We start from the raw sequence: 57671 nt of genomic DNA on the forward strand, positions 1-57671 counted from the left end.
CGTATTCCTTTTGTACGGAGAAGCTTTGTGCGATGTCTTTGAGGGACAGGCTCGACGCTGTCCAATACGCCAGACCCAGTGGGTCCGCTGGACGGTTGAAATAAGCGATGTAAAGCTTTTGGATATCACTAGCTGCATTAGCCATTTAGAACTCCTAATTTATGATTTAAAAAGTGCGAAGCTTGCTTTTTAGGCACCTACTCGCGTTACGGCAAGCAGATAGTCGCAGATGCACCATATCAAGGATGTGATGCAAATCACATTCTCAAAAAAAAGCAAGGCAACACAACATTTGGCGCTCATCTTTCCCGGGTTTTCGATTTGTTCTGCAGAAACAGCTTGCAAATGGAAAATCCGGATGTGACTTTGCCAACCTATTATTATAAGGGGAGCTTCCCGGTAAACCCAAATGAATATTACGTTACAGGAAATGCAGAAATCATTTATCCCTTTGCTATGCAGCAGCAATGGCAAATCGCGGGAAAAATCTGCGTCTTTGGCAGACGGGACGATAGCTATAGAGAGCAGCAATGAGAATGTCCGCATCCATACAGGAACACAACGCGCACATTAATAGCGTATTGGATGCTCTTGACATGTAATTTAAGCAGAGTCCAAGTTACGTTTGCTCACAAAATTGTTTGACCGTAATTCGTTCATCAAGGCACCTGAAGCAATCATTGCGAGAAACCAGACTTTTTATTGCCAAAAAGACTGTCTTGCAATAAGCATCGCACATTGACGTAAAAAAACAACGAAATAAGCTATCAATCACAAAGAAAGTCATTGACACAAACAAAAAGGCTCCGCAATCGCGGAGCCTTTTTGCAAATTAGTGCCAAAAACTATTTCTTATTCCAGTAAGTCACACCATAAGCATAACGATTACCAGCATTGTCTAGCCTGGAAGAGAATACATAAGCCGCAGTACCGCCTTTTTCTGCCGTGACCGCACCATTCACCTGCATATTATTAGGGTAAGTATTTTGATCGCCGCCAGCCAAAGCCCCGTTGGCACCAACAACTCCCTGTGCCTGCAAGGCGAAACGCTCACTGCCGGTCAACAAATCAAAGCTGGTGGCAAAACTGGATTTTGCAAAATCCAGTTGCAACTTACCGTTCTCAAGCTTGGCAGCAGCTTCCAGTCCTTTTTGATCGACGACGACAGCCTGGCTATCCATCAAGGAAAATCCCATTGTTCCCGTGGCTGGCACCTGCCATTCAGCTCCTTTGCTGACAGACACCTGATAGCGGTTGTTCAGCCCGACAGTGGTAGCACCACTTTTTTCAAGCTTGATCACATCAAATTGTGCACCTTGCCCCAGCACATCAATCCACCGCCCCCACACTATAGTATTAGTCAGGGCAGCGCTGCTGCCATTACCTGTACCGGTGCCATTACCGTTACCAGTTCCTGTATTGATACCGGAGTTATTTCCTACCGCAACGGTTTGTTTGACTCCACCAACCTTGGTCGGATCAAGGTTAGGATCAACTACTGTAGGCGCAACCGATGCCGAAGAACCGCCAGCGGCTGCCTTGACGCCAGGCTCATCCGGGCGTGGTGGCGCTACTGCATCAGGCGCAAGACCCGCTGCAGCCTGCAATAGCTGCGGCTTATTCTGGCCTTTATTGATTTGAAGCAACAACCCCTGTTGGCGCGCAAACAACTCCGTGGCGGCACTCCCTTCGCAAGGACCACGTCCCTGTGGAGAACAGGCACCATCAAAACCACTGACTACGACGCCCCCCTCAACCACTGCAATACGGGTTGTATCAGCGGTAGTAAAGACGGTGAAGTCAGTACCACGCACGCCGATGGCAGCCACAGGCGTGTTAAACCGGAAATTTTGTCTTGCCAATTTGACTGCGCTGCCAGAAACACTACGCGCCACGCCATTCAGCAATTCCAGTTTGATGCTGGTATTTGCCGGATTTTTTTTATCCACGTGATAAGTCACTATGCGCGCTTCACTATTGGGGCGCACAATCAACAGGCCATCATCAATGGTTTTCATATAGATGTAGCCTTCAGCTCCTGTCTTGATACTGGAACCTTCTTGCACAGCACTGCCGATGACAGCAGTCTTGCCGTCGATTTCAACCTTGCCCCATATGGCAGTCACCTTCGCGGCCTCGCCGGCGAACGCCATTGCAGGAATCGCCAGCAGAAATGCCAGGCTCCATTTTGCCAACAGGCGCAGCGCATTTTCGGTGTTGCTTTTCATATTTAATCCTCACTTGCCCATGTTCTGGCAAAGTTCTTTCTACCGGACACCCATTGTTCCAGTCAATATCAGCACTTATTTTGTTATTATCCACTGATATTCAAATATTATTGTGATGACGGTCACAATTTACGATTTCCAGCTACTATATCATTTTTTGCCTAAGCCATTGAAAATAGAGGGATTATTATAAAAATCCACAACATGACGGGATCAGAAGGCCATGATTGCAGGTGAAAATGAGACACCACCGATTTATGATTGCCTGTTTCATCGCATGTTTTCACGCTGAATTGATGGTATTGCACAAAAATGATGCGTAAAAATTAGCACAATTTAAACATTTCAGATTATCATGCAGCCGAATAAATTTTGATCGGCACAACAATCAAATACCTCTTGCACAGTGAATAATTCAACGGCTCTTCTTACCTGATCATGAGGCATGCACTTAATTTTTTTTTGCGCATCCAGGCAAAAACTTATTTATGGCTGTTGATCGCGGCAATGGCGGTAGGGCTCTGTGCAGTCAATCAATGGCTGCCTGAGACTGATCGCCTGTTTTCTGGTGATGAATGGCTGCGTGATCACTTTGTCCGGTTCAGCGCAAAAGAGTTGCCAGAGGAACGACTGGCCCTGATCGATATTGATGACCACAGTATCGATGTTCTGGGTGCGGCGCCGTGGCCACGTACCCGGATTGCGGATCTGATAGAAAAACTGATCGTAGAGTTTGATGTGCGTGGTGTCGCGCTGGATATTTACTTTGAAGAACAGAAAGATACCGTCGGTGACCAGAGGCTCGCCATGCTGGCCGCCCACGGACCGGTAGTGCTGGCCCAGGCCTTCGATTTTAGCAGGGATAAGTCAACACCTGCGCGCAATGGTCAATTGACAGGTGGCAAACCACTGGCTGCGCCGAAACCCGGCGATCCTCCCAGAATGGCCCGTGCAACAGGTTACATCGCCAATCATGAAGGATTGAACAAGGCACGATTTATCGGCAATATTGGTTTTGTCCCGGACAAGGACGGAACTTTACGACGAATTCCGGTTCAGACTCGTTTCGGTGACAAAGTGTATGACGGTTTGTCGCGGGTCTTGCTCGAATGTTGTTCCAAGATACGGCCGGAGCAGTTATTCCGGGCGAAAAGCCGCTTTTCAGATGTCGACGAAAATGGTTTCTCACGGGTAGAGTACAGCCGCAGCTTGTCGTCATATGATGTGGTACCCGCCTTACATGTTTTGCAGGATGCAGTGCCGCTCGAAACTTTGCGCGGCAAATACATTATTATCGGTTCGTCATCCCTGAGTCTGGCAGATCGCGTACCAACACCGCTGTCTCATTTGACCAGCGGTTTTCTGGTCCATGCGCAGGCGCTGACCACCTTGCTTGATGAACAGGAAGGACGTGTCTATGAGAAGTGGCCAGGTGGCCTGATTGCCCTGCTGTTCAGTGCACTGACTGCCGGCATTGCGGTATTCATGTTTCCGCGCTTTTCGGCATTGTCGAATACCCTGATGCTGGCAGCGGCGTCCGCACTCTGGATGGTGCTGGCCTACAAGGTGGTTGAGCATGACATGTGGTTTTCACCTGTCAGCCCCTTGATGTCAAACTTTTTTTTGTTGGCGGTAGCGGTTCCTTTTGGTTGGCAAACAGCGCAACGCAAATCGCGCCGCTTGCTGGGAACATTGCAGCAATATGTAGCCAAGGCAGTCGTGCAGGAATTATTGCGTAGTGACTTGAAAGACCCCCTGGCGCCGCGTCAGCTTCACGTCACCACGCTCATTGCTGATATGGAAGGCTATACCAGCCAGGTAGAAAATTTGCCGATGGAACAGGCTGCCAGTTTGACGCGGGAATTTCTGGAGTGTCTGACAGCGCCGGTGCTGGCAAAGGGTGGCACCCTGGACAAGTACACTGGCGATGGCCTGGTCGCCTTTTGGGGTGCACCGCTGCCGGTTGAAAATCATGCCGACCTGGCGGTCGATGCAGCGATCGAGATCGTCAGAAACGTCAGGAAATTAAGTACCCAATATGAGCTACAAGGGAGAAAAAAGATTAGAGTACGAATTGGCATAGAAAGCGGCATCGCCATCGCAGGAGATTTTGGAAGTTCATTCCGCAGCATCTATACTGCCGTCGGGGACAGCGTGAATACCGCGTCACGATTGGAAGATGCCGCACGCCATTACCCTTACGACATCATCATCGGCAAGGGCACTGTCGATGGTTCAACCAGGCATCATTTCCAGTCATTGGGAGAACGCCTGTTAAAAGGCAAGGAAAAACCGACTGCCATCTATACGGTAGAGGTTTCTGCATGAGGGGTTTCAAACTGTTGCGCCAGCTACCACTCTGCATCTTGATTGCCCTGCTGACACAGCAAGCAGCGCGTGCCGACGATGGCACAGAAAATGACGCACTCTACATTGACGCCCTGAAAGCCATCAGTGAAAAACGCCATGATGACGCCAAAATCATGCTGGCCAAGCTCATAGAAAAAATGCCACAGCATGGGGGTGCACTGCTTGATCTGGCCATGCTGCAATGTGAACTTGGCAATAAGGAAGAAGCGGACAGGCTGTTCCAGACCATGAAGGCAAGCTTGCCGCTGTCCGGTGAGCAATTGCACAAGCTTGAATTATTACAGCCAAAAAATTGTATTCCACGCAATCCGGACAGAAAATTCGCGGTGACACTGGAAGCCGGCTATGACAGCAATGTGAACCAGGGTGCCAGCAACCCCAACTTCATTCTGGGTAGCGGCGCACAACAATTGGAATTGCAACTCCTGCCAGAATACCAGCCCAAAGCAGACCGCTTCGCCACGGTATCAGCCAATGCCTCGCAAGAGTTCGGTAAAACTGGCACCTTGGCTTACACACAGTTGCGCTTGCGCAATTACGAATCCCTGTCGACATTCAATACTGCCGCCCTTGCGTTTGGCCTGGAACAACCATGGAATTGGCGGGACCATAATTTTCGCGCAACCGGCCTGTTCAGCCTGCTGACCCTGGGAGGTCAGTTGTATCAAAAGCAAGAAATTCTGCAGTTGCGCCTGACACCGCCAGCCCGTCAATCAAGTCCCTGGCATTTCAGCACCATTGCCAGCTATAGCAATGTCCAGTATCCGACCTTGTCCAATTTTGATGCGCATACCTGGGAACTACGTGGCCTGCTCTCTTATGAGAATGAAAAATTCCTGCTGCAAGGTGGGCTGGCCTATATGGCTGACCGTGCTCATGCTGATCGCCAGGGTGGGCATCGTCAGGGCTATTACAGCTTCCTGAATCTCAGAAGACAACTATGGCAGCGCTATGAGCTTGAACTCGGCTGGAACCGGCAGTTATGGCAAAGCCAGACCATCTATTCCCCGAATCTGATCGAGGTCGCACGGAGCCAGGATACACAAATGCTGAAAGCGGCAGTGAGTTGGGTGATGGCCGACCGGCAGACATTGCAACTGGAATTTAGGGCCACAAATAACAAAGAAAATATATCCATCCTTCAATACAATGGCAAAACTCTGCAATTGAGCTGGCAGTGGCAGAATTTTTAGCAAGGATGCAGCATAGATGGAGTTATCAGTTTTTACCAGCCAGGCCGTGTTTTGGCTGTTTGCCCTGTCGGCAATGCTGGTGTGTGTAGGTAGTTTGTTGCCAGCCAAATGGATGCCGCCGATCAAACACGACAAATTTGCCCATTTTGTCGCATTTGGCGGCATGGTCTTGATTGCTCGCATACTCGTGGCAAATTTGCATGAGTTGGCGGCCTGGTCTGTCGGCTTGCTGGTCGCCGGATTTTGCATAGAGTTATTGCAAGGTTTTGTGCCTGGGCGTCAATTTTGCTGGAAAGACCTGCTTGCCAATGCTGCAGGCATCAGTTCAGGACTGCTGGTTTGCCTGCTACTGGACTATATTCTCGCAGCCAATTAAGCCGCATATGCCTGCAACATTGATAGAACAGACATATTAAATAGGCATGAAAGCAGCAGAAACCTGCGAATAAAGACTGTGCATTTATACGGACTTTCGCCAAAATCACAAAAAATCGGTGAAAATAGGCGGAATAAAGACCGGTTGCTTTAAACGGTAAGCTATCCCGGCAGGGAATGGTGATGCCCAGGCAGACTTTGCAGACATGATTTGATATTGTGATAGTCGTCACCATCTAACACTAAAATCATCATGTGATGCGTGGATGACACATAGCTGCATGAAGCGAATGGAAAATCCATCGTCAAATCAGACGGCGTGTCGGCCGCAACAATGGATTAAGCAATGACAGTATCAAATAATGAAGTCGCTGTGATCAATAGCAAGGCCCCGGCTACGGAGCAGGTTAGTGCCTTGCCCGGGCAATTGCAGATCAAGATACCGATACAGACCAAGGTCCAGGTCAAAGTCAATCAAATCACCATCAACCTGCGGAATATTCCCCTGCTGACCGGTCTGAGCGATGAAGACATGGGCAAGGTCAAAGCTGATATGCGCGTCCGCCATTTCAACAAGCGCGACGTGGTACTGCAAAAAGGCGGCATCGGTGACAGCCTGCTGTTTTTGCTGTCCGGGCAATTGCAAGTCGTCGATGTCACGGAAGATGGACGTGCCATCGGTCTGCGTATGCTCAAGGAGGGAGATTTCTTCGGTGAAATTGCCATCATCAACGGCACTCCCAGATCAGCCTCGGTCGTCGCCTTGAGTAATGTGCTGGTCGGTTTTTTACCCAGCGTCACAGCACTGCACCTGTTTTCCCACTCGCCGGCCATGGCCAATATGATGCTGCGACATCTGGCAGAGAAAATCCAGCGCGATTCAGAATTCCGGGCGCTGCTGAGTATCAGCAATACCTCGCGGCGGATTTACGCCTTTATTGCCTTGTTCAAAAATATCATGCCCGGTAATCTCGAAGTCATCGAAAACCTGCCTACCCACCAGGACATCGCGATGATGATCAATACCAGCCGTGAAACCGTCACCCGGGCACTATTGCACCTGGCGCAACAAGGTATCGTCGAAAAAGACCTGCACCGCCTCATCATCCGCAAGCCGGATGAATTGCAGAAACTGGCCCTGGGCGCCGGTCTTTGAAACCATGCACCGCTGCACCATCACACTATCAGTTACGCTAAATCGCCTGGCTGACGATGCTATTTAACTCATTTGGCTTTTTGTTTGTGTTTTTGCCGGTCACGCTGGCAATCTGGCTATTGCTGCAAAAAAAGGCCGGGCTACGCGTCGCCTTGAGCTGGCTGGTTCTCGCCTCCTTGTTTTTTTATGCAGTCTGGGATGTCCGTTATTTAGTGGTACTCCTGACTTCCATCAGCATCAATTTCTGGCTGGGGGGGCGCATTTTACATGTCCGTCAGCAAGGTGCTGATCGCCGCGCCGGGTGGTGGCTAAAAGCTGGCATAGGTTTCAATCTGCTAGTGCTTGGGGGCTTCAAATACACGTATTTTCTTGCGGCAAATCTGTTTGCCCTGTTTCAGGCCGCGCCCCCCTTCGACCCTATCGTTTTACCGCTCGCCATTTCATTCGTGACTTTCCAGAAGATTGCCTATCTGGTCGATTGCCGGCGCGGGCAAGTGCAAAGGCATGATGCACTCGACTATCTGTTCTTTGTTTCTTTCTTCCCGCAATTGATTGCCGGCCCCATCGTTCATCACAAACCGCTGATTGCACAAGCCAACATCGACAGCAACCCTCTGTTTTCACAGAAGGAAGCACTGGTGACCGGCTTTTCTTTTCTGGCGCTGGGCTTGTTCAAAAAGACTATCCTGGCCGATAGCCTGGCGCGCTATGCCAGTCCGGTATTTGAACTGGCCAGACTGACAGTGCCGGGCGGCGAGGCGGCCTGGCAAGCCATGCTGGCTTATACATTGCAATTGTATTTCGACTTTTCAGCTTACTCCGACATGGCCATCGGCCTGGCGTTGATGTTTGGTTTCAAATTACCGGTCAATTTCTTTTCCCCCTATAAAGCGACATCCATCATCGATTTCTGGCGCCGCTGGCATATGACTTTGTCGAGTTTCTTGCGTGACTATCTGTACATTCCGCTGGGCGGGAACCGTCATGGTGAAGTCAAACGTTATCGCAATCTGTGGCTGACGATGCTGCTGGCCGGTATCTGGCATGGTGCAGGCTGGAACTTCATGCTGTGGGGGGCATTGCATGGCAGCATGTTACTTATCAATCATTTCTGGCATCACTTGCTGAAAGGCAGGCCCGCATTGACAAAAGCATGGCAAACCCTGCCCGATGTCATCATGATCGGCCTGACATTTCTACTGGTGGCGTTTGCCTGGATACTCTTCAGGGCCACCGACATGAACAGTGCCTTGCATATGTATGCCGCCCTGTTGCACCCCTTCTCTGGCAGTGCCATGCCTGCCTTGCCCTGGCATGCCCCGGTACAGTTTGTAGAAGGCTTGCTCAGCGCTTCCCCGGATCTGGCGTGGGCATGGATAGGGTTAGGCCTGCTGACCGTCTGGTGCCTGCCTAATTCCGTGCAACTGCTCTCCTATGAAGCCGATGCCAATGTCCGCCTCAAGACCATCGCTTCCAGAATGCAGGTCGCACTGGGCATAGGCTGCGGTACTTGTTTCTGGCTGGCATTGAAATGGATGGCCGTGCGACCCGCCACAGAATTCCTCTACTTCAATTTTTAAGGAAGTCAGGGCATGAAAAAATTCTGGATCAGCGTCGCAAGCATCTTTCTCATAGGGTCGGTTTCATGGATCATAGGTATCAAATACCAATTGGGTTCTGGCACCGCTAGCTCGCGCTGGGTGTTTGATGCCTACCAGCACAAAATACATGCCGCGCAACAAGCCAGCGGGCCGCGGGTATTGATCGTCGCTGGCTCGAACGCCTTGTTTGGCATAGATTCCGGCATGCTGGAGCAAGACTGGCAGCGCCCGGTCATCAATCTTGGCGTCAATGCAGGACTCGGCCTGCCCTATATATTGGACCTGTCCAAACGGGTGGCCCGTCGCGGCGACATTATCCTGATGCCGATGGAATATGCCTTGTATCTGGATGAAGGCAAAGCCAATGCCCAGGTCATTGACTACGTCATGGCACGCGACCTCGATTACTGGCGCAGCCTGGGACGTGGCGGGCAATTGAAATTTGCTACAGGCCTGAGTGCAGAACGCTTGCTGAATGGATTGCGCCATTTACCCGACGCGCCAGTGACCAGTGGCACTTACGGTGCCCACCATCTGGATGCGCGTGGTGATCAAACCCATACCAGCCCCGCTGAACGCACGCCTGGCGACATCGCTGCTGTCAAAGCAGTCAAAGCCTGGAATTATGGCCACAGAGCCAATACCGAAACCGGTGGCTGGAACAGCATCGCAGACTATGCACTATGGGCAAAAAGTCAGCAAATCTGCCTGATAGCCGTACCCACCGTGTTGCTGCACCACGCAAAATATGACACAGACGCAGAAGACCAACTGTTTTACACACAATTGCCAGACCATCTGAAGCAACTTGGGGTGGAGTTTCTGGGCAAGCCGCAAGATTTCATGTATCCGGCAAGCTGGTTTTTCGATACCGACCATCATTTGCAGGATTGGGCCCGAGCCAAGCATACTGCCCGCCTGATACAGCTATTGCATACCAGACCGCAAACAGCCTGCGGTCACTAAGATCGTAAACAGTTTCTAACCGCAGGTCTGCAACTTGGCTCCACCAGACTTACAGCCTGCCGATTTCTATATCCAGAGTATTGGCCACACCGTCGATGATATTCAACAAACGCTGTGACAAGGCTGGCCATTGGCGGGTTGAAGTCCATGCCAGCGCCTGAGCAGCTTTCTCACTCAAGGCTTGCTGGTCATCCAGGATAGCGGCAATGCCACGGGCCAGATCATCTGGTTCAGTGCCTGGCAAGATATGTACCGCCTCTTTCACGTCGTCAAAAATTGACAACGGCGTCACCGCGACTGGGCACCCCGATGCCAGGCCCATGCGCACAGCAGCGCTCGAAGATTCCTGTGTTTGCTGGTAAGGATAAACAATCAGGTCGGCTTGCTGCAGCCAGGATTGACTGACTTCATCTGTCAGGTAGTCGGTCAGGAAAGTAACACGGTCCTGTATGTTCAGTTCATGCGTCAGGCCGTAGCATAGATGATATTCATGTTGCGACAAGCCCGCCGGATACAGTGAAGTCACCAGTAATAAGCGGTAATCCTCATGCTCTTTTGCCAGCATGGCAAATGCCTTGATCAAGGACAATATGCCTTTATGCGGCAACAAGAAGCCATAGGCGGCAATGACGGTTTTGCCGTCCAGGTGTCGTGCATCTATCAGCGATGATGCACGCACCTGGGTAGGCATCAGCCCCTGCGGGAAGAAAACCAGGTTGTCTGTTATCCCAAAATCCTTGAGCCGGTTCAAGTCATCAATGCCATGTACGAACAGGCGCTCTGCCATTTTCAATGCGGGCACGATATTCCGCAAAGAAATCACGTCCTGTCCAAATGGGACATCCGCCGTGGAATGGAAGAAAACATACACCGGAATCTGGTCTGCTTTCAGGCGCTCTATCAGTTTTGCCAATGTAGACAAAGGGAAGAAACCAAAATTGTACTGAACCACGATGGCGTCGAGTTTTTGCTCCTGAATATTCAGGTAAGCATAGTCCAGTGTTTCTTCCATGCTGGCTTCCCAGCAACGGATGACATTAGCTGCATCGCGCGCCGTTCTTTCCGGGATATAGCTACTCAGAAATACCAGCCGGTCTGCCGGTATGCCAGAGGAAAGGAAAGAGGAATAGGATGCAATGCCGCAGCGTGCATTCCAGCTGCTGATCCAGCCTATGCGGGGTTCCTTGCGCAACAGTGGCTGCTGCTCAAGCGCAGCAATCGCCTGCCGCGTGCGGTCGGCGACATTCGCCCAGGCATAATTTTGAGAAATGAAATCATATGCTGCTTCTGTCCTTGCAGTAATCAAGTCGGCAGGACAGGCATGGACTTCTTTCATCAAGGCCGCCAGGTGCACAATATCCGGATCGGCCCAGGACGAATGCGAGGAACTGAAGTGCGATGTCGACTTGGCGAAATGATAGTCACATAACCAGGCCCGGCCATCATTGCAGAAATCCATTTGCCCGCTCCAGGCCGTGGTGATGACAGGCAGTTTCATCAACATGGCTTCTGCCACTGGCAAACCGAAACCCTCACCACGGCTGGGAGCGACGACCGCATCACATGCCTCGTACAGGGCCTTTATTTTTCCTTTGGAATAGTCATCCATAATGATGCACACATGCGGGAAGTGGACATCCGCTTGCTGCATCGTATACAGTTGTTCGGCTACGTCATTGTGCGGATTCGGGAAAGTCTTGATAACCAGGCTGACATCATCCGTATCGCGGAAAATCTGACCATAGGCGGCCAATAAAGCGTCCACCCCTTTGCGCGGGAAAGCGGATGAAATATGCAGGAAACGATAGGTCTTCAAACCCGACAACAGGTCCTGCGCAAGTGGCTCGGCTGCGATATGAAGCAAATGATCAACGCCATTACCCACCGCAGCAATCGGCACCCGTACACCACTGTCACGCAATACTTTGCCGACAAAGCGCGATACCACCGTAATCAGATCCAGCTTGCGATTAAATTCATTCACAAATTCAGCAGGAAAACCGGTTTCTTCCCATCCATAGGAATGCACTACCCGGACTCTGGCCTGCATGTCGTCCAGCGTCGGCGGGTAACAATTACGCAGCACCAGGTCGGGCATGTCCCTTGCATTCCGGCTTAGCTCCTGCATGGCCGCCAGATCCGGATTGGCTACCAGAAAAGCCGCAGATGCAACAATATCGCCATATCCTTCGCGGCTGCGCAAGCCCAGAGGATGCTGTTTTTCCATTTGTGGTGACAATGCCCGGGCCAGTTCCGCATTCACGATCGCCAAGCTGTAGCTGGAATCAAACGGCCCTTCCAGCTGCCACCTGGCAGCAGAAGCAGCGCTTGAACCGGTATCTGGATGGGGAATGGACACGTCCAGCCCTTGCAAGAATGCCTGTAACGCGTGCTTGATCTGCTGCCTGGAAAAACGTTCTACATTTTGCCTTTGGGTGGCAATGATACGCCGGCGCAACGCTGGTTCACTCAACACCATGTGCACATGTGCAGCACAGGTCGCCGGGCTGACGTCGGCGTCCAACAGCATACCTGCGGCCCCCATGGTGGCACTGACACCTTCTGTAGTGCGGGCGATCACAGGCACGTCATGCAACATGGCCTCGATCAAAGGCATACCAAAACCTTCATGCTCGCTCAGACTGACATACACATCGGCACTGCGGTACAGTGCCAGCAAATCAGCCTCATCCACTTTTCCGGTGATCACTACCTGGGTATTCAAACCGAGCTTCTGGATATGTTCACGTACCTGCTGTTCATATGGCATGCTGGTGACGCCACCGGCCAGTATCAGGCGTACCGGCTGGCGCGAAAAATAGCGTAATTCCTGCAACATCTCGACCAGTTGCAATTGATGTTTGTGCTCACAAAACCGTCCGACAAAAAGAATATTGTGGGCATCACGCAAGCTGTTGATCCGTTCAACATGGTAGGTATGTCCCTGCCATCGCGTCACATCCACCAGCAAAGGTATAGTCGCAATATTCGGGTAATTTGCATCACGCAATTCGGCGCAATTGATATCCGAATCACCAATCGCTGCCTGAAAATCCGGCATCCATAATTTCAATTGCTCCCGTCCCAGAATACTCAGTTCAGGCAAGCCGTTTTCTGGCAGGAATTGAGGTGGCGTAATATTGTGATAAACCAGCACCTTGCGGGCTTTGATCTGTTTGAGCCACGCACAGTTTTCATACCCCAGGCTATGATGCACCAGCAATACATCGCTGCTGCCGAGGTTCAGTTCACTGATGTGCCTGACTTCGTCGCGCACTTCATCCTGCACCAGGTCGCAAAAGATAGCCGATTCAAAGCCCATTTCCCGCAACAGACTGCGGGTAAAAAACATGCCATTGCTGACGCCGTCGCCTCTTCCGCAGGAAGGGCTGAATTGATGTATCTGCATCTTATTTGCGACCTATGACTGCATAATCCTGCGCACCGAACAACTCTTTGTTGATCACTGCTTCCACCGCCGTTCCACCGTGCAGCAAGTGGTCGTCGGGGTAGGGATGCAGGCGCAAAATCTCGGCATGCGCAAAACCGCGTTGACGCGCCATGAATTCAGCCACCTGCGGCACAATCGGATGCAAATGCGTAGGATCAAAATAGAAGTTGCAAGCGCCGACTTTCAGATTTTCCGGATTCGGCGTTTCAAAAATAATGACACCGCCAGGACACAAGGCATGACGGGCAGCATCAAACAAGGCAATCAATTGCTCAAATGGCAGATGCTCAATAATCTGAAAGCCGGTCACCGCACCGATACTGCCAGCCTCTTGTTCGCGCAGGTAAGCGATGGCATCGGCATGGCGTACCAGAAAACCCCGGTCCAGACAGGCATTGACCATGGACTGGTTCATGTCCACGCCCATGGCTGGAATGCCTTGCTCATCCAGCAATTCCAACCATTCACCGCGTCCACAACCGACATCAATCACCATTTTGCGCTGGTCTTTGGGTTCAGCGCTGATAGCCGACAAATACGGCAAATAGACCTTCAAGCGGTCCTTGATATCTTCACGGGAACCGCGGAACAAGGCTTCAAATTCCAGATAAAACTGGTCCTGGTCAAAATCGCTGGTGGCAACCGGGCTCTGCATTACTGGCTTGGGCAGTAAGGCCCTGGCCGGAACATCGGTCTGATCAATAATCGTATTGACCATGTTGCCAGCCTGATGTCGTTCATTTTGCAGACTGGTCCGCATCATCAGATTCACCGAACGTAACTGCCGCCCAATTTGCAGGCGATCAAGCTGCATCAGGCGGCTACCTATGTCCAGTGCGTCATATTGATCCATGCGCATGGCAAGCTTGGGCGCTTCGAGTTCGGCAATACGCTGGCTTTGCACATGGAGTTGCTGTTGCAAATCAGCATATTGCTGTTGCAAACCGTCTATCCGGCCATGCAATTGTGTTAACGCCACCTCGGTCTGAAAACGGGTACGCGGAAGACGCAATAAAGCATTACACCAGGCCAGTGCATAACCAAGCCCCGGTATACGACGAATTTTTTGCCTGAGCCCGGGGGCTGGGGGCAGGGAGCCCGGTGCAGGCCCCGCTTGCGGGTTCTGGTTTGCCGCGCCGGAGTCCGGATTCATGCCTTCCCTTGCTTTTGACTGTTTTGCTACCACTTGTTGAGCCACATCTTGCACAGGAGTGCCATGTCTTCTGCGATGCTGTATGACACTGGCCTTTTCAGCCAGCTGCTGTATTTCGGATTCGGATTTGTTCTGTATCGCCATATAATCAGAGTGTTTTATTCATAATTAGCGGCAAATGATCAGTTTTTGAACCGCAAAAAGGGGTAGAAGTATAAATGATGATGTAAACTGCGACGAATTTATCGACGCCAGCTTTATTTCTACGAAATGCCAGCCGCGCTGCAAGAAGTCATGTTCTGCTAGTGCAGCTAAAGTTTAACCACCCGGATGCCGCCAGTTTAGCGTATTCAGCGCTTACCCACATCCGCCGTACCCTGAACGACAGGCGCGGGCGTCGTATTGCAAAAGATTTATATTTTATAATTATCTGCCAAACGGCAAAGAACACAAGAAAGTTAACATGTTATTACAGCCTGTCATTCTCTCCGGGGGTTCCGGAACCCGGTTATGGCCGCTATCTCGTGAAAAGCACCCGAAACAATTGCTCGCCCTGATAGGCGAAGAAACCATGCTGCAAGCAACCGCCACACGTGTGCGCGACTTTGATGGCAGTATTGGCGTTGCCCAAAGAATGATCGTGGTCTGCAATGAAGAATACCGCTTCATCACGGCAGAACAGTTGCGGGTCGCTGGCTTCAGCGATTGCACGCTGCTATTGGAACCAGCCGGCCGCAATACGGCCCCGGCACTGACACTGGCCGCTTTTTCCGCCATCGCCAGCGACAGCGACGCGGTATTGCTGGTCATGCCGGCAGACCACGTGATCAATGACAAACCTGGCTTTCACCAGGCCATACAAAACGGCTTGCAACAGGCGCTGGATGGTGCCATGGTGACGTTCGGGATAGTTCCTGACCGCCCTGAGACTGGTTACGGCTATATCCAGACTGGCGACCTGGTGGCAGGTACCCAAGTCCGCGAATTGCAGGCCTTTGTAGAAAAACCGGTGCTCGAAGTGGCGCAGCAATACCTGCAAGGTGGCCGTCATTTATGGAACAGCGGCATCTTCATGATGCGCGCCAGCACCTGGCTGAAAGCCATACAGCACTTTAACCCGGCCATGCATGCTGCCTGTCAGGCATCCATGCAAAAGGCCAGCCTGGATTGCGATTTTGTCCGTGTCGACAAAGAAGCCTTCCTGTCCTGTCCTGCCGACTCCATCGACTATGCGGTCATGGAAAAACTTGGCAGTGACCATAGCTTGAATATCCCCGGCTATGTCGTGCCATTTGACGCCGGTTGGTCAGATGTAGGCGCATGGGATGCCGTGTGGCAGGTATCTGACAAGGATGATCGCGGCAATACCGTGCATGGGGATGTATTGTTGGAAGATTCGCGCAATTGCCTGGTGATTTCCGACAGTCGCCTGGTGGCTTGCCTCGGTCTGGAAGATGTGATCGTGGTAGAGACACCGGATGCGGTACTGGTCACCAACAAGGCCAATACCCAGAATATCAAGCGGGTCGTGACCAGGCTGAAAGAAGAAAACTACACACAAACAGACAATCACCGTAAAGTCTACCGCCCCTGGGGGCACTATGACTCTGTGGATAGCGGCGAACACTTTCAGGTAAAACGCATCGTGGTCAAACCGGGTGGCCGCCTGTCCATGCAAATGCACAACCACCGCGCCGAACACTGGATCGTGGTCAGTGGTACTGCTCTGGTGACACGCGGTGACGAAGTCATGACCCTGGTGGCCAATCAATCCACGTATATTCCTCTTGGCGTCAAACACCGTCTGGAAAATCCGGGAATCACCGATCTGGAACTGATTGAAGTACAATCTGGCGCCTATCTTGGCGAAGACGACATCGTCCGTTTTGATGATATTTATGGTCGTGTCGCGGGTTAATTCCCGTTAAGGAAAGCAAAGCTTTGAAAGCCGTACTTCTCTCACTGTGGCATTACCGTCACTTTATTCTATCGTCCATCAAGGCTGAATTTTCAGGCCGGTTTGCCCGCAGTAAACTGGGGGCCATATGGATGATACTTAATCCACTGGCGCAGGCCACCATCTTCGCTATCGTGTTATCCGAAGTGCTGGCCACCAAGATGCCAAACATCGATAACAAGTCTGCCTATGCCATTTATCTGATGGCGGGCATGTCTGCCTGGGGCCTGTTTTCGGAAATCATCACGCGCTGTACCACGGTGTTTATCGACTATTCCAATACACTCAAGAAAATCGCGTTCCCGCGACTGTGCCTGCCGATGATCGTCGGCGGTAGTGCCCTGTTGAACCACCTCTTGTTGCTGGCAGCGATTGCCGTGGTGTTCCTGTTCTTCGGCCATATGCCGACCTTGGCCTGGTTGGCCTTGCCCATAGGCATGCTATTGATCGTCATGTTTGCATTTGGTCTGGGAATCTTGCTGGGCCTGCTGAATGTATTCTCGCGCGATGTCGGCCAGGTAATGGGGATCGTCCTGCAATTGTGGTTCTGGTTCACACCGGTGGTGTATTTGAGTGACACCCTGCCCAAACGCTATGCTGTCATGTTGAACCTGAATCCGATTACACCGCTGGTCAAGATTTATCAGAATGCGATGCTGTATGGCACACATCCTGCCCTGGCCGATCTGTTGACACCTTTCTTGTGGTCAGCAGGTTTGTTTCTATTTTCTTTCTGGATTTTCCGGCGTGCCAGCGCAGATCTGGTGGACGCGCTATGAGTCAAATTGTATTGAGTGTCACCGGCGTTGGTAAACGCTATACGAAATTCGGCGGCCTGTTCTCGCGCCTGCTGCAATGGGCTGGCTTGCCGGTCAAACCTGCCTATGAATACTGGGCCAATCGCGATATCAGCTTCAATGTACCTGCGGGACAGGCAGTGGCCATCATCGGTCAGAACGGTGCCGGCAAAAGTACACTGCTGAAGATGATCACCGGAACAGTACGCCCTACTACCGGCAATATTGCTGTCAGTGGACGCATCAGCGCCATGCTGGAACTGGGACTGGGTTTCAACCCGGAATTCTCGGGCCGGCAAAATGCCTATATGGCGGGCGGCTTGACGGGTCTTAGTGGCGAGCAACTGGATCAGTTGATGCCGGGCATAGAAAGCTTCGCCGAAATCGGTGCCTTCTTTGACCAGCCGCTACGCGTGTATTCCAGTGGCATGCAGGCACGCCTGGCTTTTGCCGTGGCAACTGCAGTACGCCCCGATGTCCTGATCGTGGATGAAATCCTTTCAGTAGGTGACAGCTATTTCCAGCACCGCAGTTTTGACCGCATACGCCAGTTCAAGGAACAGGGTACCTCCATCATCCTGGTCACCCATGGCATGAGTGACGTACGCAGTTTATGTGATCACGTGATCCTGATCGACAAAGGCTGCGTCATCAAGCAGGGCGCACCCGATGAAGTCGTGGATTTTTACAATGCCATGATTGCACGTAAGGAAAATGAAAAACTCGAGATTGAACAGCAGCGCAACGAACAAGGCTGGTTGCAAACCCGTTCTGGCACCGGACAGGCTTCCGTCACCAAATTGAGTCTGCGTGCCCAGGACAGCGATCAGGTACTGGCTGCGGCACAGGTAGGCCAAAAAGTGAAGCTGGTGGCAGAAGTCCAGTTACGCGCGGATATCCCGGAACTGGTGCTGGGTCTGATGCTGCGCGACAAACAGGGCAGCGTCATCTGGGGTAGCAACACCTGGCATACCGGTCAGGTACAACATGGCTTGCAGGCTGGGGATACCCTGGAATTCGTCCTGCCATTTGAATGCCCGCTGGGGCCAGGGTCTTATTCTGTCACCACGGCGCTGACCAAGGCGGAAACCCATCTGGATGAAAACTATGAATGGTCCGATAACCTGCTGGTGTTTGATGTCATCAATGTTGAGCATCCGCAGTTCATAGGCAGTAACTGGTTGCGTGGCGAATTCCAGATTAATAAGCAAGAAGCTGCCTGAGATTGACTGCTAAGAACGTGTTTGCGATCTTACTGCGCGGGCGTGATCGGGGCTCATGCGCTGCTCAAAATGCTCATGTACTAAAGTACATTCCGCTTTTTGCGCTGCTCTTCACTCCCGCTGACGCTCGCTCGCTACAGATCGTAAACACGTTCTAACAGCTCGCCGCCAGCCTATTTTTATTGGCGGCGATGCTGGTCAATGACCTGTTGATAAAGGCGAGCATAATTGCTCGCCATTTTGTCGGCAGTAAATAATTCTGTATAGCGTTGCTGCGCGCACTGCCCCATTTGTGCCGCTTCCTGCGGATGCGCCAGCAAATATTCCATCGCCTGACGGAATGCAGCCGGATCACTGGGCGGCACTACCAGCCCGGTCTGGCCTGCCACGTTGATATACGTTGTGCCGGTACCGATCTCGCTGGAAATCATGGGCTTGCCAAACATCGCCCCTTCCAGCAGGGAAATGCCAAATGCTTCTGAACGCAGGTGGGATGGAAAAGCCAGGGCATAGCACAAGGTCAGCAAGGCGACCTTGTCGGGTTCCGGTAAAGCCCCCAGGAAATGCACATTCTTCAGGTTCAGGCTTTCAGCCTGGCGCTTCAGTTCGATTTCTTCTGGACCGTCACCAACGATGACGATGGGAATGCCGGTGTCTGCCGCCGCTTCCAGCAAAATGTGCAAACCCTTGTAGTAGCGCAGCATTCCCACAAACAGGAAAAATTTTTCACCTACTTTTTGACGCCAGTGCGCCAGTAATTCAGGTGAGGGGACGGGATAGATACTCTTGTCCAGCCCATAGGTAATCACTTCGGTTTTATCTTTGTACAACTCCAGCGTCGGGCTGGTGGCTAGATAATTGGGGGAAGTGGCAACGATGCGGTCGACATCGCGCAAGAACTGGTGCTTGAGCGGTGCGTACAGCTTCAGCAGGTATTTTTGACGGACGATATCCGAATGATAGGTAACAACGCTGGGTTTTTTGATGCGCCCCAGAAAATGGGCAATATCCATGAATGGCCAGGGGAAGTGATAGTGCACCACATCGGCCTGCGCCGCCAGCTCGACAAAACGGGACAGGGCAGACCAGGAAAAGCCGGTAGAAGCAATTTCAAAATTCAGGTGTGCTCTATGGACCTTGTGTCCTTCAAATTCGATCAGCGGTCGCCCTGGTTCACGTGTCAGTGTCAGCACTTCGTTTTCCACACCCAGGCGCGTCGTCCCTACCGCCATCTGGCGTATGACTTGCTCCACGCCACCATAGGTGTCGGGGTAGTAGGTGCGGTAGAAGTGCAGAACTTTCACTATGCGCCGTCCTTATCTGGATTGAACCAGGTGATACGCGGCAACCGTATTGCGTACACAGGCTTCCCAGGTCAGCTCTGCAGCACGCTGTAAACCGCGTGCCTTTGCTGTAGCCCGCCAGTCTTCGTCTTCCAGGGCCTGACGCAAACCATTCCGTATGGAATCCACATCCGCCGGATCCACCAGCATGGCAGCACCGCCAGCCACTTCCGGCATGGACGAACAATTGGAAGTCAGTACCGGCACCCCACTGGCCATCGCTTCGGCAATGGGCAAGCCAAACCCTTCATACCACGATGGATAGGTAAACAGACGGCAACCAGCATATAGTATAGGCAGTAATTGCTGATCGACAAAACCCAGGTATTTTAGCCAACCCTCACGCCCGGCCTTTTCTATATCGTCGTGTATGGCCTCGCTTTGCCAGCCCTCGCCACCAACCAGCACCAGTGGCCAGCGTTCACGAAGCGGTTGTGGCAAACCACGATAGGCTGCCAGCAAATGTGTGAGGTTCTTGCGTGGCTCTATGGTAGAGACAAAAAAACTGTAACCATCCGGCTGCAAGCCAAATTCTTTCAATATCGGGGCCGCCTCTGCTGCGGTATAAGGATGAAAAACCTCATCCACTCCCAATGGTACGGCCTGCACCTGTTGTTCTTTCAGGCCAAATTCCTGCAAGACTTCCAGACGGGTTGCCAATGAATCCGTAATCACCAGGCTGGCACGTGTGATAGCTTCCGGTATGGCAGTACGCATGCGTACCACCCTGCCCTTTGGGTGCCATTCCGGATAACGGTACACCGACAAGTCGTGTATGGTCACCAGGCTGGGTAAACGGCTTTCAGGAACAAAGTAATTCGGGCTGTGGAATAAACCATTGGCAACCCGATTCAACTGATGGCCTGCAAGCACTGGCAGGATTTTTCCGTACAAACGGGAAAATGCCTCCACCCGTCCCAATTGCTGACGCAGGCGCTCTTTATATCCGGGTTTGGCGGGCTGGACTGATCTGGCACTGATTGTTGGCGGTTTTTTTTGTGCCTGTTCGATACACGGTAACTCGCGCCAAAAGCCATCCGACAGATACCGTACCGATCCAATACCGGGTTGTGTCGGCAAACGTGTCGCCAGTTCCCACGCATATCGGCCTATGCCCGCCAGCGGCGGCCGTATGGCCTCAATGGAGAGTACGACGTTCACGCTGCATCCTTTGCCTGGAGCATCCAGGCCAGTGTATCGCGCAAGGTGATCTGCGGCAGATCACCTATGCATTCGCGCAAGCGACGACCATCACCCACCAGTTTATGTACTTCATTGGCGCGCACAAATGCGGGATTGACATGCACCTTGATTGCATAACCAGCCAACTCGCCAGCCATCTGCAACACCTCACGCAAACTGTATGCAGTGCCGGAACAGATATTAAAGGTCTGCCCTGTCGGTGCCAGTTCCAGCAAACGTGCATAAGCCAGGGCAACCGTGCGTACATCGGAGAAATCACGGGCGACATCCAGATTGCCCAACTCGATATCTGTCGCCTGGCGTCGATAATGCTGAACGATTTTAGGCAGCAGGAAATTTTCCGTCTGTCCGACACCAGTGTAATTGAAAGGGCGGGTCACAATGATGGGCAATTTATCCATCCACAAACGCGCCACATGTTCCATCGCCAGCTTGCTGACAGCATAATCATTTGCTGGCAGTGCCGGTTCGGTTTCTGCAATCACTTCTGTTCTGGTATTGCCATAGATATTGGCACTGCTGGCCACCAGCACGGCGCGTGGTTTCTTGTCGAGCGCAGCCAGACCTTCCAGCAGGTTGCGCGTTCCGACCACATTGACGCGATAAATTTCTTCTGCATCACCGTGGGCTACAAACGAAATCGCCGCCAGGTGGGCAACCACGTCAGGCTGCACGTCTTCCAGCACTTGACGCAAACCTGGTTTGTCACACAGGTCAACCGAAAAATTGTCCGGCCCCTGTGATTCGGCACCGTGAGTCGTGCCAAATACGCGGTAACCAGCAGCCTGCAATTCTTGCGCCAGATAGCGACCTGTAAAACCTTTAATACCTGTGATCAGGGCGCGTGGCATCGCAGTCATCAGAACGACGCGCCGTTCTGATTACGACGCACATCAGCCTCCACCATCATCTGGCACAATTCTTCCAGCGTCGTTTTTGGTTCCCAACCCAATACCTGTTTGGCCTTGGCCGGATCACCGATCAACAATTCCACTTCGGCAGGGCGATAGAATTTTGGATTGACACGCACCAATACCTTGCCGGTCCTGCTGCAACTGGCAGTTTCATTTTCGCCTTCACCGGACCAGTTGAGCTGGATGTCCGCGGCCTTGAAGGCCATGGTCACAAAATCACGTACGGTTTCGGTGCGATTGGTCGCCAGCACAAAAGTATCTGGCTTATCGGCCTGCAACATGCGCCACATGCCTTCCACATATTCCTTGGCAAAGCCCCAGTCACGCTTGGCATCCATGTTGCCCAATTCCAGCACATCCAGTTTGCCCAGCTTGATCTTGGCAACCGAATCAGTAATTTTACGGGTCACAAATTCACGCCCACGCAATGGTGATTCGTGATTGAACAAAATACCGCTGCAGGCAAAAATGCCATACGATTCGCGATAATTGATCGACATCCAGTGTGCATATAACTTGGCGACACCATACGGGCTGCGCGGATAAAACGGTGTGGATTCGACTTGCGGTACGGCTTGCACCTTGCCAAACATTTCGGAAGTCGATGCCTGATAAAAGCGGATCTCGGTATTCACGATACGGATCGCTTCCAGCAAATTCAGGGCACCAATGCCGGTAATTTCCGTAGTGGTCAGCGGCTGCTCAAAAGACACGCCGACAAAACTTTGTGCCGCCAGGTTATATACTTCAGTCACACCGGTGGTTTGCAGCAGACGTATGCTGGCTGACAGATCCGTCAAATCATATTCGACCAGATGCAGTGCCGGATGTGCGGCAATACCCAGCTCTTCTATGCGCCAAAAATTGACTGAACTGGTACGACGGTAAGTACCATAGACGGTATAACCTTTTTCCAGCAGCAATTGCGCCAGATAGGCTCCATCCTGACCAGTAATACCAGTGATTAACGCTTTTTTACTCATTACAAAAAACCTCTTCGCAATTGCGAACATTCAACATTCTTTTTTTAATCAGATAATGAACCGCTCATTTGAAATCATCTGTGACAGCGGTCACAATTTATCCAAGGTTGCCCAGTATACAATGAGTGTTCGCCGCACTGCGGAAAATTAATGCAAGCGCTTGTAAGTGACGTTAATTATTAACACTTACACAATCAAAATTTCAATTGAAACTGAATTGCAACCGAATTTCGATTGAATCTCAACTGATATCCAGGCAATTCTTTAAACGATTATTCAGACTGCGCCGTAGCGCTTACGGTAATTTTCGACCGAATCTTTGTACATTGACAATTGCTCACTGGCGCTGACTGTAGACAAATAATCAAATAAATCGTTTAGATTGGCAATTGCGGCGACCGGCATGCCATACGCCTGGCTTACTTCCTGTGCCGCAGAATGCGTGGACAGCGCATCATCCTTGCCAGAACGTTCCATACGATCAAGTGCAATCAGCACGGCACATGGGGTGGCACCGGCATGACGGATGATTTCCACGGATTCTCGTACCGAAGTACCGGCAGAAATGACGTCATCAATAATGACGACTTTGCCTTCGAGCTTTGCACCAACGATGTTCCCGCCTTCGCCATGGTCTTTGGCTTCCTTGCGGTTATACGCAAAAGGGACGTTTCTGCCTTTGCGCGCGAGTGCCACTGCAGTCGCGGAGGCCAGGGTGATACCTTTGTAAGCCGGGCCAAACAGCATGTCAAATTCTATACCTGAGTCGAGCAAGGTCTGCGCATAAAAATCAGCAATGCGGCCCAGATTGGCACCGTCGTTAAACAGGCCGGCATTAAAGAAATAAGGCGACTTGCGCCCCGCTTTCGTCACAAATTCGCCAAAGCGTATGACACCGGCCTCTACCGAAAATTGTATGAATTCTTGTCTTAAAGTACTCAAAATAACCTCTGCTTAGCTACGTCACCACGGTCCCTGGCACCAAGGATATCATGTGACTTTGTTGTTTTCATGTTTGTTTCAGGCGGAAATGGCCAGGGAAAACGCGGCCAACATTGTCTTTATAACATCTTCATCAGCGGATATGCCCACATTCCTGACCTGCAAACTGGCCCGTGCCAGGTTCATCTCAAGCATGGGCGTCCTCAGATTCACATATATGTTCTGCAAATCCTCACTCCCATGCAAATCAAGATAAAAGTCCCCAGCTTGAAATTCAACGATATCATCAGGCAGGCTCAATGCAGGCAATTGCAGGAATTTGCATGTCCAGGATCTCGCATACCGGAAATCGTGGTCGTCGTGCACAACGGTTTCTATCCGCAAGTCAGGCCTGCTCAGCATCAATTGTTCCAACAAGGGTTTTAGCACTGGCGGGACCGGCGCCCCTTGCTTGCACCATGGGCTGACATCCACCATGATCAGGCGCTTGCCAGATCGTCTTTGCTGGGTCACTAGACAGCGTGCAAGCTCTGGCAAGTCGTCGGCCAAAGAAGCCGACAAAGGCGTGATGTTGGCAATCGCATCCAGGCTACGGTGCAAGCGGGCAGAGGGTTCGTTTTCGGCAAACCATTCTATGGCGTCAAAGTATTTTTCCGCAATCAGGGCTGGTGCATGCTGTGTCTGTAGCATGGTGCGCGCAGCATGTCCCATCACTTGCCGGCCAGAGGCATCTTGCCGGACTTGCTCGATGGCACGCAAGAGTTCAGCCGGTTCAAAATCATCCGCAATGGATACCACGCAGTCCTGCGGCAATTCTGCCATGGAACCATTACGGTTCACGATGACGGGCAAGCCATATGCCATGCATTCAAGCACGGCTGCCGATGTTTCACCACGCGAATAGGTACGCAATTGAACCGCCACATCAGCCGCTTGCAAATACTGGCTGTAGATGGATGGTTCAATAAATCCGGTAATACTGATGCGACCGACAGCCGCACATTGCTGGATATCTTTTTGCAGTTTTGCACCGTAACTGCCAGTATCATTTTTACCCACGAAAACCAGATGGCAACGCGCATCACCAGCGAATGAAGAAGCCAGCCAGGTCTCCAGCAATACCTGATTCAGTTTGGTGGCACCGAGCATGCCGAAGGAACAGATGACAAAATCATCTTCCTTCAATCCCAATGCTTCACGCGCCGTGCGCTTATCCAGTTGTATGGGTATTTTGCGCAGAAGAGCCACCTGCTTCCAGTGCGCGGTTTGTTGCGCCGTTCCCCAGAAGCGCCCCAATTCCATGGCATGCGCAGAATGCACGATGACGCCTTCCGCCATGTCCAGCAAGCCGCCACTGCACGGAAATTTCCGGATCAAGGCAAGGTCATCCCCGGCATCACGTCGCTCCAGCAATCCGGCATACGCATGTGACTGATACATGTGCGAAGTCCAGATCCCCGGTATCTGCTTGCTCAGTTCCAGATGCGCCAGCGAATCACCCAAAAAGTAATCATGCAATACCATCACCCCAGGATGATCTGAAAACAGGGGGTACATGAAGGCATGCGCTGGCGAATTGCCAAAATGGTAGACGCTACGGTCAAACTCATCGGCATGCCGGGCGAACCAGTTGGTATCACGGATACGGAAATTGGCGTTGAGCCAGGGTGATGCAACTTCATCCTGATCGCAAATCAGGGTGATGTCGTAATAGTCAGCCAGCTCCGGTAATAAGTCGGCACTGTAATTGGCAATTCCTGTAGCCAAAGGCGGTAGCGGTGAAATATAGGCGAGTCTTGGCTTGGCCCGGTGCGAGGTCAGCGTCACTTTTGTGCTGGCGATTTCATTCTGCCTGGCATGACTGTACTGTATCGCTTCAATGGCTTTTTTGGCTGACGCATCCCAGGAAAATTTCTTTGCCTGAATCAAACCACGCTGGCGCAGCTGATCTGCAAATGCCGGATTTTGCAGCACCTCTGCCATCTTGCCGGCAATAGATTTGATATCTCTGGGATTAAATAAAGCCTCGGGACAACCAAGTACTTCAGGCAGGCTACTGGCATTCGAGGCAATCACCGGTGCACCACAAGACATGGCTTCCAAAGCGGGTAAACCAAAACCCTCATGCCATGAGGGAAATACAAATAATGCGCAAGCCTGATAGAGCAGGGGCAAATCCGCATCCGGCACAAAACCCGTCAATACCACGTCATCTTCAGCCAGCCCCAGTTTACGTGCCAATGCTCCCAAACGCTGGCGCACGGTATCCTGCACGCTGCAGACTATCGCCAGTTGGTATTGTTGACGCAGGGCGACAGGCAATTCTGCATAGGCAGCAATCAGGCCTTCAATATTTTTGCGTATGTCTATGCCACCGGTATACATGATAAAACTACGCTGCAGACCGTAACGTTTGCGTAAATCCGCCTTGGCGCTGAGCGCTTCCTGCGTACCCATGCATAACTGAAAATCTTCGGCCACCGCTGATGAGATGCTCACTACACGCTCGGGCGGCAGTTGCAGTAATTCGATCCCTTCCTGCCTCGAAAAATCAGAGATCGCCAGTAACAGATCAGCCCTCTTCAGGCTGGCCAGTTTGCGGTAATACCATGCGCGTTGAGATGGCTGCTGCAAGTATTGCTTCTCATACACCAGCGGTATCAGGTCATACAAAGTGACGGCTGTCGCCAGACGCTCGTCTGTCAAACCGACACTGGAGACAGCATCATCACCCGAGCCTTCAAACAGACTGGTCACATGGACAAAATCAGGTCGTATGCTGGCCAAGGCATGTTCCCTGACCAATTCTGCCGTACGGTTACGCCAATAATTGTCCGGTACCAGTTCGGCAACAGGGGCCGGGGTACGCCAGGTGACTATTCGCTCACTAGGTACAAGTTCAGCAAAAATGTTTCTTAAGGGTTGTATCGTTTCAGGAAACAGGCCACTCAACATCAGCCATATTTCATGTTGCCCGGCGTTGCTGGCCATGGCCTTGGCCAAGGCAAGAGAATAACGGCCTATGCCGCGATCACGACTACCAGTGGATTGACAAGCTTGTAAATCTATCAGAATACGCATAACGAATGGTGCTCACTATTCCATATGTTTGTTGTGTTTTATTCGATTTTGCAGCTCGCACAATACTTTCCTTCCCTCGACCCCGAGTCGCTCCGTGCTGGTATGTTTGACCTGAGCCGGACCAACTACCGCAGGACGAGCCCTGGCTTTCTTGATCAAAATCTTGATATCCAGATACAATTTCTGCCAACCGCCACGCTTGAGCAGTTGAAACACCATTCGCAGCGGAGCAGTGATTTTCCAGGATGAACTGGCATACACCGCCTTGAGCTCTGCACGCAATTGATCTTCATTCATGGTCATAAGCAATCTAAAATCGTACCCAAATAGCTCGCCAGTATAAACCATCAACCCGCGGCTCCACTCAAGTTCACACGTTAGGCTAGCATCTGGTATGCTTTTTCACTTCCCATCTGGAGCCCACACTCATCATGACCAAAATCATCTCCGCCAATCTGAATGGCATACGTTCAGCCGCAAAAAAAGGGTTTTTTGAATGGATGGAAAAAGAAAAGCCGGATGTTGTCTGCGTACAGGAGCTGAAAGCCCAGGAAGCAGACATGACACCGGACTTTTTGAATCCCCATGCTTATCACGGTCATTTCCACTATGCGGAAAAAAAAGGGTATTCGGGCGTGGGTGTCTACAGTAAAAAACAACCAGATACGGTCGCCATCGGTTTTGGCTGCCCGGAATTCGATGCCGAAGGCCGTTATGTGCGTTGCGATTTTGGAAAATTGTCGGTGATTTCCCTATATTGCCCTTCCGGTTCGTCGTCGCCAGAAAGGCAGGAGGCCAAATTCCGCTTCATGGATGCCTTCTTCCCACACCTGCAGGCATTGATAGCCGAAGGCAGAGAAATCATTATCTGTGGTGACTGGAATATCGCTCACAAGGAAATCGACTTAAAGAACTGGAAAAGCAATCAAAAGAATTCCGGCTTCCTGCCAGAAGAGCGCGCCTGGATGACACGCCTGTTTGACGAACAAGGCTGGCTGGATGTGTACCGCCACCTGCACCCCGAAACCACCGGCGACGCCTATACCTGGTGGAGCAATCGTGGACAGGCCTGGGCAAACAACGTCGGTTGGCGTATCGATTACCACGTTGCCACTGGCGGCATAGGGAAAAAAGCACACTCTGCATCCATCTATAAAGAACAGCGTTTTTCCGATCATGCCCCCTTGATCATCCATTACAAATAAGCCGGCACTGAGCACTGTGGCGACTCCAGTCACTCCAGTCACTGCCTGGTAACCGTACCGGGCAGTGATTTATACCATCAAGGCTTGGTGACACTGCCTGCCACGCGCTTGACACGGTCACGCCTGACTTCACCCAACTGGCTGCCTTGCTCACGCACATAAGCTTCAAAAGCTTCCATGTCGCGACCAATAATTTCGCGGTCCTTGCCCTGCTTCAGTAGGGTAAAGCCGTCACCACCATCTGCCAGGAAGCTGTTCACCACCACCAGGTACTGCTGATTCATATCCAGCGGCTTGCCCTTGATCAGCACATTGCTGATACGCTTTTCTGCTGCGGCTTGCGGGTCCCAGCTATAGGTGATGGTATGGGATACAAACAGTTTCTTCGGGTCGTCGATGCTGCGGCCTTCCCACTGCTGCTGTAACAAACCCAGCACCTGGGAACCGCTGAGACGCATGCGTACCAGATTATTACCAAAGGGCTGGGCAGCATACAGGTCACCGTAATTGATGGCGACTGGTCCTTGCGATTTGCCGGATGGCACATCACTGCGTATCCCGCCTGCATTCATGAATGCCATATCGCCCCCGCCCTCGCCCCCACCCATATGCTGCGCATGGTGCAACTGGGCATCGGCGATGATGTTACCCAGACTGCTGTCAAATGCGCCGCCCTCGCTGGCGCGCAACAAAGGTGCATTCAGACTCACGATCGGACGCAGACGCAGGCCGGCAGTCTGGTTCGCCACCAGGTCCACCAGCGCCTGTGCGCCCGGGTCCGGCTTCAGTACCTGCTGATCAATAAGATGATTCACCGCCACTGCCTTGATCACCGTGTTGCTGTTGCGGTCTATCGTCAGCGTCGATTCTGTCAAGAACGAACCATAACTGCGCCCCTGCACCACCAGTCGCCCATCGATCTTGCAGGTATAGCCCTGATGCGAATGGCCTGACACCACCAGGCTAATAGCCTTGTCCAGCTTTTTGCTGATCTCTATGATAGGACCTTGCAAGCCCTCGCAACGATAGGTCGGATCGGTTTCTGCGCCCTTGTAGGTAGCACCTTCATGTATCAATACCACGATCGCGGCGACACCCTGTTTTTGCAGCTCCGGCACGTAGCGGTTAATGGCGGTAGCTTCATCTTCAAAGCGCAGATGCTTGACAGCATCACCCGCCACCAGATTTGGCACGTCGGAAGTCACGGCACCGATGAAACCGACTTTCACTTCACCCACCTGCCGGATCATATAGGGTGTCAGCCACGGCGTACTACTACCCTGCTCGTATACGTTCGCGCCCAGATAGCTAAAACGGGCACCGCTGAATTCCTGATAAGCACAACCGGCAGCCGGGCAGTTGCCATTGATCTTGCGCATCAGGTCGGCAGTACCATTGTCAAACTCATGATTACCCACAGCGGTGGCAGACAGATCCAGCCGGTTCATGGCCTCGATCACTGGTTCATCCTTCATCAGGGCAGAACCCATAGGTGAAGCACCGATCAGGTCACCACCGCCCACCAGTATGCTGTTGGTAACAGCCTTGCGTCGCTCACTGAGCTTGCTGCTGAGGTAGGCATATCCACCGGCCGGAACCGAGATTTTTCCACCCGGATGTGCCGGGTCGATCTTGGTTGCCATATACGGTACGGGTTGGCTGGCTTGCAGATTGCCGTGAAAATCGTTGATGCTGAAAATGGTGATGTCTATAGTAGCGCTCTTGCTGGCCATGTCGGTACTGGCACAGGCTGCCAGCAAACTGCTGGCGAGTAGCACGGAAATATGTTTAAGCTTTTGCATAAAAACGATTCTTGAATTCAAAAGAAAAAACCCGCAACAAGAAAGCTTGTTGCGGGCCCAAAACAATCTAGCTGCCGTGAGATTGCGAGTTCACAGCATTATGCCAACCTATCAGAAATCGGCGGATAGAGTGACAGATGTGAAACGTGGCGAACCCAGATAGTAGAACGCGGTACTAGCGCTAACACCATTAATTGCCTTGGTATTAAGGATAGTGGCGGAACTAGGATTACGATATTGCTCGTTGAATATGTTGCTCACATTAAAACGCACGGTAGGCTTCTTCATCATGCCCCAATTTGGGAATTGATAACCGGCATCAAAATCCACTACGTGGTAGCCAGGGACAAGTTCATCATTCATCAAACTTGCATACTGCGCACTAGTATGTTTGAACTTGAGGCGACTATAGAATGCACCTGTTTCATATTGCGCACTCAAACCATATTTCCAATTTGGTGTCAGAGCAAATTCATTGCCAGATGTTGGCAAGAAAGACGTTTTACTGAAAACAATATTATCTTTGACTTTACTTTGTGTATAGCTGACCGAACCGTAGAATGACAAACCATTAATAGGCTTGTTACCTAATTCAATTTCCATCCCGCGCATGGACACTGCACCTACGTTGGTATAGATACTCTTGTCAGCGATAGGATCGTAAGCATTACCCTGGCGGTTTTTGAAATCAACATTGAAAACGTCAACTTGAGCAGTCAATACATCACTTTGATGACGGTAACCAACGTCCAGGTTCCATGCTGTTTCTTCTTTCAGATTGCCGGTAATCGTGGCTACACCATTCACGAACTGTACATTGTTGCTAGTAGGCGCAAACGCAAAGTTAGGCGGGGCTTTCATGTTTTTAGCCAGACTTGCATACAACTGATTGGTATTGTCGATCTGGTACTTGATACCCAGTTGTGGCAACAAATCGCTGTATGTCTGCTGCACATTGTATGTCGTCGTGTAAGTGGGTAGCGTGCCGCCTTCATTCGCATAGTTGGTGAAGTCACGTTTGACATGGGGCGAACGCACACCAACATTGATGGACATTTTATTGTTCAGCAAACTGATGGTGTCTTGCAGGAAGAACTGCCATGCAGTACTGATGGTTTTCCAGTCACGAGCTTCATATCGTGTGCCATCTGGACGCAAAATGATGCCGTCACGCAGCCAGAAATCCGCAGGATTGCCAGAAGCGTCGACCGGTACGATAGGGCTAGTTTGACGATGTGTCGCCTGTTCAAACCAGAAACCGCCGAGGATAGTGTGGTTGTCCATCGTGTGGCTGATGGATGCAGTGATACCAGGGCGCTGTGTACGTGTGACACTGCTGCCAGCCATGATGATTTTGTCGAGAGTATCGCCATCACCATTCAGATCAACAGTACCTGTCAATTTACCCGCGTTCAGGAAGCCATTTTCGGCAACCACTTTTTGCTGCACACCACCTGTACCGTAGCCATACCAGAAATAAGGCAATACCTTCAGATCAGTATTTTCAGCTATACGGAATTGACCTGTTACTGAGGCGATCACGTTCTGGAATGGATTGGTAGCCAATTTGTAATATTGCGGGCTAGGACCAGTTTCTACCTGGGGTGGTTGTCCGTTTACCGGGGTTAAATGGCCTGGGGTAAAAGTGGAACCGAAATCATAGTTGTAACCAAACTGGTTCAACTGGGCCAAACTTAGGGTGCCGATGTTATTGTTAACTGCACTATTAACCAATATGTTGCCGTTAATGTAATTAAAACGATCGAAATCTATACGACCACCCAGATCAACGTGATTACGTTGAGCCTGGCCTTCACCCTTCCATTTGTCGGAACGGGCATGAGATGCAGAGATGAAGAAGCGGGCTTTGCTTTCGCCAATCAAACCTGTGTCATAACGCAGGAAAGATTTGTACATCTTCAGGCCACCAAATGTCTGCATGACACGGATGCGGCTTTCTTTTTCTGGTTCACATGTAGTAATACCAATATTACCGCCGGTTGCACCTACGTGAGGAGAGTCAACATCAGTAGAGCCTTGGGTAACAAAGTTGGAACAGGTATTTTCCTGATCCACAAATTCTTGCGGGAAAACCGAGAAGCTACCGGAGTCATTGACGGGTACACCGTTAACAGTAAAACCAATCTGGTCACTGTTAAAGCCACGCAATGTCAAACCACCACCAAACAAACCTGTAGCGTCATAGTTGTATGAGTTCACCGCAGGCAACAGATCCAACGCCTGGTATGCGTTGCCGGTTGGACGTTGTTTGATCAACTCCTCACGGGTAACAGTACTACGTGCTTTTGGTGCGTCTTCATCCACCATCAAACCAGTACCAACTTTACGGCCGGTAATGGTAACGCGCTTGGCGTCCGCACTTTCTGTCGATTCAGCAGTTTGTTTGACTTCTACTGTTTGTGCGTAAGCAGAGGACATGCTCAGGCATGCCAGTTGGCATGCGATCGCTACCATCGACAAACGCGATGGAAATATGGACGATTTGTTAGATTGTTTCATTGAAGCTCCCGAATCATTTTACAAATGGAAATTAAAATTAGTGCAAAACCCCGTTCATCATCTCAAGCCATCACAACTGCCTGATGACATCCCCTACACAGCTTGTTTTTTGCCAAATTTCTTGGCTTTTTTTTGTAACTGGTTGTAATTCCACAACACACATCTGCCATTACATGTCACATTAGAAATATCCTACGGCCATATCAGGCCGCGCAAACGATTGCTTTTTTGAGAAAATAAATAATCTCGAACGGCGCAAACGATTGCTATTTCCAAACAAAAAACAGACGGACTTATTACAGTGCGTCTATCCCCTAATGACATCTTTTAAACTTGAGCAAATGCCTGGGCAGATGATCTGTTAATTAGATATTTTGATATGTGAAAATAGTCTATCACATAAAATTTTGAACTAGCAGAGTGTCACATCCAATTATGAAAGGATGATGACAAAGTGGTTTTGGCGGCAATAAACTGTCACAATTGCGCCACAAGTTATCGTTGCAGCAACGTTATTTGCCAGTTTTGTGCTTATTTTGCCGAATATAGAACGGGCGCGATGCCCTTCACATTGGTTTGATACGGTGGCAGCGAACTAATGCTGACGCCTTTGGCATGTGCATACAAAGGCATGACTTCGGGCAAATGGCGCTGGATTTCGGCAATACGGGCGGTACCCGCAGGGTGGGTAGACAGCCACTGCGGCGGCGCACCTTTGCTGACCATGCCCATTTTTTGCCACAAGGCAACGCCAGCACGCGGATCATAGCCGGCACGTGCCGCAATATCTAAGCCGACCACGTCCGCCTCGGTTTCATCCCCACGGGAAAATTTTAGCATGCTGACTTTGGCAACCCCGCTGGCTACCCCACCTGCCAGGTTGGGGTCATAGCCTTTGGCACCTGCCCACATTTCAACGATACGGACACCGACATTGGCGATATTTGCCGTACCGGCTCTTTCGGCACCATGCTCACGCAGTGCATGGGCGATTTCATGCCCCATGACGATGGCGACTTCATCATCGGTGAGTTTCAGGCTATCAAGAATGCCTGTATAAAACGCAATCTTCCCGCCCGGCATGCAATAGGCATTGATTTGCTTGGAACCAATCAGATTGACTTCCCATTTCCATTGTTTGGAACGTTCATTCCACTTCAGCGCGTAAGGAATCAATTTATTGGCAATAGCGCGCAGGCGTATCACCTGGGGATTATCATCCGGTCCAAGCGCGCGCTGCTTTTGCGCCTGTTGCATGGTCTGCGCATACTGGGCAGCCGCCTGATTTTCCAGCGCACCGGTAGGAGCAAACGAGCGCAAGATGGACATGTTGCCCACTTTGACACCATCCTGGCTAGCATTGTTTTGGGCATGGCCAAGGCTGGCAACGCCAAACAAGCTGGAAAATACGAGGGCAAGGCAAGTCAGTTTCATGGCAGCAGACAGTCGTTGAAGGTACACAATCTCATTGCAGGAAATGGTAGCAGTTGCGGTCATTTAAAGGGGGTGATTCTTTGAAAAAGATTCTTTCATCACATCCCCTGATTTTACCAACACCTTTACCGTCACTTCTTGCGCAGGCGGAACACCGCCAGGCTGCCACGCCAGTTGGGCAGCCAGGTCACCAGCTTGCCTTCATGCAGGGCGACGCATTCCAGCACTTCCAGCCCGACTTCATTGGCCAGGTCATAAAAATCATAAATCGTCGCACAGCGTACATTGGGCGTGTCATACCACTGATACGGCAAGGATTTGGATACCGGCATCTTGCCCTGCAACAGCGCGGTACGATGTGGCCAGTAACCAAAATTGGGAAAAGAAACAATCGCTTCGCGCCCCACCCTGGCGATGTCCCTGAGCAGTGGTTCCACATGTTTCATCATCTGTAGCGAAGACAGGCACAGCACGGTATCAAAGGCATCGTCGCCAAACATGTCGAGGCCATTTTCCATGTCCTGCTGGATCACATTGACGCCGCGCCGGGCACAATCAAGCACCTTGTCGTCAGCGATTTCTATGCCATAGCCAGTGCATAGTTTGTCGGATTGCAGATAGTCGAGCATGACACCGTCGCCACAACCGACATCCAGCACTTGTGCCTGTTGCTTGATCCAGTGCGCGATAAAAGCCAGGTCAGGGCGCAGATGGCTTAATTCGGAAAAGTTCATGCTGCCACTCCCTGCAATTCTGCATCAATGCGTTGGTAATAGGCGGCCACCAGATTCAGGTAACGCGGGTCGTCCAGCAAGAAGGCATCATGGCCGTGCGGCGCATCAATTTCTGCATAACTGACGGTTCGTTTGTTACTGACCAGGGCCTTGACGATTTCACGGCTGCGCTCCGGCGAAAAGCGCCAGTCAGTCGTGAAAGAAGCCAGCAGGAACTTGGCCTTGGTCTGCGCCAGCGCCCTGGCCAGATCACCGCCGGTATGACGGGCAGGGTCAAAATAATCGAGTGCCTTGGTAATCAGCAAATAGGTATTTGCATCGAAATAATCCGAGAATTTATCACCCTGATAGCGCAGGTAAGATTCAATTTCAAAGTCCACACCAAAACCAAACTGATAGTCGCCGCCCTTCAGGTCACGGCCAAATTTTTCTGCCATGTCGTCATCAGACAAATAGGTGATATGACCTATCATGCGCGCTACCCGCAAGCCACGGCGCGGCACCACACCATGAGCATAAAAATCACCACCATGAAAATCGGGATCAGTCAAAATCGCCTGTCTTGCCACATCATTGAAAGCAATATTCTGGGCCGACAATTTGGGGGTGGACGCCACCACCACGCAATGACGCAGACGATCGGGATACAAAATACTCCAGGCCAATGCCTGCATGCCACCGAGCGAGCCACCCATGACGGCAGCAAATTGGACAATCCCAAGACGATCGGCCAGCCTGGCTTGCGCATTGACCCAGTCTTCCACCGTCACGACGGGGAAATCCGCACCATACGGTTTGCCGGTCGCAGGATTGGTATGCATGGGGCCGGTAGAACCAAAACAGGAACCCAGGTTATTCACGCCGATGACAAAAAAACGATTGGTATCGACCGGCTTGCCGGGTCCCACCATATTGTCCCACCAGCCTATATTCTTGGGCTGGTCGGCATACACGCCAGCCACATGGTGTGAAGCATTCAGGGCGTGGCAAACCAGGACGGCATTTGACTTGTCGGCATTCAGGCTGCCATAGGTTTCCACCATCAGGGTATAGCCGGCAATCGAAGTGCCGTTTTGCAAAGCCAAAGGCTCATCGAATTGAAACGCTTGTGGCGTCACAATGCCAACCGATCCAGGTGAGGATGACATACACTCTTCCATCGAGAATCAACTCGTTATTACGTTATCAAAAAAACTCAGGAAGGCTAAAAGAAGGGCTGAATGTGGGAAGGGGGAAAGCTGCATTCAAGCTCGCTTTAGCCGTATTTATCATTCGGAAAACTTCCCGAAACGCGCCCGCAAGCTGATTTTCAAATCGGCGCAATACACTAAGGATAACCAAGTCCGGCGCTGCCGTCAAACCTTCAGCGCCGCACTGGCTGCAGTCCACGAATGTCCACTAATGCAAGGTTGGCAAAGTTGGTGTAATGCTGGCCATCACTGCCAGGGTTTCACGAATGCTTGCGGAATCGTAACTGCGCAATATCTTCTTCACGTGCCCCTGCAAGGCATCCAGCCGGGTGTTCAGAATTTCCTGCTTAATTTCCGGCAACAAGGCGGCAGGCATCGATAATTCGCGGAAACCCATGCCCGTCAGCAAACGGGTCAGCCGTATATCACCGGCCATGCCCCCACAGATGGATACCGGGATACCGGCACGTTCGCCGGCTGTGATAATCATCTGCAACAATTGCAGAATGGCCGGGTGCAGATCGTCATACAAATGCGCAACTTCATGATCAGCGCGGTCAATCGCCAGAGTGTATTGAATCAGGTCATTGGTCCCTACCGACAGGAAATCCAGTTTCTTCACAAACATCGGCAGCGACAAGGCGGCCGCCGGGATTTCTATCATGGCACCAACCGCGATTTTGGCATCAAATTCCTTGCCCTCCTTGTGCAGCTCGGCCTTTGCCTGTTCTATCATCGCCAGTGACTGGTCAATTTCAAAACCATGCGCCATCATCGGTATCAGTATCTTCACCGATCCAAATGCAGAAGCGCGCAAAATCGCCCGCAATTGCGTCAGGAATAATTGTGGCTCTGCCAGGCAATAACGTATCGCCCGCAAACCCAGTGCGGGGTTGAGGATATTGTGGTCGGTGGTATCGAGCGGCTTGTCGGCACCAACATCCAGGGTACGGATAGTGACTGGCCGGCCTTTCATGGCGGTGACTGCCGCGCGATACGCCTCGAATTGCTCTTCTTCAGTCGGCAATTTATGTTCCAGTCCACTGCTTTCCATGAACAGGAATTCGGAACGAAACAGGCCAACGCCACTGGCCCCGGCTTCCAGCGCCGCTGCCGCATCCTGCGGCAATTCGATATTTGCCAGCAAGGTAATTTCGACACCATCCTGGGTAATAGCCGGCGTCTTTTTCAGCTTGCCCAGTTTCTTCCTGGCTTTCATCAGCACCGTCTGACGCTCACGGTATTGTTCCAGTACCAGATTACTTGGGGCGACGATGACCACACCGGCATCACTGTCGATAATCAGCCAGTCATCCTGTTCGATCAGGCGTGACGCATTGCCCATACCAACCACTGCCGGTATTCCCAGGCTGCGCGAAACGATGGCCGTGTGCGAGTTATGTCCACCTTCATCCGTAACAAACCCGGTAAACGCCATATCGCGGAATTGCATCATGTCTGCTGGCGATATGTCCCTGGCGACCACGATCATGTTGGCACTGCGTTCATCAATACCGTCAGAACGGATGGCATTGCCAGCCGTGCCGGTCAATACCTTGAGTACCCGCTCTGCCACCTGCTGGATATCGGCCTTGCGTTCACGCAGATAGTCGTCTTCAATTTCATCAAACTGGGCCGACAATTCATCGATCTGGCTTACCAGTGCCCATTCAGCGTTGTAGTGACGGGTACGGATGATATCCAGCGGTGCTTCGGAAATCATGGGATCTGATAGGATCAATACATGAACGTCGATAAAGGCACCGAGTTCGGTGGGCGCATCTGGCGGTAAATCCGACCAGATGGCCTGTAATTCCTTATGGACCTGGACGATGGCTGCCTGCAGTCTGTGCACTTCGGCTTCGACCTGCTCTTGCCCGACCAGATAATGTTGTACATCCAGGGCCGCTGGCCGCAGTAAATGCGCGCGCCCGATAGCAATACCGCGTGAAACGGGGATGCCTTGCAATGTAAATGATGCCATGCCTTGTCCCCCAAAATTGCAATAGTCCAGGGTGCCAGCCATCATGCAACCCTGTTGTTATTTCTTGTGTGCCTCAAAGGATGAGACATCCATTTATAGGTATATTCAAGAAAGAACAACTTAACAGAATATAGCCAAAGCAACAATGCGGAATATGTTGCCATTTGTTTCATTTACAGCAGTTTTTTCTCCGGGTTCAGTCAGGCATATGCACTGCAAGAACTGGCTAGCTGCGTGCCTGTCGTCGACTGATCAAACCTCGGGCTTCCCCCAACCGCGTGGACAAACTTTGTTTCAAATCTGACGAAGCATCCGCTGCAGCAGCGTCTTATTCACCTTCACCAAACTTGTCATTGACCAGGCTGACTATCGCATCGAAACACGCCTGCTCGTCAGCCCCCTCGGTTTCCAGTAATACTTTGCTACCCTTGCCTGCTGCCAGCATCATCACACCCATGATGGATTTGCCATTCACCCGGCGATTATTGCGGGTCAGCCAGACTTCGGCTTTGAACTTGCTTGCAGTTTGTGTGAACTTGGCTGAAGCACGTGCATGCAGGCCCAGTTTGTTCACAATTTCGATTTCCTGTTGAATCATGCTTTATTTTCCTTCAATTAATTCGGTGAAAGGCGAACGCGGTTATCCAGACGGATGGCACCATTCTGACCACCCGCCAGCGCCATTTCCACCACCACATCCAGCACATCACTACGATAAGTAATCGCCCGCAGCAACATGGGCAGGCTGATGCCGGCAATGATTGCAACCCGGTCAGGATCACCCAGTTGACGGCAACAATTCGAGGGCGTTCCCCCCATGACATCAGTAATCACCAACACACCGGAACCATCATCAAGACGCTGCACGGCTTCACGTGCGAGGCGGTTGACTTCCTCGATGTTCTGGTCAGCGATCACATCAATCGCCTCAAAACGCTCCGGCATGCCACGAAAAACATGGGCTGCGGCCTGCATAAAAGCAGTGCCCAGCGGTGCATGCGTCATCAAAAGTATGCCAACCATATCTATTCAGTTCTTACGGAGTTGCGATCATGTATATCGGGGAAATCTTGTCTATCCGGGTATTCAGCAAAGCGGCCAAAGCGGCATTACCTGCCATTACCCGTCCTTACCTGCCACTAACGGTCACTAATGGTCACCAACAGCGACTTCCATCGCATCGATAAACATAGCAGCAACATTGAATCCCTTTTGCTGGGTAATTTCCTGGAAACAGGTCGGGCTGGTGACATTGATTTCGGTCAGGTTACTGCCAATTACATCTAATCCTACCAGCAACAAGCCTCTTTGATAAAGTTCAGGTGCCAAAGTCTGTGCAATCTCAAGGTCGCGCGCTGACAATTCCTGTGCGACGCCCAGCCCACCGGCAGCCAGATTGCCACGGACCTCGCCATTTTGCGGGATACGTGCGAGCGAAAACGGTACCACTTTGCCACCAATCAGCAATATCCTTTTGTCACCATGGACAATTTCAGGGATATAGCGCTGTACCATGATGGTACGGCTGCCGTTCACGGTCAGTGTCTCTATGACAGAGCCCAGGTTCATGCCATCTTCACGGATACGGAAAATACCGGTGCCACCCATGCCATCCAGCGGCTTCAGGATGATGTCCTGATGTTCACGATGAAAGGCCCGGATTCTTTGCTCGTCGCGCGTTACCAGCGTAGGCGCAGTGAACTGGCTGAACTGCGCAATGCTGAGTTTCTCATTATGATTACGTATCGCTGCCGGTTTGTTGAATACCCTGGCCCCTTGCTGCTCAGCCAGTTCCAGCAGATAGGTGGAATAAATGTATTCCATGTCGAAAGGTGGGTCCTTGCGTTGCAGGATCGCATCGAAGGCATTCAGGGGCAGCGCTTCTGCTGCTTCCAGACGGTACCAGTCATGGCTGTCACCAGTCAGGATGACGCGGCGGATATTCGCGACCACCTTGCCACTTTCCAGCGCCAGATCATCGGGGCCGAATGCATATACCGCATAGCCACGCTTGCCCGCCTCCACCATCATGGCGTAAGTGGAATCTTTATATGTCTTGAACTGCGACAGCGGATCGGTCAGGAAAGCGATTTTCATGGCAATATTCAATATTGGTGACGAATCAGAAATTAGTACACTTCGGGGTTGGGATCAGTCTTTTCCAACTCCAGTGACGCTGCCAGCAAAGCCAGGCGCGCAACCACACCATACATGTAAAAACGATTTGGTGCTGCCGTACCCGGCTTGGCTTTCATGTCCGGCACCGCATGTTGCTGGGCAAAAGCCAGTGGCACAAAATGCATGCCGGGCGCGTTCAGGTTTTCATCGACACCACGGTCTTCATGCACGCGGTAAAAGCCGCCGACGACATAACGGTCTATCATGTACACCACCGGTTCGGCCACCGATTCATTGATCTGTTCAAAGGTGTAGACACCTTCCTGCACGATGACATCCCTGACTTCCATGCCGTCCTTGACGACGGACATCTTGTTGCGCTGCTTGCGATTCAGGTCACGCACTTCGCTGGAATCATGCACGGTCATGATACCCATGCCATAGGTGCCGGCGTCGGCCTTGACGATGACGAAAGGTTTTTCCTTGATACCGTATTCCTTGTATTTTTTGCGTATCTTGGCCAGGATGGTATCCACTGTCGCCACCAGCGTATCTTCGCCGCTGCGGTCGTGGAAATTCACGTCCTTGCACTTGGCAAAATAGGGGTTCAGCATCCAGGGATCAATATCCACCATCTTGGCGAATTTCTTGACCACTTCATCATACGCATGGAAGTGATTACTCTTGCGACGCAAAGCCCAGCCTGCATGCAGGGGCGGCAGCAAGGTTTGTTCGTTGATGTCTTCCAGTATTGCCGGTATGCCTGCTGACAAATCATTGTTCAGCAAGATGGTACAGGGGTCGAAATTTTTCAGGCCCAGGCGACGGCCATTGGCAGAACGTTCCAGCGGTTCCAGCACCAGTTGGCTACCATCCGGCAAATCAATCGGTGTCGGTTCGGTAATATCAGCCGACAGGGAACCCAGGCGTACATTCAGACCGGTCTGGCGGAAGATTTGCATCATGCGTGCAATGTTTTGCAAATAAAACACGTTGCGCGTATGGCTTTCGGGAATCACCAGCAGGTTCTTGGCGTCCGGACAATATTTTTCTATCGCCGCCATCGCCGCCTGTACTGCCAGCGGCAGCATTTCTGATGCCAGATTATTAAAACCGCCCGGGAATAAATTGGTGTCTACCGGTGCCAGTTTAAAACCGGCGTTGCGCAAATCGACGGAACAATAGAAAGGTGGTGTATGTTCCTGCCATTCGAGACGGAACCAGCGTTCAATCGCAGGAGTGGCTTCGAGTATCTTCTTTTCGAGATCGAGCAGGGGGCCGTTGAGAGCGGTGACGAGATGCGGAACCATAATGACCTTTTAGTAGTGCAGGTTTTTTGCCAAATTGACTTGCTTCCATGGTCACATATCCCGCACAACACGTACAGATGACAACAAAAGCCAACGACACCGCGCCAGGCTAATGCCGCACGGTATCGCTGCCTAAGCTTGGGATGAAATGGCCAGAATCAAGTCAGGCTCACCAGATACTGCCAGAAAAAATCCGTCAGGCTCAGCTTGACTCTGCCAGCAAGTTAAAATGCTGTACCACTGGTGCGGAGGCAAAATAAGGGCCAACGATGGCACGCCATTGCGCAAAGGCCAGAGAGTGACGAAAATCTATCGTATGGTTTTCCAGTGTTGCCCAATGAATTATAAGGACATAACGTTCCGGTGACTCTATGCATTTATTGACTTTAAAACCAAGAAAGCCTTTGGCATGCTGTATTACTTCTGCCAGACCACGCTGTATGGCGGCGTCAAACTCAGCCTGTTGCCCATCGTGGATTCGAAGATCGGCGATTTCCAATATCATCATTTACCTTTTAATCATTGAAATTAATAAAATTCTGCCAACATCAAACCAGACCACGATCACTGAGTTCTTTCTTGATGTAGGCATAAAAAACCGGTGCCGCCACTACCCCAGGCACGCCAAACAGGGTTTCCATCACCAGAATGGCGGTCAATAATTCCCAGGCACGGGCATTCACCTGGGCACCAATAATGCGGGCATTCAGGAAATATTCTGCCTTATGTATCACCACCATGAATACCAGTGAAGCGATGGCTACATTCAGTGAATGAGACAAGGCGACAATCACGATCACGGTATTCGAAATGATATTCCCGGCCACCGGTATCAGGCCCGCCACAAAGGTGATGGCAATCATGGTCTTGGTCAGCGGCAAGTGTATGCCCGCCATGGGTAGCACTGCGAACAGATAGATAGCCGTCATTGCCGTATTGATCAAGGATATCTGTACCTGGGCAAAAACGATTTTATGGAAAATCTGGCTCAGGTTGCTGATTCTTTGCAACATGGCAGCGGCAAAGGGTTTGTTATTACGGTCGCCACTGGCATCACGCAAGGCAACCATGCTGCCGATGATCATGCCCAGCAGCAAATGCACGATCAGGTGACCGGCTTCTGGCACCAGTTGCTTCGCTTCGCCAGCGTGTTCGCGCAGCCATTGGGTCATGATAGTTCTTAAATCATCGACATCTTCTGGTAAGTTGGTGCTTACCCACTCCGGCAGTTGACTGCGTGAAGCTTCGATGATGTCCGCGAGTTTTTGTAATAAATTATGCAAGTTGCCGGCATCGCTGCGCAAGAAGACATGCACACCCCAGATCACCACGATGACAGCGACAATCATTACAAATGATAACAATGCCACGGCGATCATGCGCGGCTGGCGGTGTTTAAAGCGCCGCTCTATGGCGGGTGCCATGACGTGTATCAGGGAAAACACCAGCAAGCCGGAAAACAGGGCCACCACCAGGCCGGCTTTCAAGACCAGCAACAAGGCAATGGCCGCCAACACATAAGACGCCCATACCGACGCAGATAACTGGCTGGACACCAGCAAAGATTTGCCTTTCATTTCAGTACCCCGCTCATTCCAGTCATCGCCGCCAGCAACAGGGCCATGGCAGCCAAAGTAGAAATCATGAATCCCATGGAACGCTTACTGGCATCGGCGTAATAGCCAATGGCATACATGCAACGCCCTGCCATCCAGACCAGACCCATGGCTGCCGCCAATTTATCGCCAGCCCAGATTGCGCATAGCCACAACGCTGGAAAGAACAGAACCATTTGCTCCACTGTATTGGCATGCACGCGCAAGACACGCAGAAATTCAGGCGGGCCATCGGTGGCGGGGGCCTTGATCTGAAATTGGGTACGGGCATGGCCGACCTTATAGATTATCCACATATAAAACCCCAGTACCGCGACGGTCAGCCAGGAAGTCCAAAGCAATTGCATACAGTCTCCAATCGGGATCAATACAAATGAGCAAATACGCACACGAAGGCTGCATATGAGGGCAATTAATTAAAGTGCAAGAAGCCCTTTGAAACACACGCTTACACTTTTATGTCTTCTTTTTTTGAGTTCAGACGTTAAATAGAGACTATCACAGGACCAAAGCAAATTCGCCATGACTGTTGATCGACCCCGGCTGCCTTGTGATCAGCCTGAACACGGGCAAATACAGCGGTTTTGCATACAATCCACGTCAAAAGAGGTAAAACATGACTATTTCCTTCAATACACTGTCCAAAGTGGCTTCCGTAATGGCATTGGGTATGGCACTTCCCGCTGTCTATGCTGCCGACTTTGATGATTTTGCACGTGTCGTCAGCGTCACGCCACAAGTCGAGCAAGTCAATGTACCACGCCAGGAATGCCGTACCGAATACGAAACCAGCCAGCGTCAGGCGCCACAAAGGCAGGCTGAACGCAGCAGCGGTGGTGCCATCATCGGCGGTATCGCCGGCGGTTTGCTGGGTAGCCAGGTCGGCGGCGGCAATGGCCGTATTGCAGCAGCTGCGGCCGGTGCCCTGACTGGTGCGATCGTCGGCGATCGCGTTGATAATAATGACAATAACAATAATTACAACAATAACCAGCCAGTCTATGAAAGCCGTCCGGTACGTCAATGTCGCAATATAGACCATTGGGAATCGCGGACCAATGGCTATGCCGTTACCTATGAATACCAGAACCGCACTTATACGTCCGTCATGCCCTATGACCCGGGTTCACGCCTGCGTCTGCATGTTTCACTGACGCCACGTCCTTAAGCTTGCTGGACGTTGGAAAAAGATGCCGCGATCAGCGGCATTTTTTTCGTGCTCCATGGATACAGAGGCAGAGATACGAAAGGCATCGATATGAAAAAAACCTGGTAATGACAGCCACGTACCTAAAATGAGGAATAATCGCCAGGCACCAACTTAAATTTAACGGCATCAGGCATCAAACTGATGATTTATGCCCGTGACAGGCAAGCAAATACCCCTGAAATTGCATGGGTTTATAGTATTATCGTGCGGCAAACCTCACGCTTACGCTCCGTCTATCATTCATGCAAACAATGTTAAAAAAATATGGTCTGCTGGTATGGCTATCCTTGATCCTGATTGCTGGTTTTGTTTCCACTACAGTGGCGTCTTTTGTCGTATCCCGTGATGCCATACAGCAGGGTATATCCGAACAGACTTTGCCCATCACTGGCGACAATGTGTATTCCGAAATTCAAAAAGATATCTTGCGCCCGGTATTTGTTTCTTCACAAATGGCGCATGACACGTTTTTGCGTGACTGGATCATCAACGGTGAAGAAGACAAGGACCTGATCGCCAAATACCTGAAAGAAATCAAGCTCAAGAATCACGCTATTTCCAGCTTTCTGGTATCTGAGCAAAGTCATCAGTATTACACTGCCGATGGCGTGCTGAAAGCCGTCAGCGCGACCGAAGCGCGCGATCAATGGTTTTTTCGTATCCGTAACCTGAAAACAGACTACGAAACCAATGTAGATGCCGACATGGCCAATCGTGACACCATGACCATCTTCATCAATTACCGTATCGTCGATTATTCTGGCAAATTCATCGGTGCCACCGGGATCGGCATGACGCTCGATACCATGAAGACCCTGATCGACAATTATCAGGCCCGTTTCCACAGGAATATCTTTTTCGTCGACCAGAAAGGCAATATCGCCCTGGCTGGCAACAACATGAAAAAGATACGCAGCAATCTCAGCAATATGCCTGGCATCAGCGGCCTGGCACAACAGATACTGGGCAACCGCAAAAGTGAATCCCTGCACCTGGAATACAAGGCCGAAAATGAAACCATGCTGGTCAATTCCCGTTTCATCCCTGAATTGGGCTGGCACCTGCTGGTAGAGCAGGAAACCAGCAATGAAATCAAACCGCTGCAAAATGTCTTTCTCATCAATATCGGGGTGAGCGCAGGTATCACGATCCTGGTCTTGATCATTTTGCTGGTGACGGTAAGACGTTATCAAAAACGTCTGGAAAAATCGGCCTCCACCGATACCTTGACCAATCTGCTGAATCGCCAGGCATTTGATTTTGTCTTTCAGCAAGCGCTGCTGGATGGTGAACGCTCACGCCAGCCCATGTGCGTGGTCTTGCTGGATATCGATTTTTTCAAGACTATCAATGACAAGCAAGGGCATCTGGTGGGTGACCATGTGCTGAAGGAAATTTCCCTGATCGCCAAGCGCTCACTGCGGGAAAGCGACATCATCTGCCGCTGGGGCGGCGAAGAATTTCTGATACTGCTGAAAAATTGTACGCTGGAAAAAGCCACTTCAATCGCCGAAAATCTGCGCAATACAATTGCCAACAATGATTTTTCACGCACCACAGACCTGACCCGCACCCGACTGTCGATTACCGTCAGCATGGGGGTAGCAGAATGCCGTGACAAAGATACCGAAGACAGCGTGTTTGAACGCGCCGACCAGGCGCTGTACCAAGCCAAGGAAAATGGCCGTAACAGTGTTTATTTTTCTGAATGACGGCGGGCCGCCACATCCTGGGTCAAGCGTATAAAGGCTTGATATAAGTCACCCGCAGCCTGGTCCCAGGCAGTCACTGTTTTTTGTTGCAGGGCCACGGTCTGCATGTCACCGCGAGCTATCGGGCCGGTCAGCGCTTGCACGGTTCCCATGGCAAATACATTATCCAGCGTTTGCCTGGCCAGTGGTGCCGCCATCTGTTGTGCCAGGTCGAAGGGTATGCCGGCGGCCTGATAGCTGCGCAAGGCGGTTTCCATCAGGGTCACCAGATAATTGCTGGCAAACACGGACCCTGCGTGGTACAGCAATTTGCGGTCGGCACTGATCTCTACCGTTTGCGCACCTATCGCCTGCAAGGCAGGCAGCAGTACGGCCAGGGCACGGGCTTCACCTTCCACACTGCAGATGGTGCCAGCAAACTCCGGCGCGATAGTCTTGCCGTCGGCAAAACTGCGCACCGGGTGGACACTGGCGACCGCCGCGCCGGCTGACATGGCCGCCAGCAATTCGGTCGATGCCTTGGCACCGCTGCAATGAAACACGATACTGCCTGCGTGCAGCAAACCGGCTGCGGCCATTGCCGCACAAACCGGGACAATCTGGTCATCCGTCACCGTCAGCATGGTGACATCGGCAGGCTGCATGTGATGCAGCGCATCCACCGCAGTTCCCTCACCCAGCCAGGCTACCGCTGCCTGGCTGCTGTGCAGCGTGCGGTTCATGACTTGCTGAACCGAAAAAACCTGCCGCGCAATAAAATTTTTTGCCAGTACGCTACCGACCTTGCCGGCCCCGATTACATTCAGGGTCTTCATGCTGCTGGCTCATCCGCAGGCTCTTCTGGAAAGCGACGCAGGCCATCCAGGTCAAGTATGGTGATGCCGCCATAATCGACACTCAACAGTTTTTTCTTTTCCAGCAGTTGCAGAGCCTGATTGGCGCGCTGGCGCGACACGCTGGAGATATAGCCTATCTCTTCCTGGGAAATCTGGATCTGCATGCTGCTGCCGGGGTTCAGGTAAGAATTGAACATCGCCGCCAGACAACGCGCCACACGGGTATCTGGATCAAGCATGCGGTCATATTCGACCAGGGAAATAAACATCCCCAGTCTTTCATTCAATTGATGCAAGAGAAAGCGGTTAAAGGGAATGCTGTTATCCAGCAGATAAGTGAAAGTGGAACGCGGCATATAGACCACCCGGGTATCGCGCAAAGCCACGACATCATAGCGGCGCGCTTCTGTCTTCAGCAGTGAGCCTTCGCCAAACCAGCCACCCGCCAACATGCAACTGAAAGTGACGGTCTTGCCATCTGGCGAGATGCTGCTCATTTTCAGGAAGCCGTCGACGACACCCATCCAATACTCTACCGGGTCGCCTTTGCGGCAGACATAGCCACCGGCAGGGATGAAGCGTTCCATCACTTCCTCTTCCACCTTTTGCATATGTTCCGGCGCCAGCATGCGGGCCCACATGGTTTTGCTAAAACGCTCTTTTGGGTCGCCAATTTGTTTTGTCATATTTGTGCAACGCACCACCGATAATTGTTTCATTCTTCGAGATTGTCCGTCGAATGACAACCCGTAGTTCGTGAAGAGACTACTATCCCATCAACAAAAAGAAATACGGAGTCATTGTAAGCGAGGTTTTCCCCCTACAGCTAACACTGAAGGATGGTTCACGTCCAAATCATTCAATCTCGCCACGACAGGCGCTCCGCAATAATTTCCCCAGATAAACTACGCAAGAAGCGTAAGTTTGCCGTAAGGGGAGGTGAGGAAACTCACAGGACAACAAGCCCATAAAAATCAGTATATGAGACAAGGCTAGTGGTGGAGACATGATTCAAAAAGAAACAGCAAATTCGACTTTCCCGCGACTATTGCTACAGCATGGGAAAACACGACCAGCGCATCCGGCTTTCCGCGAAAAGGATCTGGGTATCTGGCAAACCTGGAGCTGGCAACAGGTGAATGCTGAAGTGCGTGCGCTCGCCTGCGGCCTGGCTGCGCAGGGTTTCAAGCGCGGCATGAACCTGGCCATCATCGGCGACAACCGTCCACGCCTGTACTGGGCCATGGCAGCCGCCCAATGCCTGGGCGGCATACCGGTGCCGCTGTATCAGGATGCACCAGCCGCCGACATGGCCTATGTGCTGGAAAATGCAGAAATCGTCTTTGCTGTCGTTGAAGACCAGGAACAGGTCGACAAGCTGCTGGAAATCAAACAGCATTATGCAGGCATACAACACATTGCCTTTGATGATGACCGTGGCATGCGTCATTATCATCAACCCGAATTGATTTCCTATGCGGCACTGCAAGAGCTGGGGCGCGCTTATGATCAGACACATCCCGAATTTTTCATGCAGGAAGTGGAACTGGGCCAACCGGATGACACCGCCGTCATGCTGTATACATCTGGCACTACCGGCAAACCGAAAGGGGTATGTCAGTCCCATCGTTCTTTCATGACAGCCGCCATAGGCGGCATGCAGTTTGACCAGTTGACTGCAAATGAAGACATCCTGTCTTATCTGCCGATGGCCTGGGTTGGTGATCATCTGTTTTCGTTTGCACAGGCCATGGCTGCAGGTTTCACGGTGAACTGTCCGGAATCCAGCGAAACCGTATTGACAGACTTGCGCGAAGTCGGCCCCACCTATTATTTTGCACCACCGCGTGTGTTTGAAAATATGCTGACCACGGTGATGATACGCATGGAAGATGGCGGTACCGTCAAGCGTCATCTGTTTGCACATTTCATGGAAGTGGCGCGCCGCGTTGGTGCCGATATCCTGGATAACAAGCCGGTCGCACTCATCGATAAAATTCGTTATGGACTAGGCAAATTGCTGGTGTACGGACCGCTAAAGAATGTGCTGGGCTTATCCCGCGTCAGGGTTGCATATACCGCTGGTGCCGCCATCGGCCCTGACCTGTTTCGTTTCTATCGTTCTATCGGTGTCAACCTGAAGCAGTTGTATGGTTCCACCGAAACCTGTGCCTATGTCTGCCTGCAACCTGATGGCAAAATCAAGTTCGACAGCGTTGGTGCCGCAGCCCCCGGTGTCGAGGTCAAACTGGCCGCGAATGGAGAAGTGCTGGTGAAGTCGGATGCCATGCTGACCGGTTATTACAAGCGGCCAGATGCCACGGCAGAAGTGATGGATGCAGAAGGTTACTTCCATACCGGCGACGCTGGGATTTTTGATCAGGATGGACACCTGAAAATCATAGACCGCGCTGCCGATGTCGGCAAGCTCAGGCAGGGCGACATCTTCGCCCCCAACTATATCGAAAACAAACTCAAGTTTTTCCCCTACATCAAGGAAGCCGTCGCCTTTGGCAATGAGCGTGACATGGTGTGCGCTTTCATCAACATCGATATGGAAGCCGTCGGCAACTGGTCGGAACGACGCGGCATTGCCTATTCAGGTTATACCGACCTGGCGGCCAAGGCAGAGACCTATCAACTGATCTTGTCTTGCGTGGAAAAAGTGAATGCCGACCTGGCCAGTGAAGATTTGATGGCGGGCACGCAAATCCATCGCTTCCTGGTGCTGCATAAAGAACTGGACCCGGACGATGATGAACTGACGCGTACCCGCAAGGTCAGGCGCAGTTTCATTTCACACAAATATGCTGTGCTGATTGATGCCCTGTATTCCGGCAAGCGTTCGCAATTCATAGAAACCCTGGTCAAATTTGAAGATGGCCGTCAGGGCCAGGTCAGTGCCGATTTGCATATCAGCGATGTCAAAACATTTTCTGCCCAAAAGCTGGCGGCGTGAGGAAGAGTAATGGCAGATAACAGGAAAATCGGCGACGTGATTTTGGACATGCAAGGCATCTCGCTGTCTTTTGGCGGCGTCAAGGCATTGACCAATATCTCCTTCAATGTGAAGGAACATGAAATACGCGCCATCATCGGCCCCAACGGTGCGGGCAAAAGCTCGATGCTGAACGTCATCAATGGCGTCTACCGGCCACAGCAGGGTGACATCACGTATCGCGGCAAGCATCGCAAGGGCATGAATACCTATGCGGCAGCCAAGAGTGGCATCGCCCGTACCTTCCAGAACATCGCACTGTTCAAAGGCATGAGTGTGCTCGACAACATCATGACCGGGCGTAACCTGAAAATGAAAAGCAATTTCCTCATGCAGGCTTTGTACTGGGGACCTGCACAAAAAGAAGAAATTGCCCACCGCCAGAAAGTTGAGCAAATCATCGACTTTCTGGAAATCCAGCACATCCGCAAGATACCGGTAGGCCGCCTGTCTTATGGTTTGCAAAAACGCGTGGAACTGGGACGGGCGCTGGCAGCCGAGCCAGAAATTTTACTGCTCGATGAACCCATGGCCGGCATGAACGTGGAAGAAAAACAAGACATGAGCCGTTTCATCCTGGATGTCAATGACCAGCTCGGCACCTCCATCGTGCTGATTGAGCATGACATGGGCGTGGTCATGGATATTTCTGATCGCGTGGTGGTGCTTGATTACGGCAAAAAAATCGGCGACGGCACCCCTGCTGAAGTGCTGGCGAATCAGGAAGTCATCAATGCCTATCTGGGTGTGGCGCATTAAATATGGAAAACTTAAGACCATTAACCACAGAGGCACAGAGGTTGGAAAGACTTCTTGCAAGAAGTCTTCGTTTCGCAAGCGAGTGGCATGTCACTCGAATTCCTTGCTACACCACAGAGAAAGGCTGGAGAAGAGCTAAAGATTTTCTCATGTTTTTCTTCTGTGTCTCTGTGCCTCTGTGGTGAGGGGTCTTGGTTAAAAATTCATGTTTGCTTATCGTAAGCTGAAAGTTAGAAATGAATATCAGTTTTTTCTTTGAAGTGTTTATTGGCGGCTTGTTGTCCGGGGTCATGTACGCACTGGTTGCGCTGGGTTTTGTGCTGATCTACAAGGCATCTGGAGTATTCAATTTTGCGCAGGGAGCCATGGTATTTTTTGCCGCCCTGACCTGTGTCGGCCTGACAGAAAAATTTGAACTGCCCTTGTGGCTGGCGATACCGCTGACCATGCTGGTGATGGTGGCACTGGGCCTGGCGATAGAACGCATCGTCTTGCGTCCGTTAGTCAATCAACCTGAAATCACTCTGTTCATGGCCACCATAGGCCTGACTTTTTTTATCGAAGGCCTGGCGCAATTACTGTGGGGTTCGCAACCACACAAACTGACATTGCCGATTGATGACGTACCGATAGAATTCCTGATGGAAAAATTCAATATCCTGGTATCGCAATTTGATGTCATTGCCGCCCTGATCTGCGCCATGCTGGTGACCGGCCTGGCCCTGCTGTTTTCCAAGACCAAGATAGGCCGTGCCCTGCGCGCAGTGGCGGATGACCATCAGGCGGCATTGGCTGTCGGTATCCCCCTGCAACAGATCTGGGGCATCGTCTGGGCAGTGGCGGGTTTTGTTGCCCTGGTAGCCGGCTTGCTGTGGGGTGCCCGCAATGGCGTGCAGTTTGCGCTGACCTTTGTGGCGCTGAAAGCCTTGCCGGTCTTGATACTGGGGGGATTTACCTCAGTGCCAGGAGCGATTGTTGGTGGCCTGATCATCGGTGCATCAGAAAAACTGGCGGAAGTGTATATAGGGCCGCTGGTGGGGGGTGGCATAGAAGGCTGGTTCCCGTATGTACTGGCGTTGCTGTTCTTGCTGGTCAGGCCGGAAGGTTTGTTTGGCGAAAAAATCATACGCAGAATTTGAATGAAATATTGCACGGGCCATACCGGCAAATCAAGATCAGAGGTCAAGCATGTTCTACCGTGAAGCAGGTCAGTTCAAAACAAGTTATCAGGCGGACAATCAAATCTTCCCGATACGACAAGACCGCATCGCCATCGTGATTATCCTGGCGGCGGCATTTTTCGGTGTGCCCTGGCTGGCATCCGACTATGCCTTTTCTGCCATCTTTATTCCTTTCCTGATTTTCTCGCTGGCGGCACTGGGATTGAATATCCTGACTGGCTATGCAGGGCAGTTGTCGCTGGGTTCGGCTGCTTTCATGGCGGTGGGTGCATTTGCATCTTACAATTTCGTGCTGAGGATACCTGGCATCCCGGTGCTGCTGGCCTTTGTACTGGGCGGCCTGTCCGCTGCCATGGTTGGCATTGCCTTTGGTTTGCCATCCCTGCGCATACGTGGCTTTTATCTGGCGGCAGCGACCCTGGCGACCCAGTTCTTTGTGGTCTGGTGCCTGACCAAGATACAGTGGTTCACCAACTACAGCTCTTCCGGCGTCATTACTGCGCAAGAGATGGTGATCATGGGCATGAGCTTCAATACCCCGGTCAAAAAATACCTGCTGACACTGAGCGTGGTGTGTGTACTGGCCCTGCTGGCGAAAAACATGGTGCGCTCCAACGTCGGTCGCTCATGGATGGCGGTGCGCGACATGGATGTGGCGGCCGAAGTCATCGGTTTTCGCCTGATGCGCACCAAGCTGCTGGCCTTTGCCGTGTCTTCATTTTACTGCGGCATTGCCGGTGCCCTGTATGCCTATGCCTACCTGGGCACGGTAGAACCGGAAGCATATAACCTGGACCTGTCTTTCCGCATCCTGTTCATGATCATCATCGGTGGTGTCGGCTCCATCCTCGGCTCTTTCCTGGGTTCGGCCTTCATCATCCTGTTGCCTATCGTATTGAACCTGCTGGCCCACGGCCTGTCGCTGCCGACCAATGTGGCATCCAACCTGGAATTGATGGTGTTCGGTGCCCTGATCATTTTCTTCCTGATCGTTGAACCACATGGTCTGGCAAGGCTGTGGCAAATCACCAAGGAAAAATTGCGACTTTGGCCGTTTCCACACTAAGCTCAGACAATAAGTTTTAATGTAACAAGAGTGAAAAAGAAATTCATAAAAAGACGCGGCATCTTATCGGAGATGACAAGCGTCAGGCAATACCCATCCAACCACAAGGAGACACTATGAAACTGCTTAAATCCCTACTACTGGCCTCGGCAATCTGCGGGGCAATCGGCACAGCGCAGGCGAATGACCAATTCATTCCCATCCTGTCCTATCGCGTCGGCCCGTATGCGGCTGGCGGCTCCGGGTTTTTCGGTGGGGCTATCGATTATTTCAACCTGGTCAATTCCAAAGGCGGCCTGAATGGCATCAAGATTTCCTGGGAAGAGTGTGAGACTGAATACAATGCATCACGCGGTGTGGAATGCTATGAACGCCTGAAAAAGACACAGGGTGGCGCATCCCTGATAGAACCACTGTCTACCGGCATCGCCTACGGTATCCTGGATCGCGTTGCTGAAGACAAAATTCCCATGACGACGCTAGGTTATGGACGCTCTGACGCCGCCAATGGCAAAGTATTCCCGTATATTTTCCCGCTGATTACCAGTTACTGGAACCAGGCCGCAGCCATGACCAAATACCTGGGCGATAAATCGGGTGGCATGGATAAACTCAAGGGCAAGAAAATTGTCCATCTGTACCATGACTCGGCTTTCGGCAAAGAACCTATCCCGGTACTTGAAGCCCAGGCCAAGCAATATGGCTTTGAACTGATCAAGATCCCGGTCGCCCATCCAGGCAATGAACAACAATCACAATGGCTGCAAATCCGCCAGGCCAATCCTGACTATGTGATTCTGTGGGGCTGGGGTGTCATGAATGCGGTGGCCATTAAAACTGCGCAACGCAATGGCTATTCACGTGAAAAAATGCTGGGTGTCTGGTGGGCAGGTTCAGAAGAAGATGCGATACCAGCTGGTGACGCTGCCAAAGGCTATACCACGATGACTTTCAATACTCCTGGCAATTATCCTGTGCTGGATGAAATCCGCAGCAAGGTGTATGCAACTGGCAAGGGCAACCTGGGCGACAAATCCCGCATCGGTACGGTATATCACATGCGTGGTATAACGGCGGCGATCTTGTGGACAGAAGCCATCCTGAAAGCGCAAGAGAAATTCGGCAAGGGCAAGCTGATGACGTCCGAACAGATACGCTGGGGTTTTGAAAACCTGAACGTCGATGAAGCCCGCCAAAAGGCGCTGGGTGCGATGGGCATGTTCCCACCGGTCAAAACGTCCTGTGAAGACCATGAAGGTTCCGGCGCTGTCAAAGTACAGCAGTGGACAGGTGACAAATGGAAAGCCATCACGCCCAACTGGATCACTGGTGACAAGGCTTTGACACGCGCCATGCTGGAAGAATCGTCGAACAAATATGCGGCCGAGAAAAAAATCACGCCTGCCTGTTTGAAATAAATGTCAAGCCGGTGGAGGCAGCAAGCTGTCTCCGCCAGTATCACCAACTTCATTGCAAACCCAGATCATGAGTATCCAAAGTATTCAGAGTGCCAGGGCAGACGCGGCGACAGCCGATGTGGCCTACCTCAGCGTCAACAATATTGAAGTCATCTACGATCATGTGATCCTGGTGTTGAAAGGTATTTCCTTGCAGGTGCCACAAGGAAAAATCGTGGCCTTGCTGGGTGCCAATGGGGCGGGTAAATCGACCACCCTGAAAGCCATTTCGACCTTGCTGAAAAATGAACGCGGCGACATCACCAAGGGCGACATCAGTTTTCGCGGACAACGCGTCGACCATCTGACACCGAACGAACTGGTGAAACGTGGCCTGTCACAGGTGATGGAAGGACGCCACTGCTTTGCGCATCTGACGGTGGAAGAAAACCTGCTGACCGGTGCCTATACCCGCAGCCTGTCACGTGCAGAACTGAAGGAAGCACTGGACAAGGTGTATCACTATTTTCCACGTCTGCGCGAACGCCGCAATTCACAGGCGGGTTATACCTCGGGCGGTGAACAACAGATGTGCGCCATCGGCCGTGCCCTGATGGCCAAGCCGTCGATGATTTTGCTGGATGAACCTTCGATGGGTATTGCTCCGCAACTGGTGGAAGAAATTTTTGAAATCGTCAAAAGCCTGAATAAGCAGGAAAACGTGTCTTTCCTGCTGGCCGAACAAAACACCAATATCGCGCTGCGCTATGCCGACTTTGGTTACATTCTGGAAAACGGCAGGGTCGTCATGGAAGGCGACGCCAAAGACCTGAGTACGAACGAAGACGTCAAGGAATTTTATCTTGGTGTATCGGGTGCCGGTCGCAAGAGTTTCAAGGATATGAAGTTTTATCGCAGGCGCAAGCGCTGGCTGGCATGATCTTACTGCGCGGGCGTGATCGGGGCTCATGCGCTGCTCAAAATGCTCATGTACTTAGAGTACATTCCGCTTTTTGCGCTGCGCTTGGTTACCCTGACCCCGCTGACGCCCGCTCGCTACAGATCATAAACAGCTTAAGAACAAAGCAAAACAAGACAAATCAACCACTATAGAGCACGCTCATGAGTGATTATCTGGACGCACTGGAAACCCGCAATCCGCAAAGCCGGGAACAAACACTGATGCACAGCTTGCCGCAACTGATAGCGCATGCACAGACAGCGACAGGCTGGGCAGGCATACTGGCCGGTGTCAGCGCCGCCGATATCCACAGCCGCAGCAGCCTGGCGCAATTGCCAGTGACGCGCAAATCTGATCTCAAGGATTTGCAGAAAAAATCACTACCCTTCGGCGGCCTGAACACCACTTCCCCGCATCAGATGGGGCGCATATTCATGTCACCCGGCCCTATATTTGACCCGGAAGGGCGCGGGCCAGACTGGTGGCGCTTTGCCCGCCCCATGTATGCGGTGGGCTTGCGTAGCGGGCATCTGCTGCAAAACTGTTTTTCCTATCATTTCACACCCGCGGCCTTCATGGTGGAAAGCGCCGCTGCCCGTCTGGGTTGCGCCGTTATTCCCGCCGGCATAGGCCAGACTGAAATGCAGGTACAGGCCATGGCAGAACTGCGTCCCGATGCCTACATAGGCACGCCCAGTTTTTTAAAAATCATCATAGAAAAAGCGCTGGACATGGGCGCAGATATTTCCAGCGTGCAGCGCGCCATAGTCGGTGCCGAAGCTCTGCCGCCCTCGCTGCGCAAGTGGCTGCAGGAGCATGGCGTGGCGCAGGTGCTGCAAATCTACGCCACCGCCGACATCGGCAATATCGCCTATGAAAGCATGACAGATGGCCAGGTGAACCCGGGCATGGTCCTGGACGAAGACCTGATACTGGAAATTGTACGACCTGGTACCGGCGACCTGGTTTCCGAAGGCGAAGTCGGTGAAATCGTCATCACTTCGTTCAATCCGGATTACCCGCTGATACGCTTTGGTACTGGCGACATGTCGGCGATCTTGCCGGGTATGTCGCCCTGTGGCCGCAGCAATCAGCGCATCAAGGGTTGGCTGGGGCGCGCTGACCAGACAACCAAGGTCAAGGGTATGTTCGTGCACCCTTCACAAGTGGCAGAGGTCGTCAAGCGCCACCCTGAAATCAGCAAGGCCAGACTGGTGGTCACAGGCGAAATGGCGAATGACGCCATGACCCTGCATTGCGAAAGCCGCGACCACAGCCCTGCATTGAAGGCGGCGATTATCGACAGCCTGCGCGATATCACCAAACTGCGGGCGGATGCCTTATTCGTGGTGGAAGCCAGTTTGCCGAATGATGGCAAGGTGATCGATGACGCCCGCAAATACGAATAAAGCTTAACTCTTGCCAGCTACAAAACCGGCGACAAATTTGGCAACGATGGCGCTGAAACTGGCCCTGTCCTTCTGGTCAAGATGAGAACCATCGGGACATTTGAAATCCCTGATGGCAGGCTGATTTTTGTCATATAAAATGGGCAGGTGGCTGCTGGCAAAGAAAACTTCCAGAAACTGCTGTTCCGGATAGCGCTGCTCATCTGCCTCTTTGATCAGGCCGGTGGTCGGCATTTTGACAAACAATACCTTGCCACCGCGCTTTTGTATGGTATCGATATAGCCACGTATGAGTTGGGCGCCATACAGAAAATCTTCCTGGCTGGCAACGGGCATGGATTTGATTTTGTCAAGGAAGCGGGCCTCTGCCCTACCCCGCCCTGCATGCGGATTCCATTCCATGCCCAACTGTTTGGCCACACGCGAATAATACGCATCGGGCCAGGGCAAGCGGCTGTAATCTGCCAGCCGCGAACGGTCGGGCCGGGTCGTGATGTATTGGGACGAGCGTTTCCACGGCAAAATACGGTAACGCAGGGCAAACCAGGGATTGCTGCCATCAGAAAAAATACTCAGGTTTTCATGGATGCCAGCCGTCAGTTTTTTCTCCAGTGTATCTGCCGAAAAATTCTGGAAGCGTAACTGCTGCTTTTCATATTCATCGACAAACACGCTGACCGAACCAAAACTGCCCTGTCTGGCATTGGCCAAAGCCCCAGACGTGTAATCAATGAGTATGGTGCCGGTGACACGTGGATCATCGGCCAGGTTTTTCAGTACTGGTACAAACGAGCTGCCATCGACAGCCAGTTGTATAGCTTCCAGCCCTGTTCCTTTGCGCAAGACATCCAGGTCCATCCCCAGTTGAAAACGGGATGTCCCTATCAATGTCAATGCTTGCGACCCCAATTCACTGGCACGCCCCCGTTCATGACTCCAGCGTTCTTTGGAATCCAGCGCAGTGGGCTGGTAACCCAGGCTGCGCAAGCTCAGTTCCATAGCGACGATAGCTGCCAGTGTCAGGAGCAGGATGAAGGCAAAAATACGCTTCCAGGGGTAAGCAGGCATGAGGTCGCTAGAACTGAAAATAGAGAAAGGCATTTTGTCCTGTCCCTGAAAAAACAAACAGGGACATCAGGCACAGGCACAGTACAGCAATCTGCAGCGCCATGCCCAGCCTGGCAAATATTTTATCCAGGCTCATATCCCGCAGGTAAGTGACGCCAACCACGACCAGCGCCATCACGGCCAGCGCCAAGGCGTGTGACCAGTCCAGGTATTCACCGGCATGAT

The 57671-nt window shown here is 51.7% G+C and carries 48 protein-coding genes (1 of these 48 running past the window's edge); 21 read left to right on the top strand and 27 right to left on the bottom strand.

The genetic code is table 11. From position 1 onward, the window contains the following. The first annotated feature begins 345 nt into the window (after nt 1–345). Nucleotides 346–534: a hypothetical protein gene (locus ACO0LM_RS14370; protein WP_423037973.1), complete on the top strand. Its 189-nt coding sequence runs from the start codon at nt 346–348 to the stop codon at nt 532–534. 311 nt (nt 535–845) lie between these two features. Here ACO0LM_RS14370 and ACO0LM_RS14375 read toward each other — a convergent pair whose 3' ends face one another. Next, nucleotides 846–2228, bottom strand: coding sequence for a FecR family protein (locus ACO0LM_RS14375; RefSeq protein ID WP_423037974.1), 1383 nt, complete (start codon nt 2226–2228; stop codon nt 846–848). A gap of 507 nt (nt 2229–2735) precedes the next feature. Here ACO0LM_RS14375 and ACO0LM_RS14380 point away from each other — a divergent pair. From ACO0LM_RS14380 to ACO0LM_RS14405, 6 genes are all read left to right on the top strand, one after another. Next, the gene (locus tag ACO0LM_RS14380; RefSeq protein ID WP_423037975.1) at nt 2736–4556 is read left to right on the top strand and encodes a CHASE2 domain-containing protein; all 1821 of its coding nucleotides are present in this window, start codon (nt 2736–2738) and stop codon (nt 4554–4556) included. Beyond that, nucleotides 4553–5791: a tetratricopeptide repeat protein gene (locus tag ACO0LM_RS14385; protein ID WP_423037976.1), complete on the top strand. Its 1239-nt coding sequence runs from the start codon at nt 4553–4555 to the stop codon at nt 5789–5791. Before ACO0LM_RS14380 ends, ACO0LM_RS14385 begins: the two co-directional genes overlap by 4 nt. A gap of 16 nt (nt 5792–5807) precedes the next feature. Next, nucleotides 5808–6167 carry a VanZ family protein gene (locus ACO0LM_RS14390; RefSeq protein WP_423037977.1) on the top strand — a complete coding sequence of 120 codons (360 nt, stop codon included), beginning with the start codon at nt 5808–5810 and terminating at the stop codon, nt 6165–6167. A gap of 345 nt (nt 6168–6512) precedes the next feature. Continuing rightward, nucleotides 6513–7322, top strand: a complete 810-nt coding sequence (locus ACO0LM_RS14395) for a Crp/Fnr family transcriptional regulator (RefSeq protein ID WP_423037978.1) — start codon at nt 6513–6515, stop codon at nt 7320–7322. Nucleotides 7323–7378: 56 nt separating this feature from the next. After that, nucleotides 7379–8902, top strand: coding sequence for an MBOAT family O-acyltransferase (locus ACO0LM_RS14400; protein WP_423037979.1), 1524 nt, complete (start codon nt 7379–7381; stop codon nt 8900–8902). A 12-nt stretch (nt 8903–8914) separates the two neighbouring features. Next, on the top strand, nt 8915–9889 hold the full coding sequence (locus ACO0LM_RS14405) for a hypothetical protein (RefSeq protein ID WP_423037980.1): 975 nt from the start codon (nt 8915–8917) through the stop codon (nt 9887–9889). A 49-nt stretch (nt 9890–9938) separates the two neighbouring features. On the opposite strand, the gene ACO0LM_RS14410 is transcribed toward ACO0LM_RS14405, so the two are convergent. Together ACO0LM_RS14410 and ACO0LM_RS14415 are read right to left on the bottom strand one after the other, a co-directional pair. Beyond that, nucleotides 9939–13298 carry a glycosyltransferase family 4 protein gene (locus ACO0LM_RS14410; protein WP_423037981.1) on the bottom strand — a complete coding sequence of 1120 codons (3360 nt, stop codon included), beginning with the start codon at nt 13296–13298 and terminating at the stop codon, nt 9939–9941. 1 nt (nt 13299) lies between these two features. Then, nucleotides 13300–14493 carry a class I SAM-dependent methyltransferase gene (locus ACO0LM_RS14415; RefSeq protein ID WP_423037982.1) on the bottom strand — a complete coding sequence of 398 codons (1194 nt, stop codon included), beginning with the start codon at nt 14491–14493 and terminating at the stop codon, nt 13300–13302. Between the two features lie 463 nt (nt 14494–14956). Here ACO0LM_RS14415 and ACO0LM_RS14420 point away from each other — a divergent pair, with 463 nt between their 5' ends. From ACO0LM_RS14420 to ACO0LM_RS14430, 3 genes are read left to right on the top strand one after another with little or no spacing between them, the layout of a single operon-like run. Next, nucleotides 14957–16411 carry a mannose-1-phosphate guanylyltransferase/mannose-6-phosphate isomerase gene (locus ACO0LM_RS14420; RefSeq protein WP_423037983.1) on the top strand — a complete coding sequence of 485 codons (1455 nt, stop codon included), beginning with the start codon at nt 14957–14959 and terminating at the stop codon, nt 16409–16411. Nucleotides 16412–16434: 23 nt separating this feature from the next. Next, entirely contained in the window at nt 16435–17229 is a 795-nt protein-coding gene (locus ACO0LM_RS14425) for an ABC transporter permease (protein ID WP_422989838.1), read from the top strand. Continuing rightward, nucleotides 17226–18470, top strand: coding sequence for an ABC transporter ATP-binding protein (locus ACO0LM_RS14430; protein ID WP_423037984.1), 1245 nt, complete (start codon nt 17226–17228; stop codon nt 18468–18470). The genes ACO0LM_RS14425 and ACO0LM_RS14430 overlap by 4 nt, the downstream gene beginning before the upstream one ends. 179 nt (nt 18471–18649) lie before the next feature. Here ACO0LM_RS14430 and ACO0LM_RS14435 read toward each other — a convergent pair whose 3' ends face one another. The 7 genes from ACO0LM_RS14435 to ACO0LM_RS14465 all read right to left on the bottom strand — a co-directional run bounded on the left by ACO0LM_RS14435 (nt 18650) and on the right by ACO0LM_RS14465 (nt 27233). After that, nucleotides 18650–19774 (bottom strand): glycosyltransferase family 4 protein, encoded by a 1125-nt coding sequence (locus tag ACO0LM_RS14435; RefSeq protein ID WP_423037985.1) that lies wholly within the window; start codon nt 19772–19774, stop codon nt 18650–18652. Nucleotides 19775–19786: 12 nt separating this feature from the next. Further along, entirely contained in the window at nt 19787–20974 is a 1188-nt protein-coding gene (locus ACO0LM_RS14440; protein ID WP_423037986.1) for a glycosyltransferase family 4 protein, read from the bottom strand. Further along, nucleotides 20971–21867, bottom strand: a complete 897-nt coding sequence (locus ACO0LM_RS14445) for a GDP-mannose 4,6-dehydratase (RefSeq protein WP_423038119.1) — start codon at nt 21865–21867, stop codon at nt 20971–20973. The genes ACO0LM_RS14440 and ACO0LM_RS14445 overlap by 4 nt, the downstream gene beginning before the upstream one ends. Nucleotides 21868–21875: 8 nt before the next feature. Further along, a complete protein-coding gene (gene gmd, locus ACO0LM_RS14450) occupies nt 21876–22913 on the bottom strand; it encodes a GDP-mannose 4,6-dehydratase (RefSeq protein ID WP_423037987.1) in 1038 nt (345 codons plus the stop codon). Nucleotides 22914–23189: 276 nt separating this feature from the next. Next, on the bottom strand, nt 23190–23855 hold the full coding sequence (pyrE, locus tag ACO0LM_RS14455; protein ID WP_423037988.1) for an orotate phosphoribosyltransferase: 666 nt from the start codon (nt 23853–23855) through the stop codon (nt 23190–23192). A 78-nt stretch (nt 23856–23933) separates the two neighbouring features. After that, entirely contained in the window at nt 23934–26936 is a 3003-nt protein-coding gene (locus tag ACO0LM_RS14460) for a glycosyltransferase (RefSeq protein ID WP_423037989.1), read from the bottom strand. Between the two features lie 15 nt (nt 26937–26951). Beyond that, entirely contained in the window at nt 26952–27233 is a 282-nt protein-coding gene (locus ACO0LM_RS14465) for a hypothetical protein (RefSeq protein WP_423037990.1), read from the bottom strand. Between the two features lie 134 nt (nt 27234–27367). Here ACO0LM_RS14465 and ACO0LM_RS14470 point away from each other — a divergent pair, with 134 nt between their 5' ends. Further along, complete coding sequence (locus ACO0LM_RS14470) at nt 27368–28141, top strand: exodeoxyribonuclease III (RefSeq protein ID WP_423037991.1); 774 nt, start codon at nt 27368–27370, stop codon at nt 28139–28141. A gap of 77 nt (nt 28142–28218) precedes the next feature. Here the strand turns inward: ACO0LM_RS14470 and ACO0LM_RS14475 are convergent, their stop codons facing one another. Both ACO0LM_RS14475 and ACO0LM_RS14480 read right to left on the bottom strand, forming a co-directional pair. After that, complete coding sequence (locus ACO0LM_RS14475; protein WP_423037992.1) at nt 28219–29943, bottom strand: bifunctional metallophosphatase/5'-nucleotidase; 1725 nt, start codon at nt 29941–29943, stop codon at nt 28219–28221. Nucleotides 29944–30054: 111 nt separating this feature from the next. Then, nucleotides 30055–32382 (bottom strand): TonB-dependent receptor, encoded by a 2328-nt coding sequence (locus tag ACO0LM_RS14480; RefSeq protein WP_422989818.1) that lies wholly within the window; start codon nt 32380–32382, stop codon nt 30055–30057. Between ACO0LM_RS14480 and ACO0LM_RS14485 the strand changes: the two genes are divergently transcribed. Continuing rightward, complete coding sequence (locus ACO0LM_RS14485; protein ID WP_422989816.1) at nt 32381–32611, top strand: hypothetical protein; 231 nt, start codon at nt 32381–32383, stop codon at nt 32609–32611. The genes ACO0LM_RS14480 and ACO0LM_RS14485 overlap by 2 nt on opposite strands. 383 nt (nt 32612–32994) lie before the next feature. On the opposite strand, the gene ACO0LM_RS14490 is transcribed toward ACO0LM_RS14485, so the two are convergent. From ACO0LM_RS14490 to ACO0LM_RS14540, 11 genes are all read right to left on the bottom strand, one after another. Continuing rightward, a complete protein-coding gene (locus ACO0LM_RS14490) occupies nt 32995–33924 on the bottom strand; it encodes a M48 family metallopeptidase (protein WP_423037993.1) in 930 nt (309 codons plus the stop codon). Between the two features lie 104 nt (nt 33925–34028). Next, a complete protein-coding gene (gene metW, locus ACO0LM_RS14495) occupies nt 34029–34631 on the bottom strand; it encodes a methionine biosynthesis protein MetW (RefSeq protein WP_422989812.1) in 603 nt (200 codons plus the stop codon). Further along, complete coding sequence (gene metX, locus ACO0LM_RS14500; RefSeq protein ID WP_423037994.1) at nt 34628–35779, bottom strand: homoserine O-succinyltransferase MetX; 1152 nt, start codon at nt 35777–35779, stop codon at nt 34628–34630. The genes metW and metX overlap by 4 nt, the downstream gene beginning before the upstream one ends. Before the next feature lie 250 nt (nt 35780–36029). Then, complete coding sequence (gene ptsP, locus ACO0LM_RS14505) at nt 36030–37805, bottom strand: phosphoenolpyruvate--protein phosphotransferase (protein ID WP_423037995.1); 1776 nt, start codon at nt 37803–37805, stop codon at nt 36030–36032. A gap of 328 nt (nt 37806–38133) precedes the next feature. Continuing rightward, the gene (locus tag ACO0LM_RS14510) at nt 38134–38403 is read right to left on the bottom strand and encodes an HPr family phosphocarrier protein (protein WP_422989806.1); all 270 of its coding nucleotides are present in this window, start codon (nt 38401–38403) and stop codon (nt 38134–38136) included. A gap of 17 nt (nt 38404–38420) precedes the next feature. Then, complete coding sequence (locus tag ACO0LM_RS14515; protein WP_422989805.1) at nt 38421–38828, bottom strand: PTS sugar transporter subunit IIA; 408 nt, start codon at nt 38826–38828, stop codon at nt 38421–38423. A gap of 126 nt (nt 38829–38954) precedes the next feature. Beyond that, nucleotides 38955–39902, bottom strand: coding sequence for a glutathione synthase (gene gshB / locus ACO0LM_RS14520; RefSeq protein WP_423037996.1), 948 nt, complete (start codon nt 39900–39902; stop codon nt 38955–38957). Between the two features lie 32 nt (nt 39903–39934). Next, complete coding sequence (gene gshA / locus ACO0LM_RS14525) at nt 39935–41233, bottom strand: glutamate--cysteine ligase (protein ID WP_423037997.1); 1299 nt, start codon at nt 41231–41233, stop codon at nt 39935–39937. A gap of 202 nt (nt 41234–41435) precedes the next feature. Next, entirely contained in the window at nt 41436–41738 is a 303-nt protein-coding gene (locus tag ACO0LM_RS14530) for an antibiotic biosynthesis monooxygenase family protein (protein ID WP_423038120.1), read from the bottom strand. A gap of 43 nt (nt 41739–41781) precedes the next feature. Beyond that, nucleotides 41782–42810 carry an AI-2E family transporter gene (locus ACO0LM_RS14535; protein ID WP_423037998.1) on the bottom strand — a complete coding sequence of 343 codons (1029 nt, stop codon included), beginning with the start codon at nt 42808–42810 and terminating at the stop codon, nt 41782–41784. Further along, entirely contained in the window at nt 42807–43196 is a 390-nt protein-coding gene (locus tag ACO0LM_RS14540; RefSeq protein WP_423037999.1) for an MAPEG family protein, read from the bottom strand. The genes ACO0LM_RS14535 and ACO0LM_RS14540 overlap by 4 nt, the downstream gene beginning before the upstream one ends. 269 nt (nt 43197–43465) lie before the next feature. On the opposite strand from ACO0LM_RS14540, the gene ACO0LM_RS14545 reads away from it, so the two are divergent. After that, nucleotides 43466–44017: a glycine zipper 2TM domain-containing protein gene (locus tag ACO0LM_RS14545; protein ID WP_422989794.1), complete on the top strand. Its 552-nt coding sequence runs from the start codon at nt 43466–43468 to the stop codon at nt 44015–44017. A 284-nt stretch (nt 44018–44301) separates the two neighbouring features. Further along, nucleotides 44302–45771, top strand: a complete 1470-nt coding sequence (locus ACO0LM_RS14550) for a sensor domain-containing diguanylate cyclase (protein ID WP_423038000.1) — start codon at nt 44302–44304, stop codon at nt 45769–45771. Here ACO0LM_RS14550 and ACO0LM_RS14555 read toward each other — a convergent pair. Both ACO0LM_RS14555 and ACO0LM_RS14560 read right to left on the bottom strand, forming a co-directional pair. Further along, nucleotides 45756–46586, bottom strand: coding sequence for a Rossmann-like and DUF2520 domain-containing protein (locus tag ACO0LM_RS14555; protein ID WP_423038001.1), 831 nt, complete (start codon nt 46584–46586; stop codon nt 45756–45758). The two genes, ACO0LM_RS14550 and ACO0LM_RS14555, sit on opposite strands and share 16 nt — an antisense overlap. After that, complete coding sequence (locus ACO0LM_RS14560) at nt 46583–47293, bottom strand: Crp/Fnr family transcriptional regulator (RefSeq protein ID WP_423038002.1); 711 nt, start codon at nt 47291–47293, stop codon at nt 46583–46585. Before ACO0LM_RS14560 ends, ACO0LM_RS14555 begins: the two co-directional genes overlap by 4 nt. Nucleotides 47294–47613: 320 nt before the next feature. On the opposite strand from ACO0LM_RS14560, the gene ACO0LM_RS14565 reads away from it, so the two are divergent. From ACO0LM_RS14565 to ACO0LM_RS14595, 7 genes are all read left to right on the top strand, one after another. Beyond that, nucleotides 47614–49566, top strand: a complete 1953-nt coding sequence (locus ACO0LM_RS14565) for an AMP-dependent synthetase/ligase (RefSeq protein ID WP_423038003.1) — start codon at nt 47614–47616, stop codon at nt 49564–49566. A gap of 9 nt (nt 49567–49575) precedes the next feature. After that, complete coding sequence (locus tag ACO0LM_RS14570) at nt 49576–50364, top strand: ABC transporter ATP-binding protein (RefSeq protein ID WP_423038004.1); 789 nt, start codon at nt 49576–49578, stop codon at nt 50362–50364. A 242-nt stretch (nt 50365–50606) separates the two neighbouring features. Further along, nucleotides 50607–51503, top strand: a complete 897-nt coding sequence (locus tag ACO0LM_RS14575; protein ID WP_422989862.1) for a branched-chain amino acid ABC transporter permease — start codon at nt 50607–50609, stop codon at nt 51501–51503. Between the two features lie 49 nt (nt 51504–51552). Further along, nucleotides 51553–52611 (top strand): branched-chain amino acid ABC transporter permease, encoded by a 1059-nt coding sequence (locus ACO0LM_RS14580; RefSeq protein WP_423038005.1) that lies wholly within the window; start codon nt 51553–51555, stop codon nt 52609–52611. Between the two features lie 116 nt (nt 52612–52727). Then, the gene (locus ACO0LM_RS14585; RefSeq protein WP_423038006.1) at nt 52728–54029 is read left to right on the top strand and encodes an ABC transporter substrate-binding protein; all 1302 of its coding nucleotides are present in this window, start codon (nt 52728–52730) and stop codon (nt 54027–54029) included. A 67-nt stretch (nt 54030–54096) separates the two neighbouring features. Further along, entirely contained in the window at nt 54097–54948 is an 852-nt protein-coding gene (locus tag ACO0LM_RS14590) for an ABC transporter ATP-binding protein (RefSeq protein ID WP_422989778.1), read from the top strand. A 182-nt stretch (nt 54949–55130) separates the two neighbouring features. Further along, nucleotides 55131–56378, top strand: a complete 1248-nt coding sequence (locus ACO0LM_RS14595; RefSeq protein ID WP_423038007.1) for a phenylacetate--CoA ligase family protein — start codon at nt 55131–55133, stop codon at nt 56376–56378. Nucleotides 56379–56381: 3 nt separating this feature from the next. Here ACO0LM_RS14595 and ACO0LM_RS14600 read toward each other — a convergent pair whose 3' ends face one another. Then, nucleotides 56382–57479 carry a hypothetical protein gene (locus ACO0LM_RS14600; protein ID WP_423038008.1) on the bottom strand — a complete coding sequence of 366 codons (1098 nt, stop codon included), beginning with the start codon at nt 57477–57479 and terminating at the stop codon, nt 56382–56384. Next, on the bottom strand, nt 57454–57671 hold the end of the coding sequence (locus ACO0LM_RS14605; RefSeq protein WP_423038009.1) for an MBOAT family O-acyltransferase. It continues 1186 nt past the right edge of the window; only the last 218 of its 1404 coding nucleotides appear in the window; the start codon falls outside the window, past its right edge; it ends in the stop codon at nt 57454–57456. The genes ACO0LM_RS14600 and ACO0LM_RS14605 overlap by 26 nt, the downstream gene beginning before the upstream one ends.

It is taken from the genome of Undibacterium sp. Di26W (assembly GCF_049340265.1).
Taxonomy (GTDB): domain Bacteria; phylum Pseudomonadota; class Gammaproteobacteria; order Burkholderiales; family Burkholderiaceae_D; genus Undibacterium.

Excerpts from the sequence above, each read along its gene's own strand:
- ACO0LM_RS14370 (WP_423037973.1), top strand. The coding sequence starts at position 346 with ATGGAAAATCCGGATGTGACTTTGCCAACCTATTATTATAAGGGGAGC.
- ACO0LM_RS14375 (WP_423037974.1), bottom strand. The coding sequence starts at position 2,228 with ATGAAAAGCAACACCGAAAATGCGCTGCGCCTGTTGGCAAAATGGAGC.
- ACO0LM_RS14380 (WP_423037975.1), top strand. The coding sequence starts at position 2,736 with ATGGCGGTAGGGCTCTGTGCAGTCAATCAATGGCTGCCTGAGACTGAT.
- ACO0LM_RS14385 (WP_423037976.1), top strand. The coding sequence starts at position 4,553 with ATGAGGGGTTTCAAACTGTTGCGCCAGCTACCACTCTGCATCTTGATT.
- ACO0LM_RS14390 (WP_423037977.1), top strand. The coding sequence starts at position 5,808 with ATGGAGTTATCAGTTTTTACCAGCCAGGCCGTGTTTTGGCTGTTTGCC.
- ACO0LM_RS14395 (WP_423037978.1), top strand. The coding sequence starts at position 6,513 with ATGACAGTATCAAATAATGAAGTCGCTGTGATCAATAGCAAGGCCCCG.
- ACO0LM_RS14400 (WP_423037979.1), top strand. The coding sequence starts at position 7,379 with ATGCTATTTAACTCATTTGGCTTTTTGTTTGTGTTTTTGCCGGTCACG.
- ACO0LM_RS14405 (WP_423037980.1), top strand. The coding sequence starts at position 8,915 with ATGAAAAAATTCTGGATCAGCGTCGCAAGCATCTTTCTCATAGGGTCG.
- ACO0LM_RS14410 (WP_423037981.1), bottom strand. The coding sequence starts at position 13,298 with ATGCAGATACATCAATTCAGCCCTTCCTGCGGAAGAGGCGACGGCGTC.
- ACO0LM_RS14415 (WP_423037982.1), bottom strand. The coding sequence starts at position 14,493 with ATGAATCCGGACTCCGGCGCGGCAAACCAGAACCCGCAAGCGGGGCCT.
- ACO0LM_RS14420 (WP_423037983.1), top strand. The coding sequence starts at position 14,957 with ATGTTATTACAGCCTGTCATTCTCTCCGGGGGTTCCGGAACCCGGTTA.
- ACO0LM_RS14430 (WP_423037984.1), top strand. The coding sequence starts at position 17,226 with ATGAGTCAAATTGTATTGAGTGTCACCGGCGTTGGTAAACGCTATACG.
- ACO0LM_RS14445 (WP_423038119.1), bottom strand. The coding sequence starts at position 21,867 with ATGCCACGCGCCCTGATCACAGGTATTAAAGGTTTTACAGGTCGCTAT.
- gmd (WP_423037987.1), bottom strand. The coding sequence starts at position 22,913 with ATGAGTAAAAAAGCGTTAATCACTGGTATTACTGGTCAGGATGGAGCC.
- ACO0LM_RS14460 (WP_423037989.1), bottom strand. The coding sequence starts at position 26,936 with ATGCGTATTCTGATAGATTTACAAGCTTGTCAATCCACTGGTAGTCGT.
- ACO0LM_RS14465 (WP_423037990.1), bottom strand. The coding sequence starts at position 27,233 with ATGAATGAAGATCAATTGCGTGCAGAGCTCAAGGCGGTGTATGCCAGT.
- ACO0LM_RS14470 (WP_423037991.1), top strand. The coding sequence starts at position 27,368 with ATGACCAAAATCATCTCCGCCAATCTGAATGGCATACGTTCAGCCGCA.
- ACO0LM_RS14475 (WP_423037992.1), bottom strand. The coding sequence starts at position 29,943 with ATGCAAAAGCTTAAACATATTTCCGTGCTACTCGCCAGCAGTTTGCTG.
- ACO0LM_RS14485 (WP_422989816.1), top strand. The coding sequence starts at position 32,381 with ATGCTCAGGCATGCCAGTTGGCATGCGATCGCTACCATCGACAAACGC.
- ACO0LM_RS14480 (WP_422989818.1), bottom strand. The coding sequence starts at position 32,382 with ATGTCCTCTGCTTACGCACAAACAGTAGAAGTCAAACAAACTGCTGAA.
- metW (WP_422989812.1), bottom strand. The coding sequence starts at position 34,631 with ATGAACTTTTCCGAATTAAGCCATCTGCGCCCTGACCTGGCTTTTATC.
- metX (WP_423037994.1), bottom strand. The coding sequence starts at position 35,779 with ATGTCATCCTCACCTGGATCGGTTGGCATTGTGACGCCACAAGCGTTT.
- ptsP (WP_423037995.1), bottom strand. The coding sequence starts at position 37,805 with ATGGCATCATTTACATTGCAAGGCATCCCCGTTTCACGCGGTATTGCT.
- ACO0LM_RS14510 (WP_422989806.1), bottom strand. The coding sequence starts at position 38,403 with ATGATTCAACAGGAAATCGAAATTGTGAACAAACTGGGCCTGCATGCA.
- ACO0LM_RS14515 (WP_422989805.1), bottom strand. The coding sequence starts at position 38,828 with ATGGTTGGCATACTTTTGATGACGCATGCACCGCTGGGCACTGCTTTT.
- gshB (WP_423037996.1), bottom strand. The coding sequence starts at position 39,902 with ATGAAAATCGCTTTCCTGACCGATCCGCTGTCGCAGTTCAAGACATAT.
- gshA (WP_423037997.1), bottom strand. The coding sequence starts at position 41,233 with ATGGTTCCGCATCTCGTCACCGCTCTCAACGGCCCCCTGCTCGATCTC.
- ACO0LM_RS14530 (WP_423038120.1), bottom strand. The coding sequence starts at position 41,738 with ATGATATTGGAAATCGCCGATCTTCGAATCCACGATGGGCAACAGGCT.
- ACO0LM_RS14535 (WP_423037998.1), bottom strand. The coding sequence starts at position 42,810 with ATGAAAGGCAAATCTTTGCTGGTGTCCAGCCAGTTATCTGCGTCGGTA.
- ACO0LM_RS14540 (WP_423037999.1), bottom strand. The coding sequence starts at position 43,196 with ATGCAATTGCTTTGGACTTCCTGGCTGACCGTCGCGGTACTGGGGTTT.
- ACO0LM_RS14545 (WP_422989794.1), top strand. The coding sequence starts at position 43,466 with ATGACTATTTCCTTCAATACACTGTCCAAAGTGGCTTCCGTAATGGCA.
- ACO0LM_RS14550 (WP_423038000.1), top strand. The coding sequence starts at position 44,302 with ATGCAAACAATGTTAAAAAAATATGGTCTGCTGGTATGGCTATCCTTG.
- ACO0LM_RS14555 (WP_423038001.1), bottom strand. The coding sequence starts at position 46,586 with ATGAAGACCCTGAATGTAATCGGGGCCGGCAAGGTCGGTAGCGTACTG.
- ACO0LM_RS14560 (WP_423038002.1), bottom strand. The coding sequence starts at position 47,293 with ATGACAAAACAAATTGGCGACCCAAAAGAGCGTTTTAGCAAAACCATG.
- ACO0LM_RS14565 (WP_423038003.1), top strand. The coding sequence starts at position 47,614 with ATGATTCAAAAAGAAACAGCAAATTCGACTTTCCCGCGACTATTGCTA.
- ACO0LM_RS14570 (WP_423038004.1), top strand. The coding sequence starts at position 49,576 with ATGGCAGATAACAGGAAAATCGGCGACGTGATTTTGGACATGCAAGGC.
- ACO0LM_RS14580 (WP_423038005.1), top strand. The coding sequence starts at position 51,553 with ATGTTCTACCGTGAAGCAGGTCAGTTCAAAACAAGTTATCAGGCGGAC.
- ACO0LM_RS14585 (WP_423038006.1), top strand. The coding sequence starts at position 52,728 with ATGAAACTGCTTAAATCCCTACTACTGGCCTCGGCAATCTGCGGGGCA.
- ACO0LM_RS14590 (WP_422989778.1), top strand. The coding sequence starts at position 54,097 with ATGAGTATCCAAAGTATTCAGAGTGCCAGGGCAGACGCGGCGACAGCC.
- ACO0LM_RS14595 (WP_423038007.1), top strand. The coding sequence starts at position 55,131 with ATGAGTGATTATCTGGACGCACTGGAAACCCGCAATCCGCAAAGCCGG.
- ACO0LM_RS14600 (WP_423038008.1), bottom strand. The coding sequence starts at position 57,479 with ATGCCTTTCTCTATTTTCAGTTCTAGCGACCTCATGCCTGCTTACCCC.